General features: G+C 62.2%; 50 protein-coding genes and 1 riboswitch (1 of these 51 cut by a window edge). Of the genes, 17 read left to right on the forward strand and 33 right to left on the reverse strand.

The annotated features are described in order from the left end of the window. Nucleotides 1–683 precede the first annotated feature (683 nt). The 7 genes from AC2FLX_RS12040 to AC2FLX_RS12070 form a co-directional block, all read right to left on the reverse strand. The gene (locus AC2FLX_RS12040) at nucleotides 684–2036 is read right to left on the reverse strand and encodes an NAD(P)/FAD-dependent oxidoreductase (protein ID WP_496809723.1); all 1353 of its coding nucleotides are present in this window, start codon (nucleotides 2034–2036) and stop codon (nucleotides 684–686) included. Nucleotides 2037–2063: 27 nt separating this feature from the next. Next, entirely contained in the window at nucleotides 2064–3491 is a 1428-nt protein-coding gene (locus AC2FLX_RS12045; RefSeq protein ID WP_496809724.1) for an aldehyde dehydrogenase family protein, read from the reverse strand. A gap of 29 nt (nucleotides 3492–3520) precedes the next feature. After that, complete coding sequence (locus AC2FLX_RS12050; protein WP_496809725.1) at nucleotides 3521–4342, reverse strand: ABC transporter permease subunit; 822 nt, start codon at nucleotides 4340–4342, stop codon at nucleotides 3521–3523. Further along, nucleotides 4339–5235 carry an ABC transporter permease subunit gene (locus AC2FLX_RS12055; RefSeq protein ID WP_480748255.1) on the reverse strand — a complete coding sequence of 299 codons (897 nt, stop codon included), beginning with the start codon at nucleotides 5233–5235 and terminating at the stop codon, nucleotides 4339–4341. The genes AC2FLX_RS12050 and AC2FLX_RS12055 overlap by 4 nt, the downstream gene beginning before the upstream one ends. A 10-nt stretch (nucleotides 5236–5245) precedes the next feature. Then, nucleotides 5246–6412, reverse strand: a complete 1167-nt coding sequence (locus AC2FLX_RS12060; protein ID WP_496806926.1) for an ABC transporter ATP-binding protein — start codon at nucleotides 6410–6412, stop codon at nucleotides 5246–5248. Between the two features lie 124 nt (nucleotides 6413–6536). Next, complete coding sequence (locus AC2FLX_RS12065; RefSeq protein ID WP_496744660.1) at nucleotides 6537–7628, reverse strand: polyamine ABC transporter substrate-binding protein; 1092 nt, start codon at nucleotides 7626–7628, stop codon at nucleotides 6537–6539. A 52-nt stretch (nucleotides 7629–7680) separates the two neighbouring features. Beyond that, a complete protein-coding gene (locus tag AC2FLX_RS12070; RefSeq protein ID WP_496809726.1) occupies nucleotides 7681–9093 on the reverse strand; it encodes an aminotransferase in 1413 nt (470 codons plus the stop codon). A gap of 158 nt (nucleotides 9094–9251) precedes the next feature. Between AC2FLX_RS12070 and AC2FLX_RS12075 the strand changes: the two genes are divergently transcribed. Beyond that, complete coding sequence (locus tag AC2FLX_RS12075; RefSeq protein WP_496744664.1) at nucleotides 9252–9893, forward strand: TetR/AcrR family transcriptional regulator; 642 nt, start codon at nucleotides 9252–9254, stop codon at nucleotides 9891–9893. A 675-nt stretch (nucleotides 9894–10568) separates the two neighbouring features. On the opposite strand, the gene AC2FLX_RS12080 is transcribed toward AC2FLX_RS12075, so the two are convergent. Beyond that, nucleotides 10569–11504 (reverse strand): DMT family transporter, encoded by a 936-nt coding sequence (locus AC2FLX_RS12080; RefSeq protein WP_496809727.1) that lies wholly within the window; start codon nucleotides 11502–11504, stop codon nucleotides 10569–10571. 113 nt (nucleotides 11505–11617) lie between these two features. Between AC2FLX_RS12080 and AC2FLX_RS12085 the strand changes: the two genes are divergently transcribed. Further along, nucleotides 11618–12541, forward strand: coding sequence for a LysR substrate-binding domain-containing protein (locus AC2FLX_RS12085; RefSeq protein ID WP_496809728.1), 924 nt, complete (start codon nucleotides 11618–11620; stop codon nucleotides 12539–12541). Between the two features lie 154 nt (nucleotides 12542–12695). On the opposite strand, the gene AC2FLX_RS12090 is transcribed toward AC2FLX_RS12085, so the two are convergent. Next, nucleotides 12696–14351, reverse strand: coding sequence for a BCCT family transporter (locus AC2FLX_RS12090; RefSeq protein WP_496809729.1), 1656 nt, complete (start codon nucleotides 14349–14351; stop codon nucleotides 12696–12698). 46 nt (nucleotides 14352–14397) lie between these two features. Next, nucleotides 14398–14814, reverse strand: a complete 417-nt coding sequence (locus tag AC2FLX_RS12095; RefSeq protein WP_496809730.1) for a universal stress protein — start codon at nucleotides 14812–14814, stop codon at nucleotides 14398–14400. A 475-nt stretch (nucleotides 14815–15289) separates the two neighbouring features. Here AC2FLX_RS12095 and AC2FLX_RS12100 point away from each other — a divergent pair, with 475 nt between their 5' ends. Both AC2FLX_RS12100 and AC2FLX_RS12105 read left to right on the forward strand, forming a co-directional pair. Beyond that, on the forward strand, nucleotides 15290–15889 hold the full coding sequence (locus AC2FLX_RS12100; RefSeq protein WP_496744669.1) for a 2-hydroxychromene-2-carboxylate isomerase: 600 nt from the start codon (nucleotides 15290–15292) through the stop codon (nucleotides 15887–15889). A 56-nt stretch (nucleotides 15890–15945) separates the two neighbouring features. Beyond that, a complete protein-coding gene (locus AC2FLX_RS12105; protein ID WP_480748245.1) occupies nucleotides 15946–16434 on the forward strand; it encodes a DUF2244 domain-containing protein in 489 nt (162 codons plus the stop codon). A 24-nt stretch (nucleotides 16435–16458) separates the two neighbouring features. Here AC2FLX_RS12105 and AC2FLX_RS12110 read toward each other — a convergent pair whose 3' ends face one another. Continuing rightward, nucleotides 16459–16941, reverse strand: coding sequence for a GatB/YqeY domain-containing protein (locus AC2FLX_RS12110; RefSeq protein ID WP_480748244.1), 483 nt, complete (start codon nucleotides 16939–16941; stop codon nucleotides 16459–16461). Nucleotides 16942–17124: 183 nt separating this feature from the next. Here AC2FLX_RS12110 and carA point away from each other — a divergent pair, with 183 nt between their 5' ends. Both carA and AC2FLX_RS12120 read left to right on the forward strand, forming a co-directional pair. Next, nucleotides 17125–18291: a glutamine-hydrolyzing carbamoyl-phosphate synthase small subunit gene (gene carA / locus AC2FLX_RS12115; protein WP_496809731.1), complete on the forward strand. Its 1167-nt coding sequence runs from the start codon at nucleotides 17125–17127 to the stop codon at nucleotides 18289–18291. 81 nt (nucleotides 18292–18372) lie between these two features. Continuing rightward, nucleotides 18373–20259: a glycosyltransferase gene (locus tag AC2FLX_RS12120; RefSeq protein ID WP_496809732.1), complete on the forward strand. Its 1887-nt coding sequence runs from the start codon at nucleotides 18373–18375 to the stop codon at nucleotides 20257–20259. Between the two features lie 3 nt (nucleotides 20260–20262). On the opposite strand, the gene AC2FLX_RS12125 is transcribed toward AC2FLX_RS12120, so the two are convergent. After that, nucleotides 20263–20913, reverse strand: coding sequence for a GntR family transcriptional regulator (locus tag AC2FLX_RS12125; RefSeq protein WP_496809733.1), 651 nt, complete (start codon nucleotides 20911–20913; stop codon nucleotides 20263–20265). Nucleotides 20914–21008: 95 nt separating this feature from the next. Here AC2FLX_RS12125 and AC2FLX_RS12130 point away from each other — a divergent pair, with 95 nt between their 5' ends. Continuing rightward, on the forward strand, nucleotides 21009–21653 hold the full coding sequence (locus AC2FLX_RS12130) for a pyrimidine 5'-nucleotidase (RefSeq protein WP_496809734.1): 645 nt from the start codon (nucleotides 21009–21011) through the stop codon (nucleotides 21651–21653). A gap of 79 nt (nucleotides 21654–21732) precedes the next feature. Further along, on the forward strand, nucleotides 21733–22929 hold the full coding sequence (locus AC2FLX_RS12135; RefSeq protein ID WP_496809735.1) for a UbiH/UbiF family hydroxylase: 1197 nt from the start codon (nucleotides 21733–21735) through the stop codon (nucleotides 22927–22929). A gap of 30 nt (nucleotides 22930–22959) precedes the next feature. Here the strand turns inward: AC2FLX_RS12135 and AC2FLX_RS12140 are convergent, their stop codons facing one another. After that, complete coding sequence (locus tag AC2FLX_RS12140) at nucleotides 22960–24087, reverse strand: aminotransferase class V-fold PLP-dependent enzyme (RefSeq protein WP_480748238.1); 1128 nt, start codon at nucleotides 24085–24087, stop codon at nucleotides 22960–22962. 266 nt (nucleotides 24088–24353) lie between these two features. On the opposite strand from AC2FLX_RS12140, the gene hutC reads away from it, so the two are divergent. After that, a complete protein-coding gene (gene hutC, locus AC2FLX_RS12145; protein ID WP_496809736.1) occupies nucleotides 24354–25055 on the forward strand; it encodes a histidine utilization transcriptional repressor HutC in 702 nt (233 codons plus the stop codon). 6 nt (nucleotides 25056–25061) lie between these two features. Here the strand turns inward: hutC and AC2FLX_RS12150 are convergent, their stop codons facing one another. Together AC2FLX_RS12150 and AC2FLX_RS12155 are read right to left on the reverse strand one after the other, a co-directional pair. After that, nucleotides 25062–25520, reverse strand: a complete 459-nt coding sequence (locus AC2FLX_RS12150; protein ID WP_480748236.1) for an Lrp/AsnC family transcriptional regulator — start codon at nucleotides 25518–25520, stop codon at nucleotides 25062–25064. Further along, on the reverse strand, nucleotides 25517–25972 hold the full coding sequence (locus AC2FLX_RS12155) for an Lrp/AsnC family transcriptional regulator (protein WP_480748235.1): 456 nt from the start codon (nucleotides 25970–25972) through the stop codon (nucleotides 25517–25519). The genes AC2FLX_RS12150 and AC2FLX_RS12155 overlap by 4 nt, the downstream gene beginning before the upstream one ends. A gap of 131 nt (nucleotides 25973–26103) precedes the next feature. Between AC2FLX_RS12155 and ilvC the strand changes: the two genes are divergently transcribed. Both ilvC and AC2FLX_RS12165 read left to right on the forward strand, forming a co-directional pair. Beyond that, nucleotides 26104–27126: a ketol-acid reductoisomerase gene (gene ilvC, locus AC2FLX_RS12160; RefSeq protein WP_480748234.1), complete on the forward strand. Its 1023-nt coding sequence runs from the start codon at nucleotides 26104–26106 to the stop codon at nucleotides 27124–27126. Between the two features lie 122 nt (nucleotides 27127–27248). Then, the gene (locus AC2FLX_RS12165; RefSeq protein WP_496744682.1) at nucleotides 27249–28172 is read left to right on the forward strand and encodes a DMT family transporter; all 924 of its coding nucleotides are present in this window, start codon (nucleotides 27249–27251) and stop codon (nucleotides 28170–28172) included. Here AC2FLX_RS12165 and glmM read toward each other — a convergent pair. From glmM to AC2FLX_RS12210, 9 genes are all read right to left on the reverse strand, one after another. After that, nucleotides 28164–29510 (reverse strand): phosphoglucosamine mutase, encoded by a 1347-nt coding sequence (gene glmM / locus AC2FLX_RS12170; RefSeq protein WP_480748232.1) that lies wholly within the window; start codon nucleotides 29508–29510, stop codon nucleotides 28164–28166. The two genes, AC2FLX_RS12165 and glmM, sit on opposite strands and share 9 nt — an antisense overlap. Before the next feature lie 31 nt (nucleotides 29511–29541). Beyond that, a complete protein-coding gene (gene folP / locus AC2FLX_RS12175) occupies nucleotides 29542–30540 on the reverse strand; it encodes a dihydropteroate synthase (RefSeq protein ID WP_496744684.1) in 999 nt (332 codons plus the stop codon). Beyond that, nucleotides 30537–31457 (reverse strand): dihydroneopterin aldolase, encoded by a 921-nt coding sequence (locus AC2FLX_RS12180; protein WP_480748230.1) that lies wholly within the window; start codon nucleotides 31455–31457, stop codon nucleotides 30537–30539. The genes folP and AC2FLX_RS12180 overlap by 4 nt, the downstream gene beginning before the upstream one ends. 103 nt (nucleotides 31458–31560) lie before the next feature. Then, nucleotides 31561–32937, reverse strand: coding sequence for a multicopper oxidase family protein (locus AC2FLX_RS12185; protein WP_496809737.1), 1377 nt, complete (start codon nucleotides 32935–32937; stop codon nucleotides 31561–31563). A 73-nt stretch (nucleotides 32938–33010) separates the two neighbouring features. Beyond that, the gene (locus AC2FLX_RS12190) at nucleotides 33011–33652 is read right to left on the reverse strand and encodes a cell wall hydrolase (protein ID WP_480748228.1); all 642 of its coding nucleotides are present in this window, start codon (nucleotides 33650–33652) and stop codon (nucleotides 33011–33013) included. A 187-nt stretch (nucleotides 33653–33839) separates the two neighbouring features. Then, on the reverse strand, nucleotides 33840–36380 hold the full coding sequence (locus AC2FLX_RS12195) for a putative PEP-binding protein (RefSeq protein ID WP_496744690.1): 2541 nt from the start codon (nucleotides 36378–36380) through the stop codon (nucleotides 33840–33842). Between the two features lie 87 nt (nucleotides 36381–36467). Next, nucleotides 36468–38675: a glycine--tRNA ligase subunit beta gene (gene glyS / locus AC2FLX_RS12200; RefSeq protein ID WP_496809738.1), complete on the reverse strand. Its 2208-nt coding sequence runs from the start codon at nucleotides 38673–38675 to the stop codon at nucleotides 36468–36470. Between the two features lie 9 nt (nucleotides 38676–38684). Beyond that, nucleotides 38685–39881, reverse strand: a complete 1197-nt coding sequence (gltS, locus tag AC2FLX_RS12205) for a sodium/glutamate symporter (RefSeq protein WP_496809739.1) — start codon at nucleotides 39879–39881, stop codon at nucleotides 38685–38687. A 9-nt stretch (nucleotides 39882–39890) separates the two neighbouring features. Then, on the reverse strand, nucleotides 39891–40415 hold the full coding sequence (locus tag AC2FLX_RS12210) for a DUF6446 family protein (protein WP_496806932.1): 525 nt from the start codon (nucleotides 40413–40415) through the stop codon (nucleotides 39891–39893). Between the two features lie 91 nt (nucleotides 40416–40506). Between AC2FLX_RS12210 and AC2FLX_RS12215 the strand changes: the two genes are divergently transcribed. Continuing rightward, nucleotides 40507–41139 carry a MarC family protein gene (locus AC2FLX_RS12215; protein ID WP_496744698.1) on the forward strand — a complete coding sequence of 211 codons (633 nt, stop codon included), beginning with the start codon at nucleotides 40507–40509 and terminating at the stop codon, nucleotides 41137–41139. Between the two features lie 14 nt (nucleotides 41140–41153). On the opposite strand, the gene AC2FLX_RS12220 is transcribed toward AC2FLX_RS12215, so the two are convergent. Then, nucleotides 41154–42083, reverse strand: coding sequence for a glycine--tRNA ligase subunit alpha (locus tag AC2FLX_RS12220; protein WP_480748222.1), 930 nt, complete (start codon nucleotides 42081–42083; stop codon nucleotides 41154–41156). A gap of 214 nt (nucleotides 42084–42297) precedes the next feature. On the opposite strand from AC2FLX_RS12220, the gene AC2FLX_RS12225 reads away from it, so the two are divergent. After that, nucleotides 42298–44040, forward strand: a complete 1743-nt coding sequence (locus tag AC2FLX_RS12225) for a serine protease (RefSeq protein WP_496809740.1) — start codon at nucleotides 42298–42300, stop codon at nucleotides 44038–44040. Between the two features lie 70 nt (nucleotides 44041–44110). Here the strand turns inward: AC2FLX_RS12225 and AC2FLX_RS12230 are convergent, their stop codons facing one another. From AC2FLX_RS12230 to AC2FLX_RS12250, 5 genes are all read right to left on the reverse strand, one after another. After that, nucleotides 44111–45685 (reverse strand): 5-guanidino-2-oxopentanoate decarboxylase, encoded by a 1575-nt coding sequence (locus tag AC2FLX_RS12230; RefSeq protein WP_496809741.1) that lies wholly within the window; start codon nucleotides 45683–45685, stop codon nucleotides 44111–44113. Then, on the reverse strand, nucleotides 45685–47133 hold the full coding sequence (locus AC2FLX_RS12235) for a TrkH family potassium uptake protein (RefSeq protein ID WP_496809742.1): 1449 nt from the start codon (nucleotides 47131–47133) through the stop codon (nucleotides 45685–45687). The genes AC2FLX_RS12230 and AC2FLX_RS12235 overlap by 1 nt, the downstream gene beginning before the upstream one ends. Before the next feature lie 52 nt (nucleotides 47134–47185). After that, complete coding sequence (locus AC2FLX_RS12240) at nucleotides 47186–47977, reverse strand: hypothetical protein (RefSeq protein WP_496809743.1); 792 nt, start codon at nucleotides 47975–47977, stop codon at nucleotides 47186–47188. 283 nt (nucleotides 47978–48260) lie between these two features. Then, complete coding sequence (gene folE2 / locus AC2FLX_RS12245; RefSeq protein ID WP_496744707.1) at nucleotides 48261–49364, reverse strand: GTP cyclohydrolase FolE2; 1104 nt, start codon at nucleotides 49362–49364, stop codon at nucleotides 48261–48263. Nucleotides 49365–49512: 148 nt separating this feature from the next. Next, a complete protein-coding gene (locus AC2FLX_RS12250) occupies nucleotides 49513–50367 on the reverse strand; it encodes a LysR family transcriptional regulator (RefSeq protein ID WP_496809744.1) in 855 nt (284 codons plus the stop codon). 98 nt (nucleotides 50368–50465) lie between these two features. Between AC2FLX_RS12250 and AC2FLX_RS12255 the strand changes: the two genes are divergently transcribed. Then, entirely contained in the window at nucleotides 50466–51251 is a 786-nt protein-coding gene (locus tag AC2FLX_RS12255) for a HalD/BesD family halogenase (protein WP_496809745.1), read from the forward strand. Nucleotides 51252–51335: 84 nt separating this feature from the next. Beyond that, nucleotides 51336–53102 carry an adenylate/guanylate cyclase domain-containing protein gene (locus tag AC2FLX_RS12260; protein WP_496809746.1) on the forward strand — a complete coding sequence of 589 codons (1767 nt, stop codon included), beginning with the start codon at nucleotides 51336–51338 and terminating at the stop codon, nucleotides 53100–53102. A gap of 60 nt (nucleotides 53103–53162) precedes the next feature. On the opposite strand, the gene metZ is transcribed toward AC2FLX_RS12260, so the two are convergent. Next, entirely contained in the window at nucleotides 53163–54350 is a 1188-nt protein-coding gene (gene metZ, locus AC2FLX_RS12265; protein WP_496809747.1) for an O-succinylhomoserine sulfhydrylase, read from the reverse strand. Nucleotides 54351–54411: 61 nt separating this feature from the next. Continuing rightward, nucleotides 54412–54489: riboswitch (SAM riboswitch) on the reverse strand. Between the two features lie 136 nt (nucleotides 54490–54625). Here metZ and AC2FLX_RS12270 point away from each other — a divergent pair. Continuing rightward, nucleotides 54626–55324, forward strand: a complete 699-nt coding sequence (locus tag AC2FLX_RS12270) for a glutathione S-transferase N-terminal domain-containing protein (protein ID WP_496809748.1) — start codon at nucleotides 54626–54628, stop codon at nucleotides 55322–55324. A 60-nt stretch (nucleotides 55325–55384) separates the two neighbouring features. Next, nucleotides 55385–55780 carry a hypothetical protein gene (locus AC2FLX_RS12275; RefSeq protein WP_480748212.1) on the forward strand — a complete coding sequence of 132 codons (396 nt, stop codon included), beginning with the start codon at nucleotides 55385–55387 and terminating at the stop codon, nucleotides 55778–55780. 9 nt (nucleotides 55781–55789) lie between these two features. Here AC2FLX_RS12275 and AC2FLX_RS12280 read toward each other — a convergent pair whose 3' ends face one another. Then, nucleotides 55790–56431: a glutathione S-transferase family protein gene (locus tag AC2FLX_RS12280; protein ID WP_480748211.1), complete on the reverse strand. Its 642-nt coding sequence runs from the start codon at nucleotides 56429–56431 to the stop codon at nucleotides 55790–55792. A gap of 4 nt (nucleotides 56432–56435) precedes the next feature. Then, nucleotides 56436–57205: the 3' portion of an exodeoxyribonuclease VII large subunit gene (xseA, locus tag AC2FLX_RS12285; RefSeq protein ID WP_496809749.1), read on the reverse strand. 715 nt of this gene lie beyond the right edge of the window; 770 of the gene's 1485 nt are visible here — the last part of the coding sequence; its start codon lies off the right edge, out of view; its stop codon occupies nucleotides 56436–56438.

Consider the following 57205-nt stretch of genomic DNA (forward strand, 5'->3'; position numbering starts at 1 on the left):
AAACCTGCCAAGCTTGCAGCTGTGGCGATGGCAAACAAAACGGCGCGGATAATCTGGGCGGTGCTCACGCGCAACGAACCCTACAGGATCAGGACAGTCTGACATCGAAAGTAACAGAAACTGAGACAGCAAGACCAATGAAGTGATGGCAAACGAGTCAGCCGCAATCCCAAGATACCCCGGGCTTTGTCCAGGACAATCCATGTCCGTTTGCGAGGATGGGGACTTGGGTCGCGGAAACCATCAGGGCCAGCGGTCACGTGCACCGCGTCCAAAGGCCGAAGACAAGACCGCTTCTGACAAAATGCAAATCACCTCAAAAATGTCTTGCTTTTCAGGAGCCATCCACACAGGACAAAGTGAAAATTCGCTGCGAGCTGCTTCAAAGGCAGCAAACTGCCCATATTGCCTGCGGCGATCCGTTGAAAGGGAGGGCGGCGGTCGTTCACTCTAGTTGCAAATGCAATGGTGGACGACTGCCGGAGTGGACATTCGTAGTTAGCACTGGTTGCGATGCTCTATGCAGGCAAGAACTCATGCAGCTATCCGCACCATTGCTCCTGAAGCCAGTGTTCGACAGGCTTAACAATTTTTGAAGCGAAAAATGAATTGAGAGCAGGTCTCACTTGGATCATTCCCATCAAGGGATGGGGAGCATTGTCGGTCGACGGAAATGAGAATTCCTAATGCAGATCCATGACGCCGTAGCAGGTGTACGCTAGGGGCAGGATAAGGCGGCGGAACCCCGGGAGGGGGAAGGTTGCAGGTTCTGCCTGCATTAGCTGCGGCAAGGGGGAACTGCAGGGTTTGCCGGCCGCAAATCCCGCAAGCAGCCGACCGGTATAGGTCGCCATGGCCACGCCACCGCCGTGATAGCCGAAACCGGTCCAGGCGCGCTGCCAGTCTCCGATCTGACCGACATAAGGTGTCAGGCCGCGGGTCAGGCAAACCAGGCCGCTCCAGTGGTATTCGGTTTCTGCTGTGGCCAGGGCCGGGAACATCGCCTCAAAATCCCGGCGAATCTGGCGCTTCATCTGCAGCGTGGAGCCGGGGGTGATGTTGCTGGTGCCGCGCATCCCGAATAGCACCCGGTTGTCCGGCAGCAGGCGGAAGTAGTGCAGCAGGTTGCGAGTGTCATAGGCGATACGCCGGGTGGTCCAGCCCTGTGCCTGTTTCTCGGCTTCGGTGAGGGGGCGCGTCACCATGATGTGCGAAACCACCGGCAGGTAGCGCCCGCGCAGCCAGTTCGGCAGGTTGTCGCTGCTGTAGCCATTGCTGGCGATGATCAGCTTGTCGGCCTGGACCCGGCCTGATGGCGTTTCAATAATGTAAGTGCCGTCGGGCTCCTCCCGTACCGAGAGCGCCGGGGTGTCACCGTGGATCACGGTGCCGGCCTGCTGCGCCAGGCGGGCCAGTCCGCCCACGTATTTACCCGGATTCAGGCCGAAACCATGGGGCAGTAAAAACCCGCCGTAGAACCCATCGCCGTGCAGGCCTTCCTGGCGCATCTCTTCGGCAGACAGAACCGGGCAGTCCACCCCGGCATAGCGGCTGAGGCCCGCGGCCACTTCCGGCAGGGCGCGCGCCGCGCGGGGGCTGTGGGCCAGGCAGTATTCACCGTCCTCCTGCGCCTCCGCCTCGATGCCGCTGGACGAGGTGAGATCGCGGACCAGCGCAACCGCCTCCTTCTGGGCGCTGTAAAAGGCGCGCAGGCCGCCCTCGCCGAAGCGGCGGATGATGGCGCTGTTGCCCAGCATGGCACCGCCGAAGCCGCAGAAGCCGGCATTGCGCCCCGAGGCGCCCCAGCCGGGCTGGGCTGCGTCGATCACCAGCGGCGCGTCGCTATGGTCGCGGGCCAGATGCAGTGCCGCGCTGAGGCCAGTGTAGCCGGCACCAATTATCGCGACACCCACGCGCCGGTCGCCGTCCAGCGCGGGACAGGCAGGGGCGGCGGGCAGCGTGGCCTCCCAGTAGCTGTCGACCGGGACTTCGGTGTCGTAGGCGTGGGCGTCGTAGATGCGGCGGAGGTTCTTCATGGCGCTGGTCCGTTCTTGCGGCCCCAGTCAAGGAGCGGCGATCACCTTGGTTTCGAGGAATTCGAGGATGCCTTCGCGGCCGCCCTCGCGCCCGATCCCCGACATTTTGACCCCGCCGAAGGGGGAGCCTGCGCCAAGGAAAGCGCCGTTCACGTTCACCATGCCGGACTGCAGGGCACGGGCAACGCGGCCTGCGCGGGCGCTGTCACCGGTCTGCACATAGGCCGACAGGCCGTAGGGTGTGTCATTGGCGATGGCGATGGCTTCTTCCTCGCTGTCGAAGGGGATCATCACCAGCACCGGACCAAAAATCTCTTCCTGCGCAATGCGCATTGTGTTGTTCACGTCAGCCAAAACCGTGGGTTGGGCGTAGTAACCGGTCTCGAAGCCTTCCGGCTTGCCGGGGCCGCCGGCCACTAACCGCGCGCCTTCGGCGACGCCTGCCTCGATCATCTCCTGCACGCGGGCGTATTGCTGCGCGCTGGACAGTGGACCCATGTGATCGCCCGGCTCCGTCGGGGTGCCCACGGACATCGTTGCCGCCTTGGCCTGCGCCAACTCCACCGCGCGACCATAGACGCTGCGCTCCACCAGCATCCGGGTGGCGGCGTCGCAACTTTGGCCTGTGTTGATGAAACAGGCCTCCACCCCTTCGGCTATGGCGGTTTCCAGATCGCAGTCGGCAAACACCAGATTGGGGGATTTTCCGCCCAGCTCCAACGCCACCTTCTTGACGGTTTCCGCCGCATCCCGTGTCACCGCGACACCGCCACGGGTGGAGCCGGTGAAGGACATCATGGCGATATCCGGGTGGCGTGACAGCGCGGCGCCCACCACCGGGCCTTCGCCGTGGACCAGGTTGAAGACGCCTGCGGGCACGCCGGCGTCGTGCAGCACCTCGGCATAGAGAATCGCCGACAGCGGTGTCAGTTCGGAGGGTTTCAGCACCATGGTGCAGCCTGCGGCCAGTGCAGGCCCCACTTTCAGCACGATCTGGTTGATTGGCCAGTTCCAGGGCGTGATCAGCCCGCAGACGCCAGCCGGCATCCGCACCAGCGTGTCGCCGTTGGGCAGGGTTTCCTCGAAATCGAGCGTCTTCAGATCGGCGATGATGGCCTCCAGGTGGTCAATGCCGACCTGCGCCTGCATCTCGCGCGACATGGTGATCGGGGCGCCCATCTCCAACGAGATGGCTTCTGCGAATTCATCAACGCGGGCGGTGTAGACCTCCAGCACCCGTTCGAGGAGCGCAATGCGGTCCTCGCGGCTGGTGGCGGCAAAGCCGGGCAGCGCAGCCTTGGCTGCGGCCACGGCGGCATCAACGTCATCTTCGCTGCCAAGCGCGAGTTGGCCAAGGGACTGTTCGGTGGCGGGGTTGATCACGTCAACCGCGCCACTGCCGGCGGGGGCGGTCCAGCTGCCGCCGATATAGAACTGGGACATGTTGTACTGCATTGCCGTATCCAATTTTGTTTGAGTGCGTGTCACGCGGCGGCGGTTGCCGCGCGGTGTTCCTGCTGCTGGCGGCGTTCCTGCCGGCGGTTGACCAGCGAGGCGGTGATGACACCCAGGGTGACGATGCCGATCAGCATGGAGGAGAGCGCGTTGATCTCCGGCGAGACCCCCAGTCGTACGGAGGAATAGAGCTTCATCGGCAGGGTGGTGGAGCCGGGGCCGGAGGTGAAGGTGGCAATCACCAGGTCGTCAAGCGACAGGGTGAACGAAAGCAGCCAGGCCGAGATCACCGCAGGCGCGATCACCGGCAGAGTCACCTGGCGGAAGGCCGAGATCGGGGTGCAGCCGAGGTCCAGCGCCGCATCCTCCAGCGACCGGTCGAAGCTGGCCAGCCGGGACGAGACCACCACCGAGGCATAGCACATGGCAAAGGTCGCATGGGCGATGGTGATGGTCCAGAAGCCGCGGTCGAGGCCGACGGCGACGAACAGCAAGAGGAGTGACAGGCCGGTCACCACCTCCGGCATCACCAGCGGCGCAAAGATCATGCCCGAAAACAGCGTGCGGCCCGGAAAAGATCCCGCACGCACCATGACAACCGCGCTCAGCGTACCCAGCACCGTGGCCAGCGTGGCCGACACAAAGGCGATGCGCAGGGTGATCCAGGCGGCCTCCAGATAGGCGTCGTTGTTCAGAACGATGCCGTACCATCTGGTGCTGAAGCCGCCCCAGACAGTGACCAGGCGGGAGTCGTTGAAGGAATAGATCACCACCAGCAGGAGCGGCAGGTACAGGAAGGCCAGGCCGAAGGTCAGAGAGGTCAGGTTGAACATGTTGAAACGGCGGATCATCCCAGGTCCTCCTGATGTTTCTGCTGGTGGCGCTGGAACAGCACGATGGGCACGATCAGGATGGTCAGCAGCACAATGGCCACCGCCGCCGCAACGCCCCAGTCGCGGTTGGAGAAAAACTCGAGCCACAGGGTCTTGCCGATCATCAGCGTGCCGGAGCCGCCCAGAAGGTCGGGGATCACGAATTCGCCAATCGCCGGGATGAAGACCAGGAAGCAACCGGCAACCACCCCAGGCAGCGACAGCGGCAAGGTGATCTGGCGGAAGGCCGCAAAGGCGCCGCAGCCCAGATCCTCGGCTGCCTCCAGCAGCCGTCCGTCGATCCGTTCCAGCGAGGCGTAAAGCGGCAGGATCATGAACGGCAGGTAGGAATAGACAATGCCGATATAGACCGCGATTTCGGTGTGCATGATCGCCAACGGCTGGCTGATGATGCCAAGCTTCATCAGCGCAAGATTCAGGAAGCCCTCGTTCTTCAGGATGCCGATCCAGGCATAGATGCGGATCAGGAAGCTGGTCCAGAACGGCAAGATGACCAGCAGCAGCAACGTCTTGCGCCAGTCCTGCGGCGCCTTGGCCATGGCATAGGCCACCGGATAGCCGATTGTAAGGGTGAGCAGCGTTGCGATGGCGGCGACCTTCACGCTGTTGAGATAGGCCTTGAGATAGATGCCATCCTCGGCCAGCCAGACGAAATTCTCGAAGTCCAGCGCCGCGAAGGACGCGCGCAGGCCGGCAAGCCCCTCATCGAGGCTGAACGTCGGGGCATAGGGCGGGCTGGCGGTGACCGAGTCCGACAAAGCAATCTTGATGACAATCAGGAAGGGCACCAGGAAGAACAGGCCCAGCCACAGATAGGGCGTCAGGATCAGAAGCTTGCGGGGGGTGTTCATGGCCGGCCCCTCATTCATCCACCAACACGCAGGCGCCTGCGCGCCAGCTGAGCCAGACCCGGTCGTTCCAGTCGATGCCGCGGCGCGAGGTCAGCAGCCGGTTGGCCTCCTGCGCGCGGATCAGCATCCCTCCGTCCAGCCGCACCAGGAAGGTAGAGGCGCTGCCGATATAGGAGATCTCTTCCACCGTGCCCTCAACCATGTTCACATTGAAGGCTTGCTCAGGCTGGTCCTTGGTAACGTGAATCTTCTCCGGGCGCAGCACCAGCGTCTTGCGGGTGCCGGGGATCAGCACATCCTCGGGCTGCGGGCGGATCGCCAGCCGGGTGCCGCCATCCCAGCGGGCCAGCGCCAGTTCGCCCTCCATGCCCGCCAATTCGATATCAATCAGGTTCACGTTGCCAATGAAATCAGCAACATAGCTGGACACCGGATGCTCGTAAATCCGTGTGGGGGTATCGGTTTGCAACAACTTACCCGCCTTCATCACTGCGATACGCGAGGATACGGTCATCGCCTCGTCCTGATCGTGGGTGACGATGATAAAGGTGAGACCCAGCCGGTCCTGCACGTCCATCAGCTGGAACTGGGTTTCCTCGCGCAGCTTTTTGTCGAGCGCGCCCAGCGGCTCGTCCAGCAGCAGCACCTTGGGTTTCTTGGCCAGCGAGCGCGCCAGCGCCACCCGCTGCATTTGGCCGCCGGACAGCTGATGCGGTCTGCGGTCGGCATAGCCTTCGAGCTGTACGAGTGCCAGCATCTCGTCGACCCGGTCCTGGATGTCGCGTTTCTTCCAGCGCTCCTGTTTCAGGCCGAACCCGATGTTCTTCGCCACCGACATATGCGGAAACAGCGCGTAGGACTGGAACATCATGTTGATCGGGCGACGGTTCGCAGGAATGCCGGTCAGGTCCTGCCCGTCCAAAAGGATGCGGCCTGAGGTCACTTCCTCAAAGCCGGCCAGCAGCCGCATCATCGTGGTCTTGCCGCATCCGGAAGGACCGAGGAGAGAGAAGAACTCGCGCTCATGAATGTCCAGGTTCAGATCCGAGATTGCGGTGAAGCTGCCAAAGGTCTTGGTTACATTCTCGAAGCGGATCAGCGGCGGGCGGGTGGGTGCCTGCGGACTGGTGGGTTCGACCCGCGCGGCGGCGGCACTGGCCGGATGATGGGAATTCATTGGTGCAAGTTCCCCTGTTGCAAGTCCCTGCCGCGATGTGAGTGTTTGCTGCGGCAGGGCAATTGATGCGCGGCCCAGGCCGCAGCAGGGCTGGAATGGCGCGGCTCGGAAGCCGCGCCGGGGCTTACTGGCCTGTGCGAACCTTTGACCAGGTGCGCGTGTAGAGACGCTCGGTCTTGCGGTCCTGCAGCACCGGAGTTGTCAGCATCTCCATCGTCGCCTCAGTCGGATAGACGGCGGGGTTGCTGATCAGCTCAGGGTCGATCTCAGCCTGAGCGGTGAGGTTGGCGCTGCCGTAGCGGATGAAGTTGGCGTTCTGCGCCGAGACCGCTGGCTGCATCAGGTAGTTCAGGAAGGCATGGGCCTCATCCACGTTCTTGGCATCGGCCAGGATGGCAAGGCCGTCAAAGTCCAGCAGCGTGCCTTCCTCCGGGATGATGTATTCCAGGGTGACGCCATTGCCGGCTTCTTTGGCGCCGTCTGCCGCCCAATAGGCATCGCCGCTCCAGGTCAACCCGAGGCAGGCGTCGCCGTCGGACAGGGCGCCGATCATGCCGTCGGTGGAAATCTGGGCGATATTGCCGCGGATCGCACCGATATGCTCCCCAGCGGCGGTGATCCGGTCCTTGTCGCTGGTATTCGGGTCTTCGCCCATGTCGATAAGCGCGGCGCCGATCACGTCGGTGGGCGAGTCTGCGATCATCACGCTGCAATCGGCCAGCTTGCTGGAAATCTCCGGATCGAACAGCAGGTCCCAGGACTTGGGAAAGCCGGCGCCCAGCCGCTCCTCCAGCTTGCCGGTGTTATAGGCGATGCCGAAGGTCCACCAGTTGTAGGGCACCAGGTATTCGTTGCCGGGGTCGAAGGTCTCGATCAGCCCGGCGATCTTGGGCCAGACGTGCTGCAGGTTGGGGATCTTGGACTTGTCGATCTTCTGCAGCACGCCGGCCGAGATCAGCCGCGCGGTGCCGGTGGAGGAAGGAACGATGATGTCGTAGCCGGAGCTGCCCGCCAGTACTTTGGTCTCCAGCATGGCGTTGGAATCATAGGTGTCATAGGTGACATCGATGCCGGTTTCCGCTTCAAAGGCTTCGATGATCGCCGGATCCAGGTAGTCGCTCCAGTTATAGATCACCAGTTCGCCCTCTGCCGCCGCGGCGGCACCCCAGATTGCAGCCGTTGCGGCCAGCAGGCTGATTGTCAGCTTGGTCTTCATGGTTCCCTCCTGTGTTGGGGTTCTGTCCGTTTCTTTTTGGGGGGCGCGGGCCTCAGGCCCGCATTGTCTCCAGCTCCAGGCCTTGGCCCAGCAGCTCCCGGGTCGCGCGTTCAACGCCTTCGGTAAGAATGTCGAACATGTCGTCGATCTGCGCCTCGGTGATCACCAGCGGCGGCGAGAAGATCGCCATGTTGCCATAGGGGCGGACCATCAGGCCCAGTTCCTGGCAGCGGGCATCAATCACTGAACCGATGGTGGCGTCGATTTCGGGGCTGGGTTTGCCGTTGCGAGTCAGGGTGCATTCGATGCAGCCTACCAGCCCCATGCCGCGCACATCCACGATCAGCGGCAGCTCCAGCAGCTGCTGCAGGCGTTTCTGGAAATGCGGGGTCACCTTGCGGACGTGTTCCAGGATGCCGTCGCGCTCGAAGATTTCGATGTTCTTGAGGCCCGCGGCGGCACAGACCGGGTGGCCGGAATAGGTGTAGCCGCTGGTGAAATAGACGTCCTTGGACACATCGCCCTCGATGTCCTTGAACAGCCGGTCGGAGAAGATCGCGGCCCCCATCGGCGCATAGCCAGAGGTCAACCCCTTGGCGCAGGTGATGATATCGGGGGTGATGCCGAACAGGTCCTCCGATGCGAACCAGTGGCCCAGGCGGCCAAAGCCGGTGACGACCTCGTCGGAGATATAGAGCACGTCATATTTGCGGCAGAGTTCCAGACAGCGGCCATGGTAACCCGCGGGCGGCACGATCACGCCGCCGGAGCCCAGCAGCGGCTCGGCAATGAAGGCGGCGACATTGTCTGCGCCGAGCTCCAGAATGGCGTTTTCCAGATCCGCAACCTTTTCATCCAGGAAGGCTTCGATGCTCATACCTGCGGGGCGGCGGAAGGCGTTCACGTCTGGCAGGAAATGGGGAATGATCTGGTCGGTGTCGAACCACTGGCGCTCGCTCGGCTTGCCGCTGAGCGAGGCTGTCAGATAGGTGCCGCCGTGATAGGCATGCGCCCGGGTGATGATCCGCTTCTTTAACGGTTTGCCCAGCAGGTTGTTGCGGAAGTGGACAAAGCGGATGGCGGTATCCACCGCGGTGGAGCCGCCGGTGGTGAAATAGACCCGGTTGAGATCGCCCGGCGCCCGTTCGGCAATTGCGTGGGCAAACTCGGCGCTTACCGACGTGGCCTCGGAGAAGGGGGAGCAATAGGCCATCTTGCGGGCCTGCACCGCCATCGCATCAGCGATCTCGGTGTTGCCGTAGCCCAGCTGCATGCACCACATGCCGCCCGGCCCGTCGATCACCTTGTTGCCGTGCTCGTCATAGACATAGATGCCTTCGGCATACTCGCTGAACGTCCTGTCGGCTTTTCCGGGACCCTGGACTTCCAGCCCTTCCCATGGATGGAAGTAATTCTCCTTGTCCCAGGTTTTGAAGTTTTCGAAGTCGTTTCCAAGTTTGGTCATCTTGCTCTCTGTCCGGAATAGCTACAAATTTTGAATGAACGTTCATACAGTAAGGGCATAAGTGAATGATCGTTCATTGTCGATGGAAATTTGATGCAATTCCGTGCAAAGTGCCGGAACGGCGGCGGGCCAGCCGGCAGCGAAAGAGGGGCAGGCAGATGGCAAATGCAGAAGAAACAAAGAAAAAGCGGAAGGTCGACAAGGACCTGCACCGGGAGGTGCTGCTTGATGCAACCGCTAACGTAATCCTGAAGTATGGGGTCAGCGGCACCACAATCAGCCGTATCCAGGAAGAATCAGGCCTGTCGCGCGGCATGATCAACCTGCACTTCCAGTCCAAGGACAACCTGATTCGCGCGCTCGCCATTCATATGACTCAGGAGTACAATGACGCTTGGCAGAGTTTTACCAGCCAAACACCGCAAGAGGTCAGTACGCCGGAAGATGCAGCAGCCCGTCTGCAGGCGCTGTTTGCGACGGACTTTTCCGAAGCGGTTTTGAACAGACGCAGTGCCCGGCTGACCTTTGCCTTTCGCGCCGAACCTGATTTGCAAGCGCCTGGAACCGGCTATACCGACACCCGCGGAACTGACCTGCACGACCATGTGCGCAGTTGCTGCAAGGTTCTGTGCGAAGTATGCGGCACCCAAGGCGATCCCGAGAAGGTCGCCATGGCCATCATGTCGCTACTGGAAGGGTTATGGACCGACTTTCACGCCCACCCCGACGAGTTCAGCAGGGAAAATGCGGTAGAAATCTGCCGGACCACTGCCCGCGCATTCTTTCCCGGATACTTCTGAACAGAAAGCGCGGGCGGGCCGCCTTTTTTTGCAAAAGGGGGCAGTACAAGCGAGATTATGAGCTGCAATATGGATATCCAAACGCCTATCTTAACGCCAAAACTCCATCATCCAAAACTTCAAAATGTCCGCTTTGGCGAAGTCGCACCGCCGAAACCCCGTGGGCGTTGGATGCCCAGTTTGGCCGAAGCCACTTCGGCCAATAGCGGCTTTTCGCGCTTCCTATCCTTTCCTATCTCGCGCAGCATTCGGTAATTTGGGCTCCCTGCCGTCATCTGAGTCTTTCAGTCGGTTACTTCCTGCTTGAAGGGCCGGTTTCGAGCCAATCTCATGGTCTTGTTCCCACCCACAGCAAATCCTCAGCCGCCGACTCAGTCGATGTGCGACACGGTCGCAAACCGCATATACCAGCCTCTTGAGTGTGAAGACCGACCGGCAGGTCTGTCCGCGGAGCCGCCCTTCCCGAATGCACGTTCGAGATCCTGCCCAAGCAGGCAGACCGGGACAAGGGCCACGCGCACTGATCCCTTTCAGGTGAAACAGACAGAAAATCCCGCCGGTTCTCCGGCGGGGTTTTTCTTTGCTGGGTGTGGCCTGGTAGTGCAATTTGGCGGTTGGCAGCCCAGGACCCAAATCCCCAATGAAGGGTCAAAGGGTCGACCCGAGGCTATGACCCTAGCGCGTCCTTCGCCCGGTGACGATTGACAGCCCGACCCCCGACAGAACCAATATGACCCCGGTCATGAACAAGGGGCCCATACGGTCGCCAAACATGACTGCCGAGGCGCCGACGCCGAATACCGGTTGCAGGAATTGCACACTGGCCGCCACACGGGCCGGAACGGTGCGCAGGAGCCATAGCCAGAGAAACAGGCCGACAGCCGACACGAGCAGGCCAAGATAGATTGCCGCGGCGATGGAGACAGCTGTCACGTTGAAGGGGGTGGTCGCAACTTCCCACGCCGTGAATGGCAGGAGGGCGAGGAATCCGGCCAGCGTGCTCCAGATCACGACCGTGACGGTGCCGTGGCGCGCCGCCAATTCGACGCTCCAGACATAGTACAGGGCTATGGCCACTGCCGACAGCAGAACGAGCGCCACGCCTGTCATGGTCGTTTGCGCCGCAGCACCCACACCGTCATTTTGACCGAACGCCACCAGTGCGACACCCGCGAAGGCTGCTACCAGCCCGAACTGCTGCACCATGTTGACCGGCTGGCCAAGCCGCAGTGCCGCGAGGATAACGACAAAGACCGGGATGGTAGCAGAAACGATGGTGCTGACCGAAGCAGAGGTTCCGTCGACGCCGAAGGATTGCGACAGGTTGCCGATCCCGATCCCGACGAACCCGAGCGCCGCGACTTTCGGCAGGGCGGTGAGCGGAATCCTGTGCCGCCCGATGGCGAAGAGAAACAGGAATGGTACGGCGAAGGCGAAGCGCAATGCGGTGAACGCTATTGGCGGCATGGTGTCGAGGCCCAGCTTGGTGATCGGGATCGACAGGCCCCAGAGCACCGCCAGAAGCAACATCCCCCCGACGCTGAGGGGCGAAAGACGGTCGACGAGGGACGCAAGCGGCAGTGCGGGCGTTTCCGGGGTGGTGATCGTCATGTTAGTTTCTTGAAAAAGATTGCTCTCAGATCACTTATTGAATGCGAAGGCTGATGCTGACAAACGAATTGTTTGACGTCTATGATTGAAGGAAATGCAATCATGAGACCGCCATGCCCGTCCGACCCCCACCCTTGCAGACCCTGCGTGCCTTTGAAGCCGCAGGTCGTCTGTTGAGCATGGCGCTGGCGGCGCAGGAGTTGAACCTTACTCCCGGCGCGATCAGCCGACAGATCCAGTCGTTGGAAGACGATCTGAACGTCGCGCTGTTCCGGCGCATGACGCGGCGCATTGCTTTGACCGAGGAAGGAGCGGCGTTCCATCAGGTGGTCAGCCGGGCGCTGGCGGACCTTATCCGCGAAGCAGAACGCTTGCGCACACGGGACGACGCCCCGCGGCTGACGATTAGCACGAGTGTCTCTTTTGCCAGCAAGTGGTTCGCCCCGCGCCTGCACCGGCTGATGGCGCGGCTGCCGGATGTTGATATCCGGCTTGAAGTCAGCGACGTGAATATCGATCTGTCCGACGGCCGTGTGGATGCCGCGCTGCGCTATGGCACCGGAAACTATCCGGGCACCGCGACAGAGAGGATTCTCGACGAGACCATGAGCCCGGTCTGCAGCCCCGACTATCGGGCGCGCATGGGCGGGCTTTCGATCCCGGCGGATCTGCTCGGTTGCACGTTGCTGAACGAGAGCCGCGTTCTGCACGACGATAGCAGTCTGCCAAATTGGGAACGTTGGTTTGCCGCCGCCGGGGTCGAGGGCGCTCGTGGTCGGGGACCGACATTGAGTCACGGCAGCCTCACCATTGAGGCGGCGCTGCGTGGCGAGGGGGTCGCACTTGGGCGGAGCGTGCTGGTTTCCGAGGACGTCTCTGCCGGCCGGCTGGTGAAACTGTTCCCACAAATCAGCTTGCCGGCCGGGAGAGGTTACGACCTTGTGCATCGGCAAGGCGAAGAGGATGATCCAGGGCTCTCTGCCTTGCGTGAATGGCTGATGGCGGAAGTGGCGGCATCACTTTTGAGCGCACCGTAGCAACCGATCAAATATGCGCCTCGTGCATGTCCACAATATCCGGGCTCTGCTTTGTCAGGCTGGTCATCTCCGGAACACGGTCGCGGTTCTGCCCGCGCTGAAAGGCCGGCCTTTGCGGGCGGCCTTCCTTTGTTGGTCGCGTGCGGTGCCAGCGTCAGAGCGACTGTCGCTCTTGCACCAGCCCCTTGAAGATTGCCCAGCAGATCAGAAGCAGGATCACGGTAAAGGGCAGACCGGTCGAGATGACCATGGCCTGCAAGGCCCCCAGACCGCCGCCGATCAGCAGCGCGATGGCAACCAGGCCCTCGAACGTGCACCAGAACACCCGTTGGGGGATCGGGGCGTCGATCTTGCCGCCAGCGGTGATCGTGTCGATCACCAGCGAGCCGGAATCGGACGAGGTGACAAAGAACACGATGACCAGCACGATGCCAATGACCGAGGTGATCCCCGCCATCGGCAGGCTTCCCAGCATCGCGAACAGTGACAACGGCGGGTTATAGCTGTCGATCACCTGGGCCTTGACGGCGCTGCCGGCCGGGTCGGCGATGACCTGTTCGATTGCCGCGCCGCCGAATACCGCCATCCAGAACATGCAGACAAAGGACGGGATCAGCAGCACGCAGATCACGAATTCGCGTACCGTGCGGCCACGGCTGACGCGGGCGATGAACATGCCGACAAACGGCGACCACGAAATCCACCATGCCCAGTAGAAGGCTGTCCAGCCCTGCAGGTATCCGGTGTCTTCGCGCCCGTGCGGGTTAGACAGCGGGATGACCTCCTGGAAATATGCCACGACGCCCTTGCCGAACTCGGACACGATCGACCCCACTCCGGCGGCGAACAGCACGAACAGCAACAGCAGAAGCGCGATGACCATGTTGATCTCGGAGAGCACCTTGACGCCGCCGTCGAGGCCGCGAAGCACCGAGCCAAGGGCGACGAGCGTGATCACGATGATCAGGATCACCTGAACCGTCACGCTGTTGGGGAAACCGAACACGTATTCGAGCCCGGCATTGGCCTGTTGCGCGCCGAAGCCGAGGGATGTGGCGAGACCAAAGAGCGTGGCAAACACCGCAAGCGTGTCGATGATATGCCCCACCCAGCCCCAGACGCGTTCTCCGAAGATCGGATAGAAGGCCGACCGGATCGTCAGCGGCAGGCCCTTGTTATAGGTGAACAGCGCCAGCGCAAGTGCAACCACCGCGTAGATCGCCCAGGGGTGCAGCGCCCAGTGATAGGAGGTCGCCGCAAGCGCCATGCGCCGCGCGGCCTCGACATTTTCCGGGATCAGGACGCCATTTTCGTCGAAGGGGCGCACGACCCCAAGCGGTTCGTCACCCCAGGGAGTGCCGAAATAATAGACCGGCTCCAGCACTCCGAAGAACATCAGGCCGATCCCCATGCCGGCGGCAAAGAGCATCGCGAACCAGCCCGGATAGCCATAATCCGGTGTTGCGTCCTTGCCGCCAAGGCGGACCGAGCCATAAGGCGTCACGATCAGCATCAGGCAGAACAGCACGAAGATATTGGCCGACCACAGGAAAAACCAATCGAAGGTCGAGGTCAGCGCAGGCCGCAGCCAGCCGAAAAATTCGCCCGCCTGGGTCGGTGCCACCAACGCGTAGGCCACGAAGGCCACGATGGACAGGCCCGAAATCAGGAATACCGGGTTGTGAATGTCGAGCCCGATCGGCCCGATTGTCGTTTCAATGTTGTCCTGACCGATTTCATAATCGGTCTCGATGATGTGGGATGACCCTTCGGGTGCGGGAATCCCTTGATTGGCGCTTTCGTCGGTCATGTGCGACCTCCCATGTTCCTTTCGTTTCGTGACCGGGTCATGCCGCTCAAGCGCGTATGACCATCACGGAGCATTTTGCGTGCTCGGCCAGCTTTCCGCCGTTCGACGGCCAGATATAGTCGATGACGTTCGGCACGTGGCTGGCCATGACGACAAGGTCGGACCCCGTGTCGTCGATGGCCCGGATCAGTGCGTCATCCACGTCGATGGCAGGATCATGCGAAACAACCGGGTGCGCGGCGACGGCGATGCCGTGCTTGTCGGCCTGGCCTTGCGCAAAGGCTGTCAGCTTTTGCCCGAACTCTGCGGGATTATGCGCAACAGAGCTTGGCGCCGAGGACGTCACGCCGACATAAGAAATGGGCACGTTGTAATGTTTGGCGAGATCAGCGGCGCAATCCAGTGCGGGCGCCAACCCCTCGATATGCGCCAGATCCACCGGCGCCATAATTCGCTTGAACAAGTCTTCCTCTCCCTTCTGCGCGGGTCGGGTGAGACCTTGGCTTTTGAAAACGGCGCCCGCGCGTCATCTGCCAAATTCGGCGGTTTTGTGGCCCACCGATTCCCCAAGCATAGAACAACTTGGGCGGGTCTGACAAAAACCGGCCCCCCGAGCCGGGTTCAAGGCAGACATGGACGGGCTGTTTGTGCGAGCCGATACGCCGGATACCTGATTGATATCGCGACAATATATTCGCGTTTCCCGGTCGGGCCGGGATCAGGCTTACATCCGGGTCGCCGGCTGATTGTGTAAACCCTTTGTTTGCTCTCTGTCGATATCAGTCCTGCGCAGGCTGGTCGTGACGGCAGAAAATCGCGATGCCGTCCTACGGGGTTTCGCTGTGCGCAGGGTTTTGGCAGGCGCACATGAAATAGCCAGAGAGGCGAAAATCGGGTATTCTGCCCTTGGCCGCATGCTTCGTTCAGGAGGTTTGCTCATGCCCGAGATTGATTTTTGGTATTCCATTGGAAGTACATACACATTTCTGACGGTGACCCGCCTGCCGGAGTGGTGCCGGGAACACGATGCCACGGTTCGATGGCGTCCGTTCAATGTGCGCAAGGTCATGACCGATCAGCAGAACGTGCCTTTTGCGGGTAAACCGGCCAAATCGGCCTACATGTGGCGCGATATCGAGCGCAGGACCGCCAAGTACGGCCTGCATGCGCACCTGCCCGCCCCCTACCCGATCTCGGATCTGGCGCTGGCCAATCAGGTCGCGCTTTTGGGCATGTCCGAGGGCTGGGGCGAGCGGTTCACCGAAAACCTCTATCGCATCTGGTTCGAGGACGGCGTGGAGGCGGGAAGCGAGGCCGCGCTGTCTGAGGCGCTGTACCGTTGCGATCAGGACCCGATGCCGGTTCTGGCGCGAGCGCGCGCACCGGAGGCGGTCGCGGCGCTGGACCGGGAAACCGAAACAGCCGTTTCGCAGGGCGTGTTCGGCGCGCCAAGCTTTGTTGTACGGGGCGAGCTGTTCTGGGGCGACGACCGTCTGGACGACGCGTTTTCCTGGGCGCGGGTGGGTCACGTGACCTGATCCCCGGCGCGCAGGATTGCCCTCGACTGGCGGGCTTGAAATGCTATTTCTTATGTATGCCTTATCGCTGGAAACAGAACTCGGAATCGGTGCAGGAGCTGCATCTGTGGCCGCATAATTCACTGCCGCCGCGCGGTGCGATCGCGATCGTCCTGAGCATCTTTGCGATGGGGCTGATCCCTTTGCTGGCGGTTCTGGGGTCGGTTCTGTTGTGGGGATTGCTGCCGTTCACACTGTTGGTGGTGCTGGGGCTGTGGCTGGCGCTGGAAGTGAACTATCGGCAGCGGCGCATGCTGGAAGTGCTGACCCTGACGCCCAGCCTGGCCCGGCTGGTGCGGCACAATCCGCGCGGGCGGGCGCAGGAATGGCATTGCAACCGCTATTGGGCGCGCCCCGAGATGCACCGGCACGGCGGACCGGTGCCGAACTATGTCACCCTGAAAGGCGGCGGGCGCGAGGTGGAAATCGGCGCGTTTCTGTCCGAGGACGAACGCGTCGCGCTGTACGACGATCTGCTGGTGAAACTGAGCAGCGACCGGGGCTGAGCCTGCCCCGGAACAAGCCGGTCGTCAGCAATCGCCGTTCGAGGCGCAGAGCTGGTCCTTGACCATGGGGCCGACCTTGCCGAAATCCATCTGGCCGGTATAGCGCGCCTTGAGCTCGCCCATGACCTTGCCCATGTCGCGGATCGAACCCGCGCCGGTGGCGGTGATCGCGGCATTGATGGCCTGTGTCACCTCGTCATCGTCCAGCTGCTTGGGCAGGAATTCCTCGATCACCTCGATTTCCTGGCGCTCGCGCTCGGCCAGATCCAGTCGCCCGCCCTCTTCATAGGCGCGCGCGCTTTCCTTGCGCTGCTTGGTCATTTTCCCAAGGATTTCAAGCACGTCCGCGTCACCACATCCCTGCGCCTCGTCATTGCCCGAGCCGCGCGTGGCGATATCCCTGTCCTTGATTGCCGCGTTGATCAGACGAAGCGTCGACAATCGGTCAGTCGCCTTGTCCTTCATTGCCTGCTTAAGGGCCGTGTTCACCCTTGATCGCATATCCATATGTTCTGCCCATCCCCATGGATCCGGAACTCTGACCATATAGAAACAGAATGAATGAGACAACAGGGGGTGAATACAGCTAAGCCATTGAAATCTATGAATACCGCAAAAATTGAACGGACTTGACCCGACGGCGCAACACCCTTAGGTATGCGCCGATTTACCCAGCAGGAGAGTCGCGCCATGGCCCAGAACGCCACGCCCAAGCCCACCGCATGTCTGGCACTGGCCGATGGAACGCTGTTTTACGGGCACGGGTTCGGAGCGACAGGCCAGACCGTGGCCGAGCTGTGCTTCAACACGGCCATGACCGGCTATCAGGAGATCATGACCGACCCGTCTTATGCCGGGCAGATCGTGACCTTTACCTTTCCGCATATCGGCAATGTCGGCGTGAACTCCGAGGATGACGAGACCGGCGATCCGGTGGCCGAAGGGATGGTGGTGAAATGGGACCCGACCGAGGCGTCGAACTGGCGCGCGGCAGAAGAGCTCAAGACATGGCTGGAGCGCCGGGGCCGGATCGCCATCGGTGGCGTCGACACCCGCCGCCTGACCCGCGCGATCCGCCAGCAGGGCGCGCCGCATGTGGCGCTGGCGCATGATCCCGACGGTCAGTTCGATATCTCGGCGCTGATCGCTGCCGCGCGCGGTTTTGCCGGGCTGGAAGGCATGGACCTGGCCAAGAAGGTCACCTGCGCCCAAAGCTATCGCTGGGACGAGATGCGCTGGGCCTGGCCCGATGGCTATTCCCGTCAGGAAGCGCCCAAGCACAAGGTCGTGGCGCTGGATTACGGTGCAAAGCGCAATATCCTGCGCTGTCTGGCCTCGGCCGGGTGCGACGTCACCGTTCTGCCCGCCACCGCCACCGCGGCGGAGGTTCTGGCGCATGATCCAGACGGCGTGTTCCTGTCGAACGGCCCCGGCGACCCGGCAGCGACCGGCGAATACGCAGTGCCGATGATCAAGCAGATCCTGGACACCACCGATCTGCCGGTGTTCGGCATCTGTCTGGGCCATCAGATGCTGGCGCTGGCGCTGGGCGGCCAGACCATAAAGATGAACCACGGCCATCATGGCGCCAACCATCCGGTCAAGGATCTGGAAACCGGCAAGGTCGAGATCACCTCGATGAACCACGGCTTTGCGGTGGATGCGCAGACCCTGCCCGAGGGCGTGGTCGAAACCCATCGGTCGCTGTTCGACGGTTCGAACTGCGGTATCCGCATGGCGGAGCGGCCTGTTTATTCGGTGCAGTACCACCCCGAAGCCTCGCCCGGTCCGCAGGACAGTTTTTACCTGTTCGAGCGCTTCGCCACCGCCATGACTGCCCGCAAGACCGCAGAATAAGCGCGAGCGAAAACAAGCTTAACCGCGCATTAACCTTGTTCCTTCAACCCTGATGCCTGACGCCTGCATCGGGGTTGAGGAATGAGTGAACAGAACCTGCAAAGATTGTCGGAGGCGCTTCCCGTCGCCGGGACGCGGGCAAGGCAGCCGCTGGGCCGGTATCTGGTCGAAGGCGGCGCAATCACCGAAAGCCAGCTTGTTCATGCCCTGACGCTTCAGGAACGGCTGGACGCCCCCATCGGGGAAATCCTGATTGCCGAGGGTTTTGCGGAAACGCGCGATGTTCTGGCGGCGCTGTCAACGCAATATGGTCTGCAGGTCGCAGCGCTGGATGCGCCCGCCCCCACTGCTGCGCTTTGTGCGCTGATGCCCACCGAGTTCTGGCTGGAATACAATCTGGTTCCGTGGATGCGGCTGGGTCCGCTGGTACTGGTCGCGACGGCGCGCCCGGACCTGTTTGACGCGCCACGCGCCCGGCTGGCGGCGGCGGGTGTGACGGCGATCCCGGTTCTGGCCTGGAGAGATGAGATCGACCGCGCCATTGCGCGCCAGTTCGCGGACAGTCTGGCCAAGGCGGCGGAAACGCGCGTCGAACCTGCGCAAAGCTGCCGCAACTGGGATGCCGTTTCGAGATTGCCATCTGTCCTGGTCGCGCTTTTGCTGGTCGCCGTCATGGTGGCGTCGCCGCTGCCCGCATTCGCCGCCTTGACAGTAGCGGCGGTTGTGACGCTGGCCCTGTTCACCGCGCTGCGCGTGGTAGGTATTCTGGGGCAATTGGCCGGGCACGCGCTGGTGAACGCGCCGGAGCCTACAGGCCACAGGCCCGGCCCCGAATCCCGGCTGCCGCGCGTGTCGGTTCTGGTGCCGCTGTACAAGGAGCGTGAAATCGTCGGCGACCTGATCCCGCGCCTGAACCGGCTGACCTATCCCAAGGCCCTGCTGGATGTCATTCTGGTGCTGGAGGAAAAGGACCGGATCACCCGGGACACACTGGCACAGGCACAGCTGCCGCCGTGGATGCGGGTGATCGAGGTGCCCGACAGCCACGGCCTGACCACCAAGCCGCGCGCGATGAATTATGCGCTGGATTTCTGCCGAGGCGATATCGTGGGGGTCTGGGATGCCGAGGACGCGCCGGTCGCGGACCAGATCGAGCATGTGGTGGCCCGCTTTGCGCAGGCGCCCGAGGATGTGGTGTGCCTGCAGGGGATACTGGATTACTATAATCCGCGCACCAATTGGCGGTCACGTTGTTTCACCATCGAGTATTGCAGCTGGTTCCGGGTTGTCCTGCCTGGCATGGCGCGATTTGGGCTGGTGATCCCACTGGGCGGCACCACGCTGTTTTTTCGCCGCAAGGCACTGGAGGCGCTGGGCGGCTGGGACGCGCATAACGTGACCGAGGATGCCGATCTGGGCGTCCGGCTGTGCCGCGCCGGATACCGGACCGAAGTGTTCGACACGGTGACCTATGAAGAGGCCAATTTCCGCCTCTGGCCTTGGGTTCGCCAACGTTCGCGCTGGCTGAAAGGGTTCATGGTGACCTATCTTGTGCACATGCGCGCGCCGCGCAAGCTGTTGGGCGAGCTCGGGTTGAAACGGTTTCTGGGGGTTCAGGCGTTTTTTCTGGGCACGGTGGGTCAGTTCCTGCTGGCGCCGGTTCTGTGGTCGTTCTGGCTGATGCTGTTCGGGCTGCCGCATCCGCTGGCCGGGGTGTTTCCCGCAGGCATCATCACCGCCATGATCGGGTTCTTCATCTTTGCCGAAGCCGTCACCCTGATTGTCGGACTGACCGCCGTGTCATCCGAGCGCCGACGGTTCCTGATGCCGTGGGTACCGACGATGGTGTTGTATTTCCCGTTCGGCGTCATCGCCGCATACAAGGCGCTGTGGGAACTGGCGATCAAGCCCTATTTCTGGGACAAGACCCAGCACGGACAAGCCGGAGAGGAATGCGTGCCCGGTTGAGACCTATTGACGCTCGCGCTTGTCGGCGTCCTGCTTGAGCCGGGTCATGAAGGCGATGGAGATATGTTCCTTGAGCGCCAGCTGCGCCGCATCCTCGTCGCGCGCGGCAATCGCCTCGACAATGCCCTTGTGTTCGCTTTGCGCCACCTCGCCGCGCCCTTGCGCGGCCAGCGACGTGGTGGCCATCAACGCCATGGTGCGATGCACCAGGTCCAGTTGCTGCACCAGATAGCGATTGTGCGAGGCCAGGTGGATCTGTACGTGAAACCTCCGGTTCGCCCGTGACAGCGCCGAAGGGTCGTTGACCAGCGCGTCATCCTCCTGAACCATGTCGCGCAGCACCCGGATCTCTTCGTCGGTGGCATGCTTGGCGGCAAGGCGCGCGGCCAGCCCCTCGAGCTCGCGGCGCACCACGTAAAGCTCGGCCATCTGATTGTGATCCAGCGAGGCCACGATCAGCGAGCGCCCGTCGCGTTCCAGCAGTGATTGGGTTTCCAGCCGTTGCAGGGCTTCGCGAATGGGCGTGCGTGACACACCGAACCGGTCGGCCAGTTCGCTTTCGACCAGACGGTCACCGGGTTTGTAGATGCCTACGTCGATCGCTTCGAGGATCAGGCTGTAGGCGTCGGTGTTGGACTGGCGGCTCTGGCTCATGGTGTCATCTGGCTCCCTGTTCGGACCTGTCTATCCGCCGGGTGTGCCTGCAATCAAGATTGAAATCCGACCATGTCCAGCCTAAACCGGCACGCATGGTGAAGCCTGCATTCTCTCATGTCACGCAATGGGTGTTCGATCTGGACAACACCCTTTATCCGCCGCACATGCGCCTGTTCGACCAGATCGAGGTGCTGATGACGCAATATGTCATGGATGCGCTGAGGGTGGACCGGGCCGAGGCAGACCGGCTGCGGTCGCAATACTGGCGGCAATACGGCACCACGCTGGCCGGTCTGATGGCGGAACATGACCTGGACCCCGATCCTTATCTGGTTGCGGTGCATCAGGTCGACATGAGCCATATGGAGGCGGATACCGCCCTTGCAAACCATATCCGGTCGCTGCCGGGGCGCCGGATCGTCTATACCAACGGCAGCGCGCCCTATGCCGAACGGGTGCTGGCGGCGCGCGGGCTGAGCGGGCTGTTCGACGCGATCTATGGCGTCGAACATGCCGGATACCGGCCCAAGCCCGAGCGGGCGGCGTTCGAGGCGATATTCGCCCGTGCCGGCATCGACGCCGCGCAGGCCGCGATGTTCGAGGATGACGCCCGAAACCTGGCCGCGCCGCACGAGATGGGGATGCGCACGGTACATGTGGCGCCCGAGCATCATCCGGCAGATCATATCCATCATCACACCGCCGATCTGACCGCGTTCCTGTCGCGGCTGGTCTGAGACACGCGCACGGGACAGGATGTCACTTGGCACCGGGTTGCGAAACCGCCTAGGGTCCGGCCGGAACGGAGATTTTGCCATGAAGACCAGCTGTGACATCCTGATTTCCGGTGGCGGCATCGCCGGGCTGACGGCGGCGGCCGCATTTGGTGCCGCCGGATTCGATGTGGTCTGCGTCGACCCTGCCCTGCCGGTGACAGAGCGCGACGCCGAAGGGTCGGACCTGCGCACCACGGCGTTTCTGCAGCCCGCGCGCGGCCTGCTGGAGCAATGCGGGCTTTGGGCGCGACTGGCCGAGCATGCCGCGCCGCTGCAAATCATGCGCATCGTCGACGCCGGCGGCGAGGTGCCCGAACCCCGCGTGGTCCGGGATTTCAATGCTGCCGACATCTCGGACCAGCCATTCGGGTGGAACCTGCCCAACTGGCTGCTCAGGCGCGAGATGTTGGCCCGGTTGACCGAATTGCCAAATGTCGATTTCCGCCCCGGAACCGCAACCACCAGCCTGTTCACCCGGATGGCTGAGGCCCGTGTCGGCCTGAGCGATGGCGCCCGCGTGACATGCAAGCTGGTGCTTGCGGCAGACGGGCGCAACTCGCCCATGCGCGAGGCGGCGGGCATTGGCGTTCACACCACCCGCTATGGTCAGAAGGCGCTGGCCTTTGCGGTGACCCACACTATCCCGCACGACAATGTCTCGACCGAGATCCACCGCTCGGGCGGGCCGTTCACGCTGGTGCCGCTGCCGGACTGGCAGAGCCAGCCGTCATCGGCGATCGTCTGGATGGAACGGGGACCAAAAGCGCTGGACCTGATGCAGATGAAGCCCGAGGCGTTCGAGGCGGCGATGACCGAGCGGTCGTGCGGATTGTTCGGACCGCTGAAACTGGCCTCGCGCCGCACCATCTGGCCCATCATCAGCCAGTCGGCGGAGCGGCTGGCGGGTGAGCGGGTGGCGCTGATGGCCGAAGCCGCGCATGTGGTGCCGCCCATCGGAGCGCAGGGGCTGAACATGTCGCTGGGCGATCTGCGGTCGCTGCTGGATCTGGCGCAGGCGCGGCCCGAGGGATTGGGCGACGCGGACATGCTGGAGGCCTATCACAAGGCGCGGCACAACGAGATCGCGGCGAGAGTCAGGGGGATCGACCTGCTGAACCGCGCCTCGATGATGGAAGCGCGCCCCTTGCGGGATGCGCGGGCGCTGGGGCTGAGCGCGCTTTACTCGCTGGCCCCGGTGCGCAAGACGCTGATGCAGATGGGGCTTGGCGTGCGGTGACGCGCGGGCGGGCCGAAGCCCGCCAGCCGTTCAGAGCACCTGATCCAGAACCCGTTTCAACCGACCGATCGTGCCATCGACGTCATAAAGCTTGTCGAGGCCGAACAGGCCGAGGCGGAAGGTGCTGAACCCCTGCGGTTCATCACATTGCAGCGGCACCCCGGCGGCGATCTGCATGCCCAGCGCGGCGAATTTCCTGCCGTTCTGCACCTCGGGATCGCTGGTATAGCTGACCACCACGCCCGGCGCGCCAAAGCCTTCGGCGGCCACGGACGTGATACCCTTGTCCTTCAGCATCGCCCGCACGCCGTTGCCCAGCGCCCATTGCGCATCGCGCAGCCTGTCGAAACCGTATTCGCGGGTTTCGGCCATGGTGTCGCGGAAGGCGCGCAGCGCATCCGTGGGCATGGTGGCGTGATAGGCATGCCCGCCGCCCTCGTAGGCTTTCATGATGTCGCGCCATTTCCTGAGGTCGATGGCGAAACTGTCCGAGGTGGTCTCGGCCAACCGGGTCTCGGCCCGTTCCGACAGCATCACGAGACCGGCACAGGGCGAGGCGCTCCAGCCCTTTTGCGGGGCCGAGATCAGGACATCGACGCCGGTAGCCTTCATGTCGACCCAGACGCAGCCCGAGGCGATGCAATCCAGCACCATCAGCGCGCCGACCTCGTGCGCCGCGGCCGCCATGGCGGTGATGTAGTCATCCGGAAGAATCACCCCGGCGGCGGTTTCCACATGCGGGGCAAAGACGATATCCGGCTTTTGCTCGCGGATGGTGGCCACGACCTCTTCAATCGGTGCGGGGGCAAAGGGAGACGGTGTGGCGTTGCCGGTCTGACGCGCCTTCATCACCGTCGTGCTGGCGGTGAGGCCACCGGTTTCGAAAATCTGGCTCCAGCGATAGGAGAACCAGCCGTTGCGCACCACCAGAACGTTGGCACCGCGCGCGAACTGCCGGGCCACCGCCTCCATCCCATAGGTGCCACCGCCGGGGATCACCGCGACGGCATCGGCATTGTAGACGTCGCGCAGCATGGCCGAAATGTCCCGCATGACCTGCTGAAAGGTCGCGGACATGTGATTCAGGGAGCGGTCGGTGAAAACCACGGAGAATTCTTCGAGACCTTCGGGGTCAACGGTATCAAGCAGCGCGGGCATGTTCTGTCCTTTCTGACGCGGTCCCCCTTTTCTGACCTCGGCCTGACGACAGGTAAAGCAGGAATTCGTCAGAAAACCGCGATTATCGACACCTGGGGCGATTTCACGGTCACCACAATTTGATAACCGCCTGATGGCAAAGAAATATTAACGTTTGATAACGAGAGATTACAGAAATGGCACCATACAGTGTCACCATGCCTTTACACTTAGACGTGTTTCTGAACAGATGTATGCAGCCAGAACATGAATGTACGGAGTTACCAGTGACGGCGCAAAAACGCATTAGTTTTCAACTTATTAGAGATGAAGTTAAACGCAGGATTGAATATCGCATTTGGCCGCAGGGGGCGATCCTGCCGACGGAAGCGGAACTGGCCGAAGAGTTCGGCTGCGCCCGGGCAACCGTCAACCGCGCATTGCGGGAACTGGCCGAACTGGGGTTTGTCGAGCGCAAGCGAAAAAGCGGCACAAGGGTCAAGCGATCACCCGCGAAACAGGCCCGGCTGGAAATCGCGCTGGCCCGCCAGACGGTCGAAGATCGAAATTCCCAATACCGATATGCGCTGGTGGAGAGGAAAGTGCTGACCAGCCCCGCCTGGCTGGCCTCGCAACTGGGCTTGCCCAATGATGCCCCGGTGCTGCACCTGTTGTGCATGCATTACGCCGACAACCGCCCGTTTCAACTGGAAGAACGCTGGATCAACATCGCGGCGGTGCCCGATGTGGAACAGGCCGATTTCAGCCGCTCCGGCCCGCATGAGTGGTTGCTGAACGCCGCCCCGTTTGCCGAGGCGACTGTCACCTTTTCCGCCATCGGAACCGACGGGCACCTTGCCGAATTCATGGGCACCACGCCCGGCGCACCGGTGCTGCAGACCGAGCGCATGACCTGGCTGAACGGCACGCCGGTGACCTTTGCCCGGATGACCCATCATCCCGGGTTCAGGATCAGCAGCCAGTATTGAGGCCATCTATCCGATCGGTCCGGGCAGCCGCTCCTCGCTCAGCAGGACGTTGGCCTCGACATCGCCGGCGCCGGGCAGCGTCATGATCCGCCGCCGCAGGACGCGTTCGAAATCCGACAGGTCCCGCGCCACGACGCGCAGGCGATAGTCGTAGAGCCCCAGCACATGCTCCACGGTCTGCACTTCGGGGATGGCGCTGACGGCGCGTTCGAAATCTTCCAGGCTGACCTGCCCCTTGCGCGCCAGTTTGACACCCAGAAACACCGTCACGCCGAATCCCAGCGCCTCGGCGTTCAGGCGCAGACGGCGGCCCTTGATCACCCCCGCCTCTTCCAGCCGCCTGATCCGCCGCCATGTGGCGGGTTGCGACAGGCCAAGGCGGCGGCCCAGCGCGCCAGCACTTTGGGTGGCGTCCTGGGCCAGCGCCCGCAGCAGCTTGCGGTCGATTTCGTCCAGCTCGATCATACCGGCAGCACCTCGTCACGCTTTACCCGAGCGATATGCATCAGCGCCTCGATATCGGCGATATGCGGCAGGGTCAGGATGCGGTCGCGATAGAGTTGCTGATAATGGGGCATGTCGCGGGCGATCACTGACAGGCGCACATCGACCCGGCCCAGAAAGGTCTGGATCTCGATCGCCTCGGGTACCTGCCGCGCCGCTGCGATGAACTCGTCAAAGGCGCGTGGCTGGGTCTTGTCGAGCGTGACGCGCAAGCTGACCTCGACCGCATAGCCCAGCGCCCGCCAGTCGATCACCGCCTCCTGCCCCTCGATGATCCCCGCCGCCTGCATCTTTTCGATCCGCCGCCAGCACACGCCCGAAGTGATGCGGCTGCGCTCGGCCAGTTCGGCGGTCGAGAGGCTTGGATCGGCCTGATAATGGCGCAGAATCCGGCGGTCGATATCGTCAAGCATGTATCTTTCGCAATCTCGTGTTTTGACGAATAGTTCTTCGCCTTTTTCACAATTACTCAATCCCAGCGCTCTCGCCAATACCCGAAACTGGCGGTAAAAGCGCAGCAATCGAAACAGAAAGGACCGGCATCATGCGCGTCTATTACGATCGCGATTGCGACATCAACCTGATCAAGGACAAGAAAGTGGCCATCCTGGGCTATGGCAGCCAGGGCCACGCCCATGCGCTGAACCTGCGCGACTCGGGCGCCAAGAACCTGGTCGTCGCGCTGCGCGAAGGCTCGGCATCCGCCAAGAAGGCCGAAGCCGAAGGTCTGCAGGTGATGGGCATCGCCGAAGCGGCGGCCTGGTGCGACGTCATCATGTTCACCATGCCCGACGAACTGCAGGCCGAGACCTACAAGAAATACGTGCATGACAACATCCGTCCGGGTGCCGCCATCGCGTTTGCCCACGGCCTGAACGTGCATTTCGGCCTGATCGAGCCGAAAGAGGGCGTGGACGTCATCATGATGGCGCCCAAGGGCCCCGGCCACACCGTGCGCGGCGAATATGTCAAGGGCGGCGGCGTGCCCTGTCTGGTTGCGGTTCACACCGACGCCACCGGCAAGGCGCTGGAAACCGGCCTGTCCTATTGCTCCGCCATCGGCGGCGGCCGCTCGGGCATCATCGAGACAAACTTCCGCGAGGAATGCGAAACCGACCTGTTCGGCGAACAGGCGGTTCTGTGCGGTGGTCTGGTCGAACTGATCCGCTGCGGTTTCGAGACGCTGGTCGAGGCGGGCTATGCCCCCGAGATGGCCTATTTCGAATGTCTGCACGAAGTGAAGCTGATCGTCGACCTGATCTATGAAGGCGGCATTGCCAACATGGATTACTCGATCTCGAACACCGCCGAATACGGCCAGTATGTCACCGGCCCGCGCATCCTGCCCTATGAGCAGACCAAGAAGGCCATGAAAGAAGTTCTGAACGACATCCAGCAGGGCAAGTTCGTCCGCGATTTCATGCTGGAGAATGCGGTTGGCCAGCCGACGATCAAGGCATCGCGCCGGGCCAATGACGAGCATCAGATCGAACAGGTCGGCGAAAAGCTGCGCGGCATGATGCCGTGGATCTCGGCCGGCAAGATGGTCGACAAGTCGAAGAACTGATCACGGTTCCAACGCAAGACAAAGGGCGCCCAGCGGCGCCCTTTTTTGTTTCCGGGCGAGATGAAATCCGTTGACATGGGATTGCGGCGCCTGTCTGGTTTCGCTCGAGTATTGAGGGGCCTATGGACCAACGACCTGAGATCACGACGAAAAGCTGGTTGATGGTCGCCACGCTGGGTTTTGTCTGGGGCGGGACGTTCCTGATCATCGAGCTGGTCCTGGAACAGATGACGCCATTCTGGCTGGCGGCCTTTCGCATCGGTTTTGGCGCGGTGCTGAGCCTTGCGGTCTGGCAGGCCCTGGGCGGCAGGCTGTTCCGCGAACCGCTGGGCAGGGAGGGCCTGATTTCCCTGATTGGCATCGCCCTGCTCAATTCGGCCATTCCGTTTTCATTGATCTCGTGGGGGCAGCAATATGTCACCTCGGGCTTTACCGGGGTTTCGATGGCCTCGATCGCGCTGATGGTGGTCCCGCTGGCGCATTTCTTTGTCCCCGGCGAACGGATGACCCTGCGGCGCAGCTTGGGCTTTGTTATCGGTTTTGCCGGGGTGGCGCTGTTGATCGGGTCGCAGGCGTTCGAAAGCTCGGGCGATGTGCGCGAGTTGCCGGGGCGGCTGGCCTGCCTGACGGCTGCGGCCTGTTATGCGGTGGCCTCGATCCTGCTGCGGCGGTTGCCGCCGGTCGATCCGATCGGCCTGTCCACGGTTCTGTTGCTGATTGGCGCGGTGGCGATCGTGCCGATGGCCTGGGCGGTGGACGGGCCACCCGTGCTGCCGGATCAGCGCACGCTGTGGCTGGCGGCGTTTCTGGGTTTGGTGCCGACGGCGGCGGCCAATATCCTGCGGGTGACTGTGGTGCGCACCGCCGGGCCGGTTTTCATGAGCCTGACGAACTATCAGGTGCCGGTCTGGGCTGTTGTTCTGGGGGCCGTATTTCTGGGGGAGCCAATGCCCCCGACCCTGATTTGGGCACTGTTGCTGATCCTGTCGGGGGTCGGCCTCAGCCAGTATGGCGCGCTGAGGCGGCTGTTCGGGCGGTCAGGCTGAGACCGCCCCCGAAACCGCGTTCACCACCGAATCCACCGTTTGCTCCAGCAGGCCCTCGTCTTCGCATTCCGCCATCACGCGGATCAGCGGTTCGGTGCCGGATTTACGGATCAAGAGGCGCCCCTTGCCGTTCAGCGCCCCTTCGGCATCGGCAATTGCACGCTGCACTTCGGGCAGGTCAAGGGGAGTCTGGCCCGCGTCAAAGCGCACGTTTTTCAGAAGCTGCGGCACCGGTGTGAACTGACGTGCCAGTTCCGAGGCGCGACGGCCCGACGCCACCATTTCGGCCAGGAAATGCAGCCCCGCCATCAACCCGTCGCCGGTGGTGGCATAATCGCTCATGACGATATGGCCAGATTGCTCGCCGCCCAGGTTGAAGCCGCCTTCGCGCATCCGCTCGACCACATAGCGGTCGCCCACGGCGGTGCGCTCCAGCCGCAAGCCCTGACTGCCAAGGTGGCGTTCGAGGCCAAGGTTGGACATGACGGTCGCCACAAGCGCGCCGCCGCTGAGTTGGCCCTCGGCGGCCCAGCGTGTGGCGAGCAGCGCCATCAGCTGATCGCCATCGGCCACCGCGCCAGTTTCGTCAATGACGACAACACGGTCGGCATCGCCATCAAGACAAATGCCGACGTCGGCACCATGTGCGACCACCGTTTCGGCGGCGACGCGAGGCTGGGTGGAGCCGCAGCCCAGGTTGATGTTCTTGCCGTCGGGCGCAACCCCCACCGGGATGACATCGGCCCCAAGTTCCCACAACACTTCGGGCGCGGTGCGGTGAGCCGCGCCGTTGGCGCAGTCGATCACCACTTTCAGGCCATCGAGCCGCAGATCCCGCGGCAGCGAGGATTTCACCCGCTCGCCATAGCGGAACCGGGCGTCATCGACCCGGCGCGCGCGGCCGATGTTGTGCGCCTGCGCCGGCCTCACACCTTCTTCGATCAGCCGTTCGATTTCGATTTCAGCCTGATCGGAAAGCTTGAAGCCATCGGGGCCGAAAAACTTGATCCCGTTGTCCTGGGCCGGGTTGTGGCTGGCCGAGATCATCACGCCCAGATCGGCCCGCATCGAGCGGGTCATCAGCCCGACGGCGGGTGTCGGCACCGGCCCCAGCAGCAGCACGTTCATGCCGGTCGAGGTCAGCCCCGCGGTCAGCGCGTTTTCGAACATGTAACCCGACAGGCGGGTATCCTTGCCAATCACGACCCGGTGCACGCCCGAGGCGTCGCGACGGAAATACCGCCCCACCGCCGCGCCCATGCGTAAGGCCAGTTCCGCCGTCATCGGATAGGTATTGGCAGTTCCCCGCACCCCGTCGGTGCCGAACAACTTGCGCATCATGTGCCTCCGTTAGCTGCTGGCGACAGGATTACCGGACTGCGGCCCAAAGGCGCAAGGCCTGCGCGGTTTCCCTGACGTCATGCACGCGGATTATCTGAACCCCCTGCGCCAACCCGGCCAGCGCCACGGCGATAGAACCCGGTGCGCGGGCGTCGGCGCGCGGTTCCTTGCCGATCCGCCCGATGAAGCCCTTGCGGGACACGCCCAACAGGATCGGGCAGCCCAGACCGTGAAACAGGCTGAGATTGCGCAGCAGGGTCAGGTTGTGCGCCTCGGTCTTGCCAAAACCGATCCCCGGATCGACCACGATGTTCGACCGTGAAAGGCCCTGAGCCTCAAGTCGGGAAACCTGAGACTCAAGAAAATCGTACACGTCGAGCAGCACATTGTCATAGTGTGGCTCGTCCTGCATTGTCGCCGGATCGCCCTGCATGTGCATGACACAGACCGGCAGCTGATGCGCGGCGCAATAGGGCGCGAGATCAGGATCGAACACGAAACCCGAAACGTCATTGACGAGCGTGGCCCCCGCCGCAACAGCGGCCTGCGCCACAGCCGTCTTGCGGGTGTCGATCGAGATTGCCGTATCCGTTTCGGCGCGGATGGCCGTGATTATGGGAACGGTGCGGGCGATTTCCTCGGCGATGGCCACGGTCTGCGACCCGGGCCGGGTGGATTCGCCGCCAATATCCAGAAGCGTTGCCCCATGCGCCACCATTTCGAGCGCTGCCGCGCGGGCGGTTTCGACGGTGTCGTGCCGCCCTCCATCGGAAAAACTGTCCGGCGTGGTGTTGATGACCCCCATGATCTGCGGCTGGCCCATACCCAGACCGGCGACCGGGGCACGGGGCGCGATCAGCCGGTCGAGTGCCTGCGCCGGGATCGCGCGCGCCTCGATGACGGACGCGGGGGCGTTTCGGTCAAGTCTTTCGGCATGGGTGAACCACATATCCGTCCCTGCCAGCGGGACGGCCCCATCGGGCTGCGTCTGGCCCTGTTGCACCAGTGGGCGGTAGTAGTCGCTCACAGTTGGGCCTTCTCCACCGGAATCTGGCGCAGGGGCACGCTGGCCTCTTCCGGCAGATTGCCGCCGATCACCAGCATTTCACTGGCTTCGAAGGTTGCCGCAAACCAGGCCGACAGCGCCACGGCATCAGCGCGTTTGGCCGAGGGGCCGTCCACCGCGTCGAGCACGATCTTGGACGGCGCCCAGACGCAGATCTGGCCGTTCTTCATGGCCCAGTCCAGTTCGGTCCGGGTCGAGACGACAACGCAGCGGTGATCGCGCGCTGCCAGAACCCAGGCGTTCTGTTCGATGGCCAGAAGATCGATCCGGCGCTGGGTCATCGCGTGCCCGGTCTGTGGCACCGCAAGTGGCGAAGCCCCGACGCACAGGATCAGCGGGCGCCTGCGATGTTCCAGCTGGTCGATCCATGCCGTCAGGTTGGGCGACGAAATCGCCTCGTTCGACAGGAAGACGAGGCGGGGATGGGGGCGTTCCTCGGCGGCGACGTCATGATGGAGCTTGTCTTTGCCGCGCACGATCTCGACCCCCAATGCGCCGGGGCCACGATCAAGTTTTTCGATGCGGACAAAGGCCCTTACGGCCTGAGGTTCAAGCAGAATGCGTTCCGCTACACGCTCGGCCAGTGTTTCCAGCAGGTTTAGGCGTTCTGCGGACAGCTCATGTGCGATGGCCTCGGTCACCCGATCATAGGACAGGATGCGGTCGACATCGTCATCAATCGGCCCGGTCAGGGGTTTGACCTCGACCACGATATTGAAACAGATGCGCTGGGTGGTGCCGCGCTCGGCCTGAAAGGCGCCAATCTCGACCTCGACGATGTGGTCACGCAACGAGATACGGTCCAGCGGCCCGCGCGGCGCGGTGGCTTCGGAGCGTTCGGACGGGTGCGCAAATGCGAGGCGGATTTCAGAACTCATTGATCTGGCCTTTTTTCGGCTCGATGGACGGGTCCGCCCTAGATAGACGTTGCGGCAGCCTATAACAGCTTCACAAACGCCACACCAGCGACAGAATACGTCGTCAGGAAACCCTGAACCAGCTCATCATACCAGAAGCCGCGTGTCCAAGCATGTGGCAATGCAACAGCCAGTTGCCCGGATTGTCCGCCATCAGCGCGACCTGGCGGGTTTCGCCGGGCGCAACCAGAACCGTATCGCGCCACGGACCCAAAGAACCATCGGGCTGGATCAGGCGGAAATGGTGGCCATGCATATGCATGGCATGGAAAAACGCGGTGTCGTTCACGAACTCGATCCGGTGCGAACTGCCGCGCGCGGCATCAAGGAACGGGTCGGCTGGCCTTGCCGCCTGTCCGTTCAGCGCCCAGAACCGGCCCAGTTCGGCCAGTTCCTGACCTGTCAGATCAACGCCGTCGATCTGCGCGTGATCCAGCCAGCGCATTGCGCCGCCCTGCATCGCCATCCGGTGCAGCGGTGCGTCGTCAAGGCTCAGCCCCTGCCCGACCGAATTGGGCGGCAGCGGAGCCGGTGTGTTGCGGCGGTTCTGAGTGTTCTGACCACGCACGTCGAACCGGGCCAGACCAAAACCCCCGTCCCTTTCGATGCTGACGAGGCTGGCCGTCAGACCGCGTTCGACTGTGACATCGACAAGCAGGTCGACACGCTGCGCCGGGGCCAGCGGGAAGGAGCCGTTGACCCGTTGCGGCTGATCCAGCGGCATACCATCAAGCGCCACGATCCAGCCATCCAGCCCGTCGAGCCCAAGATCGAACACGCGCGCATTGGCCACGTTGATAAGCCGCAGCCGCAGCCGGTCATTGGTGGAAACGTCGAAACCCGGATCGAAACGGCCGTTGACAGTCAGAAGGTTACCGAGGCGCCCGGCATGGCTGAGGTCATGCCCGTTGTCGAAATCCTCGGTAATTTGCGCGGTTTCGGGCGACAGGCGCCAATCGTCCAGCGCCAGTGTCAGGTCCCGGTCGATATCCGGGGCAACCGGTTCGTCAACGATCAGCGGTCCGTGCAGCCCCCTGGCCACCTGCTCGACTGTCTGATTGTGCGCGTGATACCAGTAGGTTCCGGCGTCGGGCACGGTAAAGTCGTAATCGAAGCTTTCGCCGGGCTGGATAGGATCCTGTGTCAGGCCCGGCACCCCATCCATGGCGTTGTCGATGCGGATACCATGCCAGTGAACCGAGGTCGGTTGCGGCAACGAGTTGAGGATACGCCGCTGTACGCGGGCCCCCTGCCTGACCCGGATTTCCGGCCCCGGCGCGGTGCCGTCAAAGCTCCAGATCTGCGTGGGATCATAGCTGTCGGGCGCGATCTGCTGAATTGCCTCGCGCGCTTCGAGAACGGGCAAAGCCGCCCTTGCGCGAACGGGAAACGCCGCCATTGCAGCCGAAGCTGCCAGTACCTGCCGCCGGGTGAGTTTCATCGCGGTCCTCCTGAACCGCAATATAGGCATTTGCGCGCACCCTGCCATCAGGGTTCCAGCGCGGGTGCGTCAATCAGTTGCTGGCAGTGCGGTAGTTGGGCCGGTAGAAAATGTGCACTCCGACGCGCGCGGTTTCCTTGAAGACGCGCGACCAGGACGGGCGGACCGCCTTGGTGTGATAGTGGGTGGCACCATCGGTGATGTCATCGGCCACACCGTCAATCGCCAGACGGGCGACCTTGGCCACACGTTCATAGGCTTCTTTTTCCGCGATCACTTCCTTGTGGCCGTCGCAGGTATAGGTGAACTGGCACTGGTACTTTCGACCTGTCCCCTGACGAATGACACCACACACCGTATCGGGAAACCGCTCGTTCGCCACGCGGTTCAGGATGACCTCGGCGACGGCAAACTGACCCTTGACGCTTTCGCCACGGGCTTCGAAGTACAGAGCCTCGGCCAGGCACTGCCATCTTTCACCACCTGTCGCCTTGGGTCGCTGGTCGAGCCAGTCGCGGGTATAGCTGACCTCGATCGGGTCCGCTTCCTTTTTCGGCTTCAGGAACTTCAGATAGTCGCGAAAACTCTGACCCGGTTGTTCGTTCCGGCTCACCACCTCGGACCCACCGGAATAGACCGGCTCACGTTCCGCATTGGATGTCGTAGGCAACAAAAAGGCGGTCATGACCGCCGCAGCAGCAACAAAACGTATCATTCAGAAAACCTCGCACAGGCACTTAAGCGCCATACCCTCCCCCGGCGGGCGCGAGGAGGCTCATAACCCACTTGATGGCGAAGGTCCAGTTCAGGGAAAAACGCAAGTGGAATCTTGCCCATTCAAGCAAAATTCTGTGACCCAGAGTCCACGTTTCCCCCACTAAACCTGGTGTATTATGCGCCTGTCAACCCCCAAGTTTGGAGGATATCGCCAGTTGAGCGGCTGCCAGCCGAGCGACCGGCACCCGGAAAGGCGAGCATGACACATAGTCGAACCCCGCTGCCCGGCAAAACGCGATTGATTCGGGGTTCCCGCCGTGTTCACCACAGACCGAAAGCGTCACGTCCGGTTGCGCTTTGCGACCGCGTTCAGCGCCCAGTTGCAGCAGCTCGCCAACCCCATCCGTATCAAGGACATGAAACGGGTCCTCGACAAAAACACCCTGGCGCACATAGGCCGACATGAACCGGCCCGCGTCATCGCGCGACAAACCATAGGTCATCTGCGTCAGATCGTTGGTGCCAAAGCTCAGAAACGCGACATGCGGAGCGATTTCTTCGGCACGCAGACAGGCGCGCGGGGTTTCCACCATCACGCCGAGTCGATAGTCGAACTCCTGATCCCGTTCCGAGGCCACGGCCGCAGCCACGGCATCGATGCGCGCCTTGACCAGTTCCACCTCGCGCTTGGCAGAGACCAGCGGGATCATCACCTCGGGTACCACCGGCGCACCCTCCATGCTGGCCTCCAGCGTCGCCTCGAAGATGGCGCGGGCCTGCATGTCATAGATTTCCGGCACGGTGACGCCCAAGCGCACGCCGCGCAGGCCCAGCATGGGATTGTATTCGGTCATCGCCGCAACCCGGCGTTCGACGTCCGAGACCGGAAGATCCAGCGCGTCGGCCAGTTCGCGCTGACCGCTGCGGGTGGTAGGCAGAAACTCGTGCAAGGGCGGATCGAACAGGCGGATACACACCGGTTGCCCTTCCATGATACGGAAAAGCTGTACGAAATCATCACGTTGCATGGGTAGTAGACGTTCCAGAACTGCCGCACGCCCTGACGGGGTCTGGGCAAAGATCATTTCGCGCATCACCGTCAGGCGGCCCGGATCAAAGAACATGTGCTCGGTCCGGCACAGGCCGATGCCCTGCGCGTTGAAATTGCGCGCGGTCTGGGCATCCTGCGGTGTGTCGGCATTGGCCCGGATACCGATGTCACGTTCGGTGTCGGCCCAGGCCATCAGGGTCTGGAAACAGTCGTCCTGCTCGGCCTCCAGCATTTCCGGCTCGCCCGCCAGAACCTGGCCGGAACTGCCGTCGATGGTCAGGATATCACCGGTCTTGAAGATGCGCCCGTCCGGTGCGACGAGCTGCTTTTCCTTCATCCGGAACCGCATCTCTGAGGCCCCGACGATGCAAGGCAGGCCCATGCCCCGCCCGATCACCGCCGCGTGGCTGGTCATGCCACCCTTTTCGGTCAGAACGGCGACCGCCGCGTGCATGCCGCGCACGTCTTCGGGTGAGGTTTCGCTGCGTACCAGAATACAGGGTTCGCGCCGTGACGCGCTGGCCTGCGCCTCGGTTGCCGTGAAGACGATCCGGCCCGTTGCCGCGCCCGGGCTGGCGCCAATGCCGCTTGCCAGCACATCACGCTTGGTTTCGGGATGGACCTGCCGGTGCAGCAACTCGTTGACCGAGTGCGGATCGATCCGCATCACCGCCTCTTGCGGGGTGATGATGCCGTCTTCGGCCAGATGCACCGCGATGCGTACCGCCGCCCGCGCGCCGCGCTGGACGCGGACGCCATCGAGAATGTGGACATGGCCGTTCTCGATCACAAACTCGACCTGCATTTCCTCGCGCAATTTCCGGCGCATCAGGGCGGCGTGGTCTTTCAGCTCGGCAAATGCCTCGGGCGCGACATCCTGGAGCGACTGGCCGCGCGGGTCCTTTTCGAGATAAAGCGCCGAGACCCCCTCGCCCAACGCGTCGCGGCCCTGGGACTGGCTGAGGTAGCGACCGGTGATCTGCGACAGGCCGGTCACCGGATCGATCAGCTGCAACACGCCTGAGCCGCATTCACCCTGACCGACGCCGGGGATCATTTCCTGAACCACAAGCCCAAGACCCGCATCCGCCGGCGCACCCTTGGCCTGTCGCAACAGGCGGGCCGTGGTGCCATCCCAGGCCCGCGCCATCGAGCGCAGCACGGCGGCCAGTTGCTCGCCCCGGTCCTGCGGGAAGTTTTCGTCGGTTTCCTCCTCGTAGGCGCGCAACGACTGGCGCAGCCCCTCGCGGCCATCGGCCTCGATATTGTCGAACTCGTCCGGGTCGAGCCGCGCCACGTGGATCGCGTAGCTTTGCACAAAGCGCAGGTAAAGCGCGGCCGCCGCCTCGACCCCCATCGTGTCGGACAGATCGACATAGCGGGCATCGTTCATGCCGATGTTCAGAATGGCCCCCGGCCCGCCCCAGTCTGGATCTTCGGAACTGGGTCGGACGCACAGCAGCGCCGCCGGGTCGAATTGTCCCAGAATGGCGGCGATGTCGGGCATTTCGCCTTCGGCGATGTGGTGCACCGCGTCAAAGGACAACGCCACGGTGCGCGGCACCGGCAGATCAAGGCGCACAAGGCGCTGAAGGCATTTCGCCCGTCCACCATGGGTTGTTGTCGCCACCGGCGCGTCTGGGGTGATGAGGGTCGTGTCCGGATTATTCTGCACTGCGGCATCCTTTCGCTTGCCTGCAGCATAAGCGGCTTTGCCCGTGGTGCAAGGGTGATATCGGGCGCTTGGCGCGCGCCCGGTCACTTAGCCTTCGATCCGGGTCAAATCGGCAACCGAAGAACAGACCTGGCGGATCTGGTTCAGCAGGTTCAGCCGGTTGCGGCGAACGACCGCGTTGTCGGTGTTGACCTGGACCTCTTCGAAAAAGGCGTCGATCGGCGCGCGCAGGGCCGCCATCGCCGCCATCGCCGCCGGGAAATCCTCGGCCTTGAGGGCGGGGGCGATTTTCGCCTCGGCCCCGGTCAGCGCGGCAAAAAGCGCCTTTTCGCTGTCGGCCTCGGCGAACTTGATATCGGCGCCATAGGAATATTCCACGCCGTCCTGTTCCTCGGCCTGGGTCAGGATATTGTTGGCGCGCTTGAAGCCCTGCACAAGGTTCTCGCCATCCTCGGTCGCGATCACCGCGTTCAGCGCACGGGCGCGTTTGACCAGCAGGTTGAGGTCATCGTTGCCGTCCATCGCGATACAGGCGTCGATGATGTCGTGGCGGATGCCCTCATCACGGAGGAAGACCTTGAGGCGATCGTGGATGAATGACAGAAGGTCCGCAGACAGATCGGGAACCTCGCGTCCGACCTGATCCAGGATATCATTGTCGCCCAGCTTTTCCTTAACGGCCTGGAAGGCGGCACCAAAAACCCCATGATCGGCGATTTCGTCGATCAGGTCGCGCAGCGCGGCCTCGCCGCCGTGGGCGTGGTATTTGTGGCGGAGCAGTTGAGCGTCGACATGTCGATCCAGCGAAATGCGAAGATCATTGGCAAGCACCAACCGAATAACCCCCAGCGCCGCCCGGCGCAGGGCAAACGGGTCTTTCGATCCGGTGGGCTTTTCGTCAATCGCCCAGAAGCCGGTCAGCGTGTCCAGCTTGTCTGCCAGTGCGACAGTGACCGAGAGCGGTGCGGTGGGCACGTCATCCGAGGGGCCGAGCGGTGAGTAATGCTCCTGCGCCACGGCGGCGATGGCAGCGTCCTGACCCGCAACTTCGATGTAATACCGCCCCATAAGCCCTTGAAGTTCCGGGAATTCATAGACCATTTCAGAGCTCAGATCGGCCTTGGCAAGCTTGGCCGCTGTTTCGGCCTGATCGGCATCCGCACCAGTCACGGGCGCCAACTCGCGGGCCAGTGCGGCAATGCGGCGGATGCGGTCGCCCTGACTGCCCAGCTTGTTGTGGAAGGTCACGTTTTCCAGCGCATCGCTCCATTCGTCCATGCCTGCCCGGGCCACGCGCAGGTCGTTGTCCCAGAAGAACTTGGCATCGGCCAGCCGCGCCGACAGCACTTTCTGATTGCCCGCCAGAATGGTCGCGCCATTGTCGGCGGTTTCGCGGTTGGCGACGGTGATGAACCGTTCAATCCGGCCTGTTTTCGGATTGCGGACCGAGAAGAATTTCTGATGTTCTTTCATCGAGGTCTGCAGCACCTCGGGCGGCAGGTCGAGGAATTCGGCGTCGATCTGCCCCATCAGGACAACGGGCCATTCGACCAGCCCCGCGACCTCGGCCAGCAGGCCCTTGTCCTCGACCACATCCAGCCCGGCGGCGAAGGCGAGGTTCTGGGCGTCGTTCCAGATATGGTCGGCCCGGTCGCCGGGCGACAGCATCACATAGGCGCGCTTGAGCTTGGCGGCATAGTCGTCGAAGGAAGTGACCGAAAACCGGCCCGGCGCCATGAAACGATGACCTTCGGTGCTGTTGCCGGATGCGATGCCTTCGACCTCAAGCGGCACCACTTGAGCGTCGGTCTCGTCGGTCAGGATGCACAGGATCGAATGCAGAGGACGCACCCAGCGAAGGGTGGAACTGCCCCAGCGCATGGATTTGGGCCAGGGGAAATTGCGGATCGCGGCTTCGAGCACTTCGGCCACGATCTCGGCCGCCGGACGGCCCGGCTTTTCGATGGTGGCGAAATAGATCGCGCCCTTGGGGGTGTCACGCTCCTCAAGCTGGTCGCGGGTGATGCCGGCACCGCGCAGGAAACCTTCGACGGCCTTGTCGGGTGCGCCGACCTTGGGGCCTTTGCGTTCTTCCCGGATAGTGGGGCTTTGCGTCAACAGCCCTTCGACCGCCAATGTCAGGCGGCGTGGCGTGGTCAGCGCTGCGGCATGGGCATAGGTCAGACCGGCCTCGACCAGACCATCGGTGATCCGCTTTTTCAGATCCTCACCTGCGCGCGCCTGCATGCGCGCGGGGATTTCCTCGGAAAACAGTTCGATCAGCAGGTCGGGCATGGTCGGTCCTTAGAAATTGACGATCGTCTGGATGACGATGGCGTTGGCGATATCCACGAAGAAGGCGGATACAAGGGGGAGCACGATAAAGGCAAGAGGTGACGGGCCATATTGCTTGGTCACGGCGGTCATATTGGCAATCGCGGTGGGAGTGGCCCCCAGCGAGAACCCGGCAAAGCCCGAGGCGAGCACCGCCGCCATATAGCTGCGCCCCATGATGACGAAGAGGCCAAATATGACGAAAGCGATGGTAAATGCGGTCTGGGCCAGCATGATGGTGGCGATGGCGAGGCCCTGTCCCGCAATGGTCCAGAGTTGCAGGCTCATCAGCGACATGGCCAGGAACGCACCAAGCGAGAATTCCGAGATCAGGCCAAGGGCAGCCGTCCGGGTGACCGGGGGTGCGTCTGGAAACAGCGCGGTACGCAGGTTTCCCACGACGATGGCCATGATCAGGCAAGGCACGAAAAGCGGCAGCATGACGCCTGCGGCCTGAACAGCCTGATGCGCGAAGAAACCAAGGACGATGGAGATGTTGAGATGCAGCAAAACCCGCATGATTGCGTGGTGGTCGATTCTGCCATGGCTGCCCCCCTCGTCGGATACGCCGATGGTCAGTTCCTGATCGGGGTCGGAGGAGGTCAGACTGTTTTTCTCGACTAGGTATTTTGCCACCGGGCCGCCAACGATGGCGGCCAGAACGAGCCCCAGCGTGGCGACGGCGACGCCCAGTTCGGTCGCGCCCTGAAAACCGGTCAGGTCGGCCACCTGTGGTGCCCATGCGATGGCGGTGCCATGCCCGCCGATCAGCGAGGCCGAGCCGAACAGCACGCCCGCCCGGGCGGGAAAACCGAAAAGCCACGCCCCGGCGACGCCGATCAGGTTCTGCGCGATCATGCAGATGAGGGTGATGATCAGCAGAAAAAGCAGTGGTTTGCCCCCGGCCACCAGATCGGAAAACCGCGCATTCAGGCCGATCCCGGCAAAGAACAGCACCAGCAGAAAATCGCGCGGGCGCAGATCGAACCCGAGCTCGATCCCCGACACAAGATAGAGCGCCAGCAAAAGGGCGGAGGCCAGCAGGCCGCCGGTCACCGGTTCCGGGATGTTGTAGCGTCGCAGAACGGCCAAGCGCGCGTTGATGGCGGCCCCGCTCAGATAGACCGCAAAACCAAGGGTGACGGTGATGAAGGCCGGTATGTCCATGCGCGCCGTCTATCCTTCGGGCCGCGGCGGGCATTCTTCGCCCACCACCGTGCCGTCATAGGCCTTTTGCCCACAATTGTTGAGAACATGCCAGACATAGCCCTGTCCGGTTTCGGTGATGGCCACGATGCGGTCGACGCCGAAATGGATGTTCTTGGCCCCGAGATAGGCGCGCGCGGTGCCGTCTTTCAACGCCACGCCGATCTCTACCGCGTCGAAACAGTCGAACCAGCCCGGCGCGGTCAGGGGTTCGGCGGCGTCCACGGCGGCATATTTCGTCGAGAGGTCCTCGAGGCTGAGATTTGTCCGGAAACAGGCGCGGTAGCGGATCGGAGAGCTGTCAGCGTCGATCGCGCTGAAATCCGTATACTCGATCGCCACGGGAGTTCCGTCGGCACTGGCCAGCAGTTCCACGTCCTGACCCGGACGGGCGGCCACGTCGTAGTAGAACCCGTAGACCTGCAGATAATACATCGCCGCACCCGCCGCGACACAGCACGCCAGAAGGATCGCAACCAGTATCTTTCCCGTCATAGTCGGACTCCTTGGGTCAGGCCGCCCCTTTCAGGGCAGTCAAAAATCGGTCAGGTTTGGACCGGCGGCAGATAAGAGGGGAGCGCCGGACATGGATACCAGTTTTGCCGTCGGATTTTTCGGTGCGCTTTTTGCCATCATGAACCCGGTCACCAACCTGCCGGTTTTCCTGAGTGTGACCAGTGGCGCCTCGGTGGCGGATCAGCGCAAGATCGCGCTGAAAACGGCGCTGTATTGCATCATTCTGGGCGCGGGCTTTGCCGCCGTTGGGGCGCAGGTGCTGAAGCTGTTCGGGATCAGCGTCGATGATTTCCGTGTCGCGGGCGGTCTGGTGGTTCTTTATATCGCGTTCAACATGCTGCACGGAAGCGAAACCAGTTCGCACCACGGCACAAAAGGGGAAAAACAGGACTATCCCGACGCCGAGACGGTGGCCTTTTATCCGCTGGCCTTTCCCATTCTGGTCGGTCCCGGCACCATCACCACGCTGATCATCTATGCCCACAAGATCACGGGCACCGCGCATCTGATCGGATATGTCGCAGTCTTTCTGTTGGTTGTGGCCTTGCTGGCGGTGACGTTCTGGAATGCGGCGGCACTGTCGCAACGCCTGTCCACCACCGCCCGTGTGATCATGAGCCGGTTCATGGGGATGATCCTTGCCGCCATCGCGATAGGCATGATCACCGACGGGCTCAAGGCGTTGCTGCCGGGACTGGCCTGAGTGAACCAACCCCATCAGGCCGCCTGCCCGCCCGCCTCCGTCTGCACGAAGGCATCGGCGCATTGTTTGGCCAGGGCACGCACCCGGCCAATATAGGCCTGGCGTTCCGTGACCGAGATCACCCCGCGCGCGTCGAGCAGGTTGAAGATGTGGCTGGCCTTGATGCACTGGTCGTACGCGGGGTGCGCCATCACGATGCGCTTGCCGGTTTTGGGATCGTCATGGTCCTGCGCGAGGATCGCGGCGCATTCGGCCTCGGCCTCTTGGAAATGCCTGAGCAGCACCTCGGTGTTGGCCACGTCGAAGTTCCAGCGGGCGTATTCCTCTTCGGTCTGTTTGAAGATGTCGCCATAGCTGAGCGGGCTGGGCGCGTCGGGGTCATTGAAGGGCATGTCCATCACGTGGTCGATGCCCAGCACGTACATCGCCAGACGTTCCAGACCATAAGTCAGCTCGCCCGAGACCGGAGTGCAGTCATGGCCGCCGACCTGCTGGAAATAGGTGAACTGGCTGACCTCCATGCCGTCGCACCAGACCTCCCATCCCAGGCCCCATGCGCCCAGCGTGGGGCTTTCCCAGTCATCTTCGACAAAACGGATGTCGTGCAGGCCCATGTCGATTCCGATGGCTTCCAGAGAACCGAGATAGAGCTCTTGCAGGTTTGGCGGGCTGGGTTTGATCAGCACCTGATACTGATAGTAATGCTGCAAACGGTTCGGGTTTTCGCCATAGCGCCCGTCAGTAGGGCGGCGGGATGGCTGCACGTAGGCAGCAGCCCAGGGTTTGGACCCCAAAGCGCGCAGAGTGGTGGCCGGATGGAAGGTACCGGCGCCGACCTCCATGTCATAGGGTTGCAGGATGGCGCATCCCTTTGACGCCCAATAGGATTGCAGACGCAGGATGATCTCCTGAAAAGAGCGCGGCGCGTTGGGCTTGTCGGTCATGGCGGTCCTTCTGGGTGCGTCCACCCGGTTCCAATGGGTTTTGCCTTTCCTATGCAAGGGGTCGGGGGGCGTCAACGGCCCTTTGTCGCCCGACCCGGCCCGTGCTGTCGCCCGACCGCCACACCCGGGCGATCAGTGGCGGCAGGCATGGCATTTGATGGAAAATCCTGCATAAGCTTTGACAACGATAAGCCCACGGAACACGGGACAACAAATGATACGAGCATTCGCGACTTTGGTCGTTTTTATTTTCTTTGGATTGGGCGCTGCGGTGGCGCAGCAAGGCCAGGACGACGCGGTCTGGGTTCAGATCGAAGCGCTGCCATCCCTGCGCGAGGCGCAGGATCGCGCACAGGTTTACACGGACTATCTGGCCGACGTGAACGGGTTCCAGCTGCGTCAGGGCTGGTACGCGATCGTGCTTGGGCCTTATACCCGGTCCGATGCCGAACAGGTGCTGCGCGTCTATCGCATCGAAGGGCAAATCCCGCAGGACAGTTTCATCGCCCTGCCCGGCGCATTGGACCAGCAGTTCTGGCCGATTGGCGCCTCTGCACAGGCACCTGCCACGCAAACCGCGCCTGTGGAAAGCCCGGAACAGACACAGACAGCGGTGCAGTCCCTAAGCGATCTGCCGGATGAAACCGTGGCCGAAGCGCGCCAGAGCGAGCGGCTTTTGACCGCGGAAGAGCGCAAGGGTTTGCAGATCGCCCTGCAGGCCGCCGGGTTCTACAACTCGGCGATTGACGGGGCTTTTGGGGCCGGGACACGCCGCTCGATGGCGGACTGGCAATATGGCAACGGGTTTCAGGAAACCGGCGTTCTGACCACGAAGCAGCGCAAGATCCTGATGGACGACTATAATGCGCCGCTGATCAGCGTGGGGATGAAGCGCCATGCCGACCGCGATGCCGGGATCGAGATGGACCTGCCGTTGGAGGCGGTTGCATTTTCCCGCTATGAGGCGCCGTTTGCGCATTTCGATAGCGCCTCGGATCTGGGGGTGCGGGTTCTGCTGATCAGCCAGCAGGGCGATCAGGCGACACTGCGCGGCCTATACGATGTCATGCAGTCGCTGGAGATCGTGCCGCTGGACGGCCCGCGCGAGTTCAGCCGCGACAGCTTTACGCTGGAGGGGCGCGGCAAGGGGATCGTCAGCTATACCCAGGCCGGGTTGCAGGATGGACAGATCAAGGGCTTTACTCTGGTCTGGCCTGACGGGGATGACGCCCGTCGCGCGCGGGTTCTGGCAAGCATGAAGGCCAGTTTCACCCGACTGGGCGGAGTGCTTGCGGACAGCGCGGGCGTAGATGACGGGCAAAGCATCGACCTGATGGCCGGTCTCAACATCCGCAAGCCCCGGCTGTCGCGGTCGGGCTTTTTCGTCGATGCCAGCGGCACGGTCGCCACGGTGAGCGAAGTGACCGAGGGCTGCGCCCGGATCACCCTGAACGACGATCATGTCGCCGAAGTCATCGGCGGCGATACAAGTCTTGGCGTGGCCCTGCTGCGCCCGACCGAGACGCTTGCACCGATGTCGGTGGCACAGTTCGTGACCGCCACGCCGCGCCTGCAATCCGAGGTTGCGGTGGCGGGCTTTTCCTATGAGGGCGCGTTGGGCTCGCCCACGCTGACCTATGGCAAGCTGGCCGATATCCGGGGGCTTGATGGCAACGCTAAAACGTCCCGGCTGGAGCTTGAGGCGCAAAGTGGCGATGCCGGAGGGCCGGTATTCGACCAGACCGGCGCGGTTCTGGGCATGCTGCTGCCCGATCCCAAGACCGGGCAGACGCTGCCGGTCGATGTCAGCCTGGCGGCAGCGTCCGCAGCGCTGGAAACCGCGCTGGCCGACAAGGGGCTGAGCCCGCAAGCGGCGAGCGGTGCAGAGAGCGTCACGCCGAACGAGTTGCTGCGTCGGGCGCTGGGAATGACGGTTCTGGTCAGCTGCTGGGACTGATACACTTGTTTCGAAACGCAAAAGCCCGCAGCCTTGCACGCTGCGGGCTTTTTCAGTTTGTCTGCGTGGATCAGGCGATATCCGGGGTCACACGGATCAGGGTTGGCCCGTTGGCCCTGAACGCGGTACGCACCGCCGTTTGCATCTCGTCCAATGTTTGGGGGGCGGCCGCAGCAGCGCCAAAGGCTTCGGCCAGTTTGCAGAAATCAGGGTTGCGGGCGATGACCGCATTTGGCGCGATCTGACTCCGCACCATGCTGTCCTCGATCTCTTTCAGTTTGCCGTTGTCCCACAGGATGATCGGCAGCGGCAGGCCGAGTTCGACCGCCACGCCCAATTCCTGCATCGTATAATGAAACCCGTAGTCGCCGGCGATCACCGCCGTCGGCTTGCCGCGCCGACCGACCGCGCCGCCGATCCCGGCAGGCAGGGCATAACCCAATGTGCCAAACCCTGTGGGGTGGTGCCAGTGATAGGGATAGGGCATGTCCCACACTTCCTTGGCCACATAGGCAAACTGGGTCATGTCGGAATAGATCATCGTTTCCGCCGGCATGGCGGCCTTGAGCGCATCCGCGACACGAACGATGCCCGGGCGTTCGGCGTCAACCTCGGCCCGCCAGCGCGCCTTTGTCTCGGCTACCTCTTGGGCGTTCCAACCGGTTGCCGTTTTCAGGGTCTCGGATTCGGACCAGAGCGCGCGGGTGAAGCTTTCGCCATCTGCCTGCAGCTTGACCGCCGCGCGGTGGCCGTCGGCCAGGACTTCGGTGTCGATATCGACGCGGATCAGCGGTGCCTTGTGGCCCAGATCGGTGCGCCACAGGTCGACCTCGGCAAGTTCGGTGCCGACCGCCACCACCAGATCGGCGGATGCGATCACCTCGGCGCTGCCCGGGCGGGCCAGCGTCGCGCCGAAATCGAGCGCATATCCCACCCCCGCCAACCCACGTCCGGCATATGTGGTGAAGCAGGCCGCACCCAGCTGTGTCAGGATCTGCCGCCACAGGTTCGATTTCGTCCCGCCACCCAGAATGAACAGGGGTCGCCGCGCGGTGTTCAGCATGGAAATGACTGGGGCGACATCGGGCTTGAGCGCCTTGGTGCGCAGCGCGGGCTGGAACGGGAACGGCGCGGGTTCGGCATCACCCTGCAGCTGGGCGATCGGCACCTGAATGTGCTTGGGCCGCGGGCGATTGATCTCGAACTCTTCAAAGGCGCGTTCGATCAGGCCATAGGCGGCCTGGGGAGAGTTGGCGCAATGGGACCAGTCGCAAACCGTGGCCGCCGCCGCCTCTTGATCCTTCATCTGGTGCAGTTGCCCGCGACGTGCCGAAACCTCGTCAAGGCAGGAGGAGATCACCAGCATCGGAACCGAATCCGAATACCCCTGCCCCATCGGCGTCATGATGTTGCACAGGCCCGGCCCGGTGATCACGTAAGCCACCCCCGGTCTGCCCGTCGCCCGCGCATAGCCGTCGGCCATGAACCCCGCGCCCTGTTCGTGGCGGGTCAGGATATGGGTGATGCCGGCCTCTTCGATGCCCCGGTACATTTCCTGATTATGAACACCGGGAATGCCAAAGATGACATCAACCCCACGATCCCTGAGCATGTGCGATATCTGCGCGCCGAGTGGCCTTTTCATCAGTTTCTCCAGAATTTGCGGGTGAAGATCACATAAACGGCCAGAAGTTCCAGCCGCCCGATCAGCATCCCGGCGGACAACATCCATTTCGCGGTGTCGTTCAGCCCCGCGAAATTGCCCGAGGGGCCGATTTGCGGACCGAGGCCGGGGCCGATATTGGCCAGTGCGGCGGCGGCACCGGACACAGCAGTGATGAAGTCGAGCCCGGTCAGTGCCAGCCCCCAGGACAGGATTCCCATCGACACCACGAAGAACACGAAAAAGCTCATGACCGAGCTGAGAACATCGGGGCCGACGGGGCGTCCATCATATCGGGGGGTGAATATACCGTGGGGCGACCGGGTACGCTGAATCTGGGTCTTGATCGAGGCGAACAGCAACTGATAGCGGAATATCTTGATCGAACAGGCGGTTGATCCGGCACAGCCGCCGATCAGACCGATGAAGAAAAAGACGGCAATCAGGAAACTGCCCCAGTTCATGTAATCGACGCTGGCATATCCCGTTCCCGAAATGATCGAGGTGATGTTGAACAGCGCCTCGCGGAAGGCCTGTTCGATGTGACGGGGGAAGATGTTAGTCAGGACAATGGTGGTGATGATGACAAGAACGGCAATGGTCGCCAGAAAGGCCCGGATCTGGCTGTCGCGCCAAAGGGGTTGAGCGGAACCGTTCACCAGTTGGACGTAGCGGACAAAGGGAAGCGCCGCGACGATCATGAAGATCGATGCCGCGTATTCCGCCGGACCCGAGAAGGTACCGAACGACGCGTCGTAGTTGGAAAACCCTCCGGTGGCAATCGTTGTCATCGCGTGCACCAGCGCATCAAAAAAGCTCATCCCCAAAGTGGTGTAGACCAGGGCGCAAATGGCCGTCAGAGCAATGTAGATATAGGCAATCTGCCCCGCGATCTCTTGCGCGCGCGGCAAGATTTTCCCCATGGTTTCAAATCCTTCCGAGCGGAAGATCTGCATGCCGCCCACGCGCAGTTCGGGCAGGAACACCATTGCCACGACGATGATCCCGATCCCGCCAAGCCACTGCAGGATACCGCGCCACAAAAGAATTCCGCGCGGCAAATCATCAAGACCGGCGACTACCGTCGAGCCGGTTGTGGTGAGACCCGACATCGCCTCGAAGAACGCGTCCACGAAACGCAGTTCAGTGGCCCCGAGCATCAGTGGCAGCGCACCGAAGAACGGCAGGGCGACCCAGACGGTTGTTGTGACCAGAAATGTCTGCCGGATCGTCAGACCCTCGCGCACGCCGTTGGCGCAGCTGAGCGCCAGCACGGTGCCCGAAAGCAGTGTGATGACCCCGCTTTCGAGAAACACATGCCACTCACCGCGCCCCTCGATCAGGTCGGCAAGCATCGGAAACAGCATGGTCGCGCCAAGAATGGCGACCAGAAGGCCGATCACGTATCCGACAGGGCGTAGGTCAATCATGACGCGCAGCGTTGGCGCGTCATTCCGGCACTGTCAAGGCAAAGGCCGCTGTCTAGCCGTCGGTTTTGGGCTTTGGTCCCGGCATTGTCGGCGGTCGTGATGGTTTCCGCGTTCTGCGGGGCGATGCCTTTGACGCGGGCTTTTTGGTAGAGGCCGAACGAACCGGTGGAGATTTGGGCGGTGAAGTCACGGGCGCCACGGGTTTGGTCGTTACGTCCGCCCTGTTGGCCTCTGACGCCTTGGGGCTTTTACCCGGAAGCGTCGGCTTGCCATCTGTACCGGCATTCGCTGTGTCATCCCGTGAAGGCCGTGGTTCCGGTGTCGTTGCCACGGGATTCTTATCTGCGACCATCGTTTCCGGAACTGTTTTGGCCTCTTTCTGAACCGGTTTCTGCACTTGCCCAGTCGGCTGATCGGGTGTTGCGGGTTTTACGCTAGTTTCAGGCGCCACCGCTGCCTGCGCGCCGCCTTCCTGAGCCTTTTGGGCCGAAGCGTGCTCTGGTTTCGGTGCTTGCGTTGGCGCTGTTGTCTTGGGGACGACTTCGGAAACTTTCCGTGTTTTCTGTGTGTTGATCGGCGCGGCTTGTTTTGTCCGGAACGTCGGTTTGGCTTCGGTACTATAGGTTTTGGCAGTTGCCTTTGGCTCTGGTTGAACATCGCGTTCTGTGCGAGCCTGGCAAGATGGTACCGAAGAGGCGGCCTGAAGCGCGCGCACTTGCGCCATTGGTGCATCAAGGGCCGAGCGTGTCATGATCTGCATGATCCGCAGATTGTTTGTCAGAACATAGCCCGCCAAGCGCATCGCGGCGGCCTGATATTCGAACGGTTGGGAAATCGGATTCATTGAAGAGTGTCTCCTATAAGAAAAAGCAAGCAGGAGCAGGTGAAGAAAGAGAATCAGGCCACTGGTTAACAGGTATCTGGCGGTGACGCGCCTTGCCAACAAAGGTATTGTACATCAAAGGCCTAGTCCGCTTTTGACCAACCCGCCGACAGGGGCGGCAGTTGCTTACGGGATGACCTTAGGTCAATTTCTTCCGCATGCGCAGCATTAATTGCCGCGACGCAGCGTAACTGGTGAAACTCAGCGGAAAATCACCGGTTGCCCGCTATGCGGACAATCGGGGTCAGCCGACGTGGAAGAGAGTGTTGAACAGCTTGGGGTCGAGGCTGGATGCGGCAAAGGTCGAGCCTTCGGTCAGGATCGAGACCGCGTCATGACTGTGCAGGCTTTCCTGATGGCTGGCGATCACCCGAAAATCACCGATATGGTGGTCGGCCTGCAGTTCGGCGCAAAAAAGGCGAGCGGCATCCTCGACAAAAATCGGGTTGGCGGCGTTCAGCTCGGCAAAAGCTTGTTCGTCCTCACGCTTGACCATGACCTGCGTCTCGGTCGGCACCGCACGACGGCACAGCCCAATCAGATCCTCGAACCACAGGCAATCGGCGTCCGGGTCCACCACCGCCGAAATCCGCGCCACCGAGCGCTGCGAATGCGGCGTGGCCAGTTGCCCGCGCATCGCACGCGCGTGTTCACTGAGTTCCAGCGAACAGGGGCAGGTCGAGGAATAGACATAATCCAGATGGATGATCTTTTGCCGCACGCCGCCCTGTTCGACCAATTCCAGCGCGATGTCGTAATACTGGTAACCCGACAGGCCCGAACGCAGGCTTTCGATCCGGTCGGGATAGGAAAACCGCATCTGGATACGGGCATCGAAGCTGTCCAGATCGGTCATGTAGTCGCTCAGAGCCGCCTCGATCACCTCGAAACTGAAGGTACGCTCGGCATGCTTGTAGAAGGACCGCATGATCCGGGACATGTTGATGCCCTTTTTCTCGGCCTCAAGGCTGACGGTGCCGGTCACCGAAGTTTCCAGCGTCAGATCCTCGCCATGCTTGCGGTGAAAGCGAATCGGCAGGCGGAAATTCGAGATGCCCACATGCTGAATCTGTTGTTTCGCGCCCCGGATCAGGCTGGCCGGCCCGTTCTGTAGATCGGGCAGCGTCGCCTTGTAGGCGTCGTCGACCGCGAATTCCTCGGGGTAGTCACGCGACAGCGCCGGATAGTTCACCGGCACCAGACCGGGCACCAGACGGGCAACCGCCGGGTCCAGCTGGCTGATCTCGGCCGCGTTGGCGGTTTTCACCCATTTCCGCAACAGTGCCAGCGCTTCGGCGGCCTGTTCACGATTGGGGTTCTCGTCAATGTCGCGAGGGTGGATGTTCATCGGCGCGTTTCCTGGTCAGGTCGTCAAGTATATAGACGACTTTCCCACAAGTTCCAATCTAGTGCTTTCCCGCTGATCTACCAAGATCCGCACCGGAAATCGTGCAAAAACCGCCTCTTCGCAACTGAAACCGTCCTGCGAACAGGATTCAGCCGGAATCCCAGGTCAGGATCGTCAGCAATTCCGACAAGCGGCGCGAGCGTGATTTGTGGTGCGCGGTGATCGCCACGTAAGGGCGCGGCATCGCCAGGGCCGGTCCCGGGCAGCGCAGGACCTGCCCTGCTTTCAGAGCCACGCCGATTATTCGTTCGGGCAAAAGCGCAACCCCTGCCCCCGCCACGACCAGTGCCAGCGCGGCAGGGACAGAGGGCGCAGAGATGCCCGCCTGCGCCCCGGTTGACAGGCCAGCCGCGGAAAACCAGGCAGACCAGCCCGGAACTGACCCGATGGTGCTGCCCCAGTTGACCGTCACGCGGCGGCTGGTGGCCGGGTCGCATGCCGTGCGCGCCACCGGAATCAAATGATCGTAGAATAGCGGTGTGATCTTATAGTCCGGCAACTCGCCACCATAGCTCAGCCGGGCATCGATCCCATGCTGATCCAGATCGACCTCCTCGGCCTCGACCCGCAAGGCGACGGGCACATCCGGGCGCTGCGTGGCAAACCGGACGAGCCGTGACGGCAACCACAATTCCGCCAAGGCCGGGGTGGCGCTGATTGTGAGTGGCCGCCGGGGATCGCTTTCGGTCAGGGCTTCGGTGAAGCGCGAAATGTCGGTCAGGGCCGAGGCGGCGTTTGCATAATAGTCCCGTCCGGCATCCGTCAGCCGAATCTGGTTCGCCTTGCGGGCAAACAATTGTCGGCCCAGCCAGTCTTCGAGGTTCCTGACCTGCAGGCTGACGGCTGCGGGGGTTACGCCAAGCTCGTTGCCCGCAGCGGCAAAGCTGCCGGTCCGTGCGGCGCATTCAAAGGCCCTGAGTGCGTTCAACGGGGGGAGTTTCACGATATGCCTACATAAAATCTAATGCTGACCAAGATATTTTATAGTGACTAAGCAAGCAAGGCCAAGGCAATCTGGCACGAAATCACCGGAGACCGAACATGCGCGACGTCCTGGATCTGGACCGCTTTCCCATCGATCAACCCGATAGCCCGGCCTGGCAACGGCTGGTGGACCGCTGCCGCGCAGATCTTGCCGCGAACGGTATGTTCAACCTTGACGGCCTGATGCGACCGGAGATTGCCGCGCAGGCAGTCGATGCGATGACCCCGCGTTTTGCCAGCGAAGCCTTTCTGCACGAGCGGATGCACAACATCTATTTCAAGCCAATCGAGGATCTGCCCGAGGGTCATCCCGCGTTGCGGCAATTCAAGACTTCGAACCGCACGCTTTGCGCCGATCAGATCGGGGGCTCACCCCTGTTGCGCCTTTATGAATGGCCGGAGTTCGCCCTGTTCCTGGCCGCGACGATGGACAAGCCCGAGCTGCATGTGATGGACGATCCGTTGGCGCGGGTGAACGTGATGTCCTATGGCGAGGGTCAGGCGCTCAACTGGCATTTCGATCGCTCGGAGTTCACCACCACTTTGCTGTTGCAGGCCCCAAAGGCGGGTGGCGGGTTTGAATACCGCACCGACCTGCGCAGCGAGGGCGACCCCAACTATGATGGCGTCGCGCGGCTGTTGCGGGGGGAAGACCCGGACAGCAAGGAGATTTCTCTGAGTCCCGGAACACTGAACGTATTCAAGGGCAAGAACACCGCCCATCGCGTGACGCCGGTGCGCGGAGACAGGGAACGGATCATCGCGGTCTTTTCGTATTATGAACGCCCAGGCGTGACTTTTACCGAAACCGAGCGCGCCGGTTTTTACGGGCGGGTGGGCTGAACCGTCGGCGTGATCACGCGTGTTCTTGCCGAAACGCGAGTTGTAGGCATACTTGGTTCCTGCCCCTGATTGACCGGAGGAGCCGTGCAACGTCGCCTGACCACCATCGTCGCCGCCGATCTGGCGGGGTTTTCGCGGCTGATATCCGCGGACGAAGAAGGCACGCTGACGCGGCTGCGCAACCTGTTCGACAGGATCATCCTGCCTGGACTGTCAGCCGGTGGCGGACGACTGATCAAGACCATGGGTGACGGTCTTTTGGCCGAATTTCCGTCGCCTGTCTCTGCGGTTCGTACCATGATGGACATGCTGGGCCAGCTTGCCGCGCATGAGGCCGACCAACCCGACGAGAAACGCATGCGGTTTCGGGTCGGAATCAATCTGGGCGATGTGGTGAGCGACGGGGACGATATTCTGGGCGATGGCGTCAACATTGCCGCCCGTCTGGAAAGCCTTGCACCGCCCGGTGGTCTTTGCATTTCCCGAAGCGTTCATGACCAAGTGCGCGGCAAGATCGAAGCGGAACTGACGGCGCTTGGCCCGCAAACCGTCAAGAACATTCCCGAACCGGTCGAAGTCTGGCGGGTAGAGAACACTGGGAGCGCACCAGCCGCGAAGGCCGCCACTACACGGCCTTCGATCGCTGTCCTACCCTTCGACAACATGTCCACGGATCCCGATCAGGAGTTCCTGGCCGACGGTATCGTCGAGGATGTGATCACCGAACTCAGCCGCTTCCGTTCGCTTTTCGTCATCGCCCGCAACTCGACCTTCGCCTACAAGGGCACCCATAAGGATGTGCGCAAAATCGCACGGGAACTGGATGTGCGATACGTGGTCGAAGGGTCGGTTCGGCGTGCGGGCAATCGCCTGCGGATCACGGCGCAGCTGATCGAAGCCGAAACCGGCATTCACGTCTGGGCCGACCGATTTGAACGGACGATGGAAGACCTGTTCGATCTGCAAGATGAGATTTCAGCCATGATCGTTTCGACCGTCGATGTTCAGGTGCGTCAGGCGGAAGTGTCGCGATCAGCGCGAAGACCGCCCTCCAGCCTGGACAGTTGGACCAACTACCAGCGTGGTATGAACCTGTTCTATCAATCCACCCGTACCGGCAACATCGAAGCGCGCAAATTTCTGGAACGGGCGCTGGACGACGACCCGGATTTTGCGCTGGCCTGCGCGGGACTGGCATTGGTCTGCATCACCGATATCGCCATGGGGTTCTCCGAAGAACCGGAAGCCACACTGGAACGTGGAATTCGACTGGCCCGGGACGCGCTCACGTTGGACGAACAGGACGCAATAGCGCATCTGGCGCTCGGTCGTCTGCTCAGCATGTCCGGGCAACCCGACCTGGCCGTTGCCTCGCTGGAGCGGGCGATCGAACTGAACCCGAACCTGGCCTTTGCCCATTACAACCTGGGTCAGGCGTTGAATGCCATGGGTCGGGCGTCTGAGGCGTTGCCGTATGTCGAGGCGGCTCTGCGCCTGAACCCGCAGGACCCTTTCGTCTGGATGCCGCTGATGCTGAAAACCGTTTGTCTTATCCAGATGGCAAGACCCGAAGACGCAATAGTCGCCGCAAGAATGGCGGTTCGAGCCAATACCAAGGTTCATTGGACACATTTCGCCCAGACAGTCGCGTACGCAGCCGCTGGTCGGGCAGACGAGGCGGCGCGCGCTGCGCAAGAATTGATCCGGGTGCGGCCGAGCTATTCCATCACCGAGTTCCGAGCGATGCTGCCCAGTTTCAACACAGGTTTGCTGGAGCTGATGTCCGGCTATCTTCGCCAGGCCGGAATCCCGGAATCACCCGATCAAGAACCGGGGGCTGGCGAGACCTGATCCAAGGCCAAACAGGTCCCGTGCGCGAACCGCGAAAATTCTGTCACCGTGACCCGCCCGCTATTGCGCAGCGTCGAGCGCCTGTTGCAGATCCGCCAGCAAATCGTCGGCGTCCTCCAACCCAACCGAAAAACGGATCAGGCCGGGGGTGATGCCCAACTCGTCGCGCTGCGCGTCGCTCAACCTCTGGTGTGTCGTTGTCGCCGGGTGGGTGGCAATGGATTTGGCGTCGCCCAGATTGTTCGAGATCACCGGGATGGTCAACGCGTTGAGGAACCGGAACGCCGCAGCCTTGCCGCCCTTGATGTCGAGCGAGAGGACGGTGCCGCCCTTGCCGCCCAACTGGCTTTGGACCAGTGCGTTTTGCGCGTGGGTTTTCAGGCCAGGATAAAGCGTCCGTTCCAGCGCCGGGTGCCCTTCCAGCGCCTCGGCCAGTTTCTGCGCAGTCTCGGCCTGTGCGTTCACCCGCAGCGCCATGGTCTCCAGCCCCTTGAGCATGATCCACGCATTGAACGGGCTGAGCGCTCCACCGGTATGTTTCAGATAAGGTTCGACCGTGCCGCGTATGAACTCGCGGGTGCCGATGATCACACCGCCCAGCGCCCGCCCCTGCCCGTCGATGTGCTTGGTCGCGGAATAGATGACGACATCCGCGCCCTGCTCGATGGCGCGGGAATATACCGGGGTCGAGAATACGTTGTCGACGATCACGACCGCACCGGCCGCATGAGCCAGTTCGGCCACGCCGGCGATATCGATCACCTCGAGCGTCGGGTTCGACATGGATTCGAAAAACACCGCCTTGGTGTCAGGACGGATCGCCGCTTTCCACTGTTCCAGATCGGTGCCGTCTACAAAGCTGACCTCGACACCGAAGCGGGTCAGAATATTCTCGACGATATAGAGACACGACCCAAAGAGCGCCTTGGCCGAAACTATGTGATCCCCGGCCTTCAGCATCGAAGTCAGCGCACCGTTGACCGCAGCCATGCCCGAGGCGGTGGCAAAGGCATCCTCAGCCCCTTCCAGCGCCGCGATGCGCTGTTCGAACATCGACACTGTAGGGTTGCCGTAGCGGGCATAGATGAACTCGTCAGGTCCGCATTCGATGAACCGGGCCTCGGCCTGTTCGGCGTTCTCATAAACGAAGCCTTGTGTGAGGAAGATCGCCTCGCTCACTTCGTTGTACTGACTGCGGCGAATACCGCCATGCACGGCTTGGGTGCGTTTGTTCCAGCTCTCGCTCATCTCATTCCTTTCAGCCTCGGGCAGAGGCAAACAAAAAACCCCAGACGCGGCCAAGCGAAAGGGGTCTTTCATCCTGACCTTTTAGCGGTGTTGTTTAGCGTGGCCCGCAATCCGGTAACAAATCGCCACGTTGTTCGATGCGATGCCATAACGCTTGATCTGCCCATGCGTCAAGTCCGATGCGGATTGCGCTCACGGTTCCGTCACCTGTTCTTTTGCCACTTGCCGTTCTTCGGCAAAAGCTCATGATCCTCCCGTTAACCCGGAGGAGACGGATGGCGGACCCGATCGAGCTATACTACTGGCCCACGCCCAACGGCTGGAAAATCTCCATCGCGCTGGAAGAGATGGGACTGCCATACAATGTCAACCTGATCGACATCCGCGCGGGCGGCCAGTTCGACCCTGAATTTCTAAAAATCGCGCCCAACAACCGGATGCCCGCGATCACCGATCCGGATGGGCCGGATGGCGCACCGGTGTCGATCTTTGAAAGCGGTGCAATCCTGATGTACCTGGCGCGCAAGACCGAGCGATTCTATGGAAGGACACAGCGTGACCGGATCGCGGTCGAGGAATGGCTGATGTGGCAGATGGGCGGCGTTGGCCCGATGGCGGGTCAGGCGCATCACTTCCTGAAATACGCCCCCTATCTCGATCCGCCGCAGGACCTGCCCTATGCCAAGGACCGCTACCGAGCCGAGGTCGCGCGGCTTTATGGCGTGCTGGACCGGCGTCTGGCCAGGAATGAATTCGTGGCGGGCGATTTCTATTCCATCGCCGACATGTCCATCTGGGGCTGGGCGAGCCTGTGGGAAGGTCAACAGCAGACGTTGGAAGACAAGCCCCACTTTGCCCGTTGGCTGGAAACCGTGGGCGCGCGGCCCGCTGTGCAGGCGGGCCGGGACTTGCATATCGAATTGCGCACCGATCATCGCGACAAGCAGGCGCAAAGTGTTCTGTTCAGGCGATAGCCCGCCCACCCCACGCCTTTGCGAGTAGCGATCACCTACGCGATCTGACACAATTCGGTCATGCTGTTGCGTTTCGTGATTCCCTTGCTGGTCTTTGGTCAAGTAGCCCCGGCGGCGGAGCCGATGTCCGCCGAGGAATTCGACGCCTATACCCGCGGCAAGACGCTGTTTTATGGCTTTGACGGCGTGGCTTACGGGGTCGAGGAGTATTTGCCCAATCGCCGCGTCATCTGGTCCTTTCTTGATGGCAATTGCAAGGAAGGCATCTGGTACGAACAGGGCCGCCAGATCTGTTTCGTTTACGAAGACCGCCTGGACCCGCAATGTTGGGAATTCTCTCAATCCTCCGGCGGCCTGATCGCCCGGTTCGAAGGCGATCCCGAGGCGACCGAACTGTATGAAGCCGAGGATATCGGCGAGGAAATGATCTGTTACGGGCCGGATGTCGGGGTTTGACGCGCCTTGTCAAGTTGCGCGCAAGTCGTCGTAGCTGATCATTACATGCTCGCGATAGGCAGGCCGCAACGTCAGATCGCGATAGTAGCGCTTTAGATTTGGTAAATCAGCGCGGTCAATTTCAATATCGTAGTAGCGGTAAAGGACATGGCCGAACTGGATATCCGCCAGTGTCAGGGATTCGCCGCCGAGAAACGCGTTGCTGGCCAACTGATGTTCGGCGATGACCAGTTTCTTTTCGACGGTTCGGACAGCGGTCTGAATGGCGTCCGGGTCTCGGTCGTTCCTGTTCGTGCGTACGACGCGCCAGAAAACAGGAACGGTAAACGCCATCGCGACGTTGATTTTGGCCCATTCGGCCCATTGGTCGATGGTCGCTCTGCGCAACGGGTCACTGGGCCAGAAGGTCTCGTTCCCGTATTTGGCGGCAAGATAACGGAGGATCGCTCCGGTTTCCCAGATCGGCATACCTTCGCCATCCTTCAGTACCGGGATGGTGCGGTTTGGATTCAGTGCAGTGAAACTGTCGGCGTCGAGGCCGCCGAACCGGTGCCCGAGATCATGGCGTTCAAAAGTAAGGCCAAGTTCGCCCACACACCACATCAGGGCCTGCACGTTCGAAGAAGTCCTGCGGCCCCAGATCGTCAACATCAGACTAGAACAAGCTGCCCTGATCGGGCGCGTCCGGCTTGGGTTTTCGCGCCGACGTTTTGACAGGCGACGCTCCGGTTGTAATGCGGCCATCCGCAAATTCGATTTCCAGAACGCTGTGCCGTGCGGCCTCGGCCTGGGTTGTGACCACGTCCCCATCGGCGCGTACGACCGCATATCCGCGCCCGAGCGTGGCCTTGTAGCTAAGGGTTTCGCGTAGCCGGTCAGTGGCGTCGAGCGTTTGGCGCAACCGATCGATGCGGGTTTTCTGCGCCGTGTTCAGGCGGTCGGACAAGCGAGTCAGGTCATCGCGGCGGCTTTTGAGTTCGCGTTCGATGGGGCGCAGCGACAGGCGCGATGCAAGGTTGTGCCACCGGTCACGGCGTGACGAGACGAAATTGCGCAGCGTGGATGGCCGCAGGTGCGCCGACATGTCCAGCAGCTTGACGCGCCGGTTCTGCACCCCCCGTATCAGGGCATTGGGCAGGCGTTCCGACACCTGATCCAGCCGCTGGCGGGGGGTGTCCAGTAACGTATCCGCACGCGGTAGTGCGCGCGACAGGTCCCGCAGCCTTTGAGCGCGGCGCTGTACCCCGTCCGTTGTCGCCCGCGACAGGCGGGCGCCCTGCTCGCCAGTCCAGGCCAAAAGCTCCATCCGCACGGGAACGGCCAATTCGGCGGCTGCGGTGGGGGTCGGCGCGCGGCGATCCGAAACATAGTCGATCAGGGTGGTGTCGGTTTCATGCCCAACCGCCGAGATCAGCGGGATGTCCG

The sequence above is a fragment of the Ruegeria sp. YKSF57 genome, from assembly GCF_059612585.1.

Coding starts and splice junctions, on each gene's coding strand:
- AC2FLX_RS12185 (WP_496809737.1), bottom strand. CDS start 32,937: ATGAAACTCACCCGGCGGCAGGTACTGGCAGCTTCGGCTGCAATGGCG.
- AC2FLX_RS12135 (WP_496809735.1), top strand. CDS start 21,733: ATGAAGACCAGCTGTGACATCCTGATTTCCGGTGGCGGCATCGCCGGG.
- AC2FLX_RS12180 (WP_480748230.1), bottom strand. CDS start 31,457: ATGAGTTCTGAAATCCGCCTCGCATTTGCGCACCCGTCCGAACGCTCC.
- AC2FLX_RS12060 (WP_496806926.1), bottom strand. CDS start 6,412: ATGAATTCCCATCATCCGGCCAGTGCCGCCGCCGCGCGGGTCGAACCC.
- gltS (WP_496809739.1), bottom strand. CDS start 39,881: ATGGACATACCGGCCTTCATCACCGTCACCCTTGGTTTTGCGGTCTAT.
- AC2FLX_RS12050 (WP_496809725.1), bottom strand. CDS start 4,342: ATGATCCGCCGTTTCAACATGTTCAACCTGACCTCTCTGACCTTCGGC.
- AC2FLX_RS12255 (WP_496809745.1), top strand. CDS start 50,466: ATGCGCGACGTCCTGGATCTGGACCGCTTTCCCATCGATCAACCCGAT.
- AC2FLX_RS12275 (WP_480748212.1), top strand. CDS start 55,385: ATGCTGTTGCGTTTCGTGATTCCCTTGCTGGTCTTTGGTCAAGTAGCC.
- AC2FLX_RS12165 (WP_496744682.1), top strand. CDS start 27,249: ATGGACCAACGACCTGAGATCACGACGAAAAGCTGGTTGATGGTCGCC.
- AC2FLX_RS12190 (WP_480748228.1), bottom strand. CDS start 33,652: ATGATACGTTTTGTTGCTGCTGCGGCGGTCATGACCGCCTTTTTGTTG.
- AC2FLX_RS12090 (WP_496809729.1), bottom strand. CDS start 14,351: ATGACCGACGAAAGCGCCAATCAAGGGATTCCCGCACCCGAAGGGTCA.
- AC2FLX_RS12235 (WP_496809742.1), bottom strand. CDS start 47,133: ATGATTGACCTACGCCCTGTCGGATACGTGATCGGCCTTCTGGTCGCC.
- AC2FLX_RS12220 (WP_480748222.1), bottom strand. CDS start 42,083: ATGACCGACAAGCCCAACGCGCCGCGCTCTTTTCAGGAGATCATCCTG.
- AC2FLX_RS12070 (WP_496809726.1), bottom strand. CDS start 9,093: ATGACCAAACTTGGAAACGACTTCGAAAACTTCAAAACCTGGGACAAG.
- ilvC (WP_480748234.1), top strand. CDS start 26,104: ATGCGCGTCTATTACGATCGCGATTGCGACATCAACCTGATCAAGGAC.
- AC2FLX_RS12125 (WP_496809733.1), bottom strand. CDS start 20,913: ATGAGCCAGAGCCGCCAGTCCAACACCGACGCCTACAGCCTGATCCTC.
- glmM (WP_480748232.1), bottom strand. CDS start 29,510: ATGCGCAAGTTGTTCGGCACCGACGGGGTGCGGGGAACTGCCAATACC.
- folE2 (WP_496744707.1), bottom strand. CDS start 49,364: ATGAACATCCACCCTCGCGACATTGACGAGAACCCCAATCGTGAACAG.
- AC2FLX_RS12055 (WP_480748255.1), bottom strand. CDS start 5,235: ATGAACACCCCCCGCAAGCTTCTGATCCTGACGCCCTATCTGTGGCTG.
- AC2FLX_RS12225 (WP_496809740.1), top strand. CDS start 42,298: ATGATACGAGCATTCGCGACTTTGGTCGTTTTTATTTTCTTTGGATTG.
- AC2FLX_RS12240 (WP_496809743.1), bottom strand. CDS start 47,977: ATGAATCCGATTTCCCAACCGTTCGAATATCAGGCCGCCGCGATGCGC.
- AC2FLX_RS12100 (WP_496744669.1), top strand. CDS start 15,290: ATGCCCGAGATTGATTTTTGGTATTCCATTGGAAGTACATACACATTT.
- AC2FLX_RS12150 (WP_480748236.1), bottom strand. CDS start 25,520: ATGATCGAGCTGGACGAAATCGACCGCAAGCTGCTGCGGGCGCTGGCC.
- AC2FLX_RS12080 (WP_496809727.1), bottom strand. CDS start 11,504: ATGACGATCACCACCCCGGAAACGCCCGCACTGCCGCTTGCGTCCCTC.
- AC2FLX_RS12215 (WP_496744698.1), top strand. CDS start 40,507: ATGGATACCAGTTTTGCCGTCGGATTTTTCGGTGCGCTTTTTGCCATC.
- glyS (WP_496809738.1), bottom strand. CDS start 38,675: ATGCCCGACCTGCTGATCGAACTGTTTTCCGAGGAAATCCCCGCGCGC.
- AC2FLX_RS12045 (WP_496809724.1), bottom strand. CDS start 3,491: ATGCAGTACAACATGTCCCAGTTCTATATCGGCGGCAGCTGGACCGCC.
- AC2FLX_RS12210 (WP_496806932.1), bottom strand. CDS start 40,415: ATGACGGGAAAGATACTGGTTGCGATCCTTCTGGCGTGCTGTGTCGCG.
- AC2FLX_RS12130 (WP_496809734.1), top strand. CDS start 21,009: ATGGTGAAGCCTGCATTCTCTCATGTCACGCAATGGGTGTTCGATCTG.
- AC2FLX_RS12230 (WP_496809741.1), bottom strand. CDS start 45,685: ATGAAAAGGCCACTCGGCGCGCAGATATCGCACATGCTCAGGGATCGT.
- AC2FLX_RS12120 (WP_496809732.1), top strand. CDS start 18,373: ATGAGTGAACAGAACCTGCAAAGATTGTCGGAGGCGCTTCCCGTCGCC.
- AC2FLX_RS12105 (WP_480748245.1), top strand. CDS start 15,946: ATGCCTTATCGCTGGAAACAGAACTCGGAATCGGTGCAGGAGCTGCAT.
- AC2FLX_RS12085 (WP_496809728.1), top strand. CDS start 11,618: ATGCCCGTCCGACCCCCACCCTTGCAGACCCTGCGTGCCTTTGAAGCC.
- AC2FLX_RS12280 (WP_480748211.1), bottom strand. CDS start 56,431: ATGTTGACGATCTGGGGCCGCAGGACTTCTTCGAACGTGCAGGCCCTG.
- AC2FLX_RS12110 (WP_480748244.1), bottom strand. CDS start 16,941: ATGGATATGCGATCAAGGGTGAACACGGCCCTTAAGCAGGCAATGAAG.
- AC2FLX_RS12155 (WP_480748235.1), bottom strand. CDS start 25,972: ATGCTTGACGATATCGACCGCCGGATTCTGCGCCATTATCAGGCCGAT.
- AC2FLX_RS12140 (WP_480748238.1), bottom strand. CDS start 24,087: ATGCCCGCGCTGCTTGATACCGTTGACCCCGAAGGTCTCGAAGAATTC.
- carA (WP_496809731.1), top strand. CDS start 17,125: ATGGCCCAGAACGCCACGCCCAAGCCCACCGCATGTCTGGCACTGGCC.
- AC2FLX_RS12040 (WP_496809723.1), bottom strand. CDS start 2,036: ATGAAGAACCTCCGCCGCATCTACGACGCCCACGCCTACGACACCGAA.
- AC2FLX_RS12270 (WP_496809748.1), top strand. CDS start 54,626: ATGGCGGACCCGATCGAGCTATACTACTGGCCCACGCCCAACGGCTGG.
- AC2FLX_RS12065 (WP_496744660.1), bottom strand. CDS start 7,628: ATGAAGACCAAGCTGACAATCAGCCTGCTGGCCGCAACGGCTGCAATC.
- metZ (WP_496809747.1), bottom strand. CDS start 54,350: ATGAGCGAGAGCTGGAACAAACGCACCCAAGCCGTGCATGGCGGTATT.
- AC2FLX_RS12075 (WP_496744664.1), top strand. CDS start 9,252: ATGGCAAATGCAGAAGAAACAAAGAAAAAGCGGAAGGTCGACAAGGAC.